65 protein-coding genes, 5 tRNA genes and 1 pseudogene (1 of these 71 cut by a window edge) are annotated in these 53,488 nt (G+C 60.7%); 34 read left to right on the forward strand and 37 right to left on the reverse strand.

The window, feature by feature from the left end; genetic code table 11:
- Positions 1 to 359 precede the first annotated feature (359 nt).
- The 7 genes from HMPREF3048_RS09590 (at position 360) to HMPREF3048_RS09620 (ending at position 5,100) form a co-directional block, all read left to right on the forward strand.
- Positions 360 to 1,742, forward strand: coding sequence for an MFS transporter (locus tag HMPREF3048_RS09590; RefSeq protein WP_083316859.1), 1,383 nt, complete (start codon positions 360 to 362; stop codon positions 1,740 to 1,742).
- Positions 1,743 to 1,781: 39 nt separating this feature from the next.
- Positions 1,782 to 2,207 (forward strand): hypothetical protein, encoded by a 426-nt coding sequence (locus tag HMPREF3048_RS09595; protein WP_141758901.1) that lies wholly within the window; start codon positions 1,782 to 1,784, stop codon positions 2,205 to 2,207.
- Entirely contained in the window at positions 2,204 to 2,524 is a 321-nt protein-coding gene (locus HMPREF3048_RS09600; RefSeq protein WP_070422575.1) for a transcriptional regulator, read from the forward strand. The genes HMPREF3048_RS09595 and HMPREF3048_RS09600 overlap by 4 nt, the downstream gene beginning before the upstream one ends.
- Before the next feature lie 10 nt (positions 2,525 to 2,534).
- Positions 2,535 to 3,341, forward strand: coding sequence for a mycolate reductase (cmrA, locus tag HMPREF3048_RS09605; RefSeq protein WP_070422576.1), 807 nt, complete (start codon positions 2,535 to 2,537; stop codon positions 3,339 to 3,341).
- Entirely contained in the window at positions 3,342 to 3,971 is a 630-nt protein-coding gene (orn, locus tag HMPREF3048_RS09610; protein ID WP_070483541.1) for an oligoribonuclease, read from the forward strand.
- Positions 3,972 to 4,017: 46 nt separating this feature from the next.
- A tRNA-His gene (locus tag HMPREF3048_RS09615) sits at positions 4,018 to 4,090 on the forward strand.
- Positions 4,091 to 4,239: 149 nt separating this feature from the next.
- Entirely contained in the window at positions 4,240 to 5,100 is an 861-nt protein-coding gene (locus HMPREF3048_RS09620; RefSeq protein WP_070483539.1) for a siderophore-interacting protein, read from the forward strand.
- A gap of 34 nt (positions 5,101 to 5,134) precedes the next feature.
- Here HMPREF3048_RS09620 and HMPREF3048_RS09625 read toward each other — a convergent pair whose 3' ends face one another.
- Positions 5,135 to 6,334 (reverse strand): L,D-transpeptidase, encoded by a 1,200-nt coding sequence (locus HMPREF3048_RS09625; RefSeq protein WP_070771989.1) that lies wholly within the window; start codon positions 6,332 to 6,334, stop codon positions 5,135 to 5,137.
- Positions 6,335 to 6,539: 205 nt separating this feature from the next.
- Between HMPREF3048_RS09625 and HMPREF3048_RS09630 the strand changes: the two genes are divergently transcribed.
- Positions 6,540 to 6,612 (forward strand) — tRNA-Lys (locus tag HMPREF3048_RS09630).
- Positions 6,613 to 6,703: 91 nt separating this feature from the next.
- Here HMPREF3048_RS09630 and xerC read toward each other — a convergent pair.
- On the reverse strand, positions 6,704 to 7,873 hold the full coding sequence (gene xerC, locus HMPREF3048_RS11855; protein ID WP_168167352.1) for a site-specific integrase: 1,170 nt from the start codon (positions 7,871 to 7,873) through the stop codon (positions 6,704 to 6,706).
- A gap of 22 nt (positions 7,874 to 7,895) precedes the next feature.
- Positions 7,896 to 8,507: a helix-turn-helix transcriptional regulator gene (locus HMPREF3048_RS09640; RefSeq protein WP_070771991.1), complete on the reverse strand. Its 612-nt coding sequence runs from the start codon at positions 8,505 to 8,507 to the stop codon at positions 7,896 to 7,898.
- Between the two features lie 138 nt (positions 8,508 to 8,645).
- Here HMPREF3048_RS09640 and HMPREF3048_RS12165 point away from each other — a divergent pair, with 138 nt between their 5' ends.
- From HMPREF3048_RS12165 to HMPREF3048_RS09665, 5 genes are all read left to right on the forward strand, one after another.
- Complete coding sequence (locus tag HMPREF3048_RS12165; protein ID WP_070771992.1) at positions 8,646 to 8,888, forward strand: helix-turn-helix transcriptional regulator; 243 nt, start codon at positions 8,646 to 8,648, stop codon at positions 8,886 to 8,888.
- A 24-nt stretch (positions 8,889 to 8,912) separates the two neighbouring features.
- A complete protein-coding gene (locus tag HMPREF3048_RS09650) occupies positions 8,913 to 9,203 on the forward strand; it encodes a hypothetical protein (RefSeq protein ID WP_070771993.1) in 291 nt (96 codons plus the stop codon).
- A gap of 9 nt (positions 9,204 to 9,212) precedes the next feature.
- On the forward strand, positions 9,213 to 9,455 hold the full coding sequence (locus HMPREF3048_RS09655; RefSeq protein ID WP_070771994.1) for a hypothetical protein: 243 nt from the start codon (positions 9,213 to 9,215) through the stop codon (positions 9,453 to 9,455).
- Positions 9,456 to 9,556: 101 nt separating this feature from the next.
- Positions 9,557 to 9,757 carry a hypothetical protein gene (locus HMPREF3048_RS09660; protein WP_070771995.1) on the forward strand — a complete coding sequence of 67 codons (201 nt, stop codon included), beginning with the start codon at positions 9,557 to 9,559 and terminating at the stop codon, positions 9,755 to 9,757.
- Between the two features lie 127 nt (positions 9,758 to 9,884).
- Positions 9,885 to 11,012, forward strand: coding sequence for a helix-turn-helix domain-containing protein (locus HMPREF3048_RS09665; protein WP_210398435.1), 1,128 nt, complete (start codon positions 9,885 to 9,887; stop codon positions 11,010 to 11,012).
- A gap of 266 nt (positions 11,013 to 11,278) precedes the next feature.
- Here HMPREF3048_RS09665 and HMPREF3048_RS09670 read toward each other — a convergent pair whose 3' ends face one another.
- On the reverse strand, positions 11,279 to 12,358 hold the full coding sequence (locus tag HMPREF3048_RS09670) for a WhiB family transcriptional regulator (protein ID WP_070771997.1): 1,080 nt from the start codon (positions 12,356 to 12,358) through the stop codon (positions 11,279 to 11,281).
- A gap of 89 nt (positions 12,359 to 12,447) precedes the next feature.
- Between HMPREF3048_RS09670 and HMPREF3048_RS12335 the strand changes: the two genes are divergently transcribed.
- The 4 genes from HMPREF3048_RS12335 (at position 12,448) to HMPREF3048_RS09690 (ending at position 14,821) form a co-directional block, all read left to right on the forward strand.
- The gene (locus HMPREF3048_RS12335) at positions 12,448 to 12,633 is read left to right on the forward strand and encodes a MerR family transcriptional regulator (protein WP_070771998.1); all 186 of its coding nucleotides are present in this window, start codon (positions 12,448 to 12,450) and stop codon (positions 12,631 to 12,633) included.
- A complete protein-coding gene (locus HMPREF3048_RS09680; protein WP_070771999.1) occupies positions 12,630 to 13,079 on the forward strand; it encodes a helix-turn-helix domain-containing protein in 450 nt (149 codons plus the stop codon). The genes HMPREF3048_RS12335 and HMPREF3048_RS09680 overlap by 4 nt, the downstream gene beginning before the upstream one ends.
- Before the next feature lie 50 nt (positions 13,080 to 13,129).
- Positions 13,130 to 13,849, forward strand: coding sequence for a hypothetical protein (locus tag HMPREF3048_RS09685; RefSeq protein ID WP_070772000.1), 720 nt, complete (start codon positions 13,130 to 13,132; stop codon positions 13,847 to 13,849).
- 396 nt (positions 13,850 to 14,245) lie between these two features.
- On the forward strand, positions 14,246 to 14,821 hold the full coding sequence (locus HMPREF3048_RS09690; RefSeq protein WP_070422580.1) for a nicotinamidase: 576 nt from the start codon (positions 14,246 to 14,248) through the stop codon (positions 14,819 to 14,821).
- On the opposite strand, the gene HMPREF3048_RS09695 is transcribed toward HMPREF3048_RS09690, so the two are convergent.
- Positions 14,822 to 15,469 carry a DUF305 domain-containing protein gene (locus HMPREF3048_RS09695; protein WP_224213570.1) on the reverse strand — a complete coding sequence of 216 codons (648 nt, stop codon included), beginning with the start codon at positions 15,467 to 15,469 and terminating at the stop codon, positions 14,822 to 14,824. It lies immediately after the preceding gene.
- A gap of 119 nt (positions 15,470 to 15,588) precedes the next feature.
- Positions 15,589 to 15,864 carry a DUF3618 domain-containing protein gene (locus HMPREF3048_RS09700; RefSeq protein ID WP_070422581.1) on the reverse strand — a complete coding sequence of 92 codons (276 nt, stop codon included), beginning with the start codon at positions 15,862 to 15,864 and terminating at the stop codon, positions 15,589 to 15,591.
- Positions 15,865 to 15,944: 80 nt separating this feature from the next.
- Here HMPREF3048_RS09700 and bcp point away from each other — a divergent pair, with 80 nt between their 5' ends.
- Entirely contained in the window at positions 15,945 to 16,430 is a 486-nt protein-coding gene (gene bcp, locus HMPREF3048_RS09705; protein ID WP_070772001.1) for a thioredoxin-dependent thiol peroxidase, read from the forward strand.
- A gap of 23 nt (positions 16,431 to 16,453) precedes the next feature.
- Here the strand turns inward: bcp and HMPREF3048_RS09710 are convergent.
- Positions 16,454 to 16,538: transfer RNA gene (locus tag HMPREF3048_RS09710), tRNA-Leu, on the reverse strand.
- A 98-nt stretch (positions 16,539 to 16,636) separates the two neighbouring features.
- Here HMPREF3048_RS09710 and HMPREF3048_RS09715 point away from each other — a divergent pair.
- On the forward strand, positions 16,637 to 17,095 hold the full coding sequence (locus HMPREF3048_RS09715) for a hypothetical protein (protein WP_224213568.1): 459 nt from the start codon (positions 16,637 to 16,639) through the stop codon (positions 17,093 to 17,095).
- The gene (locus HMPREF3048_RS09720) at positions 17,092 to 17,463 is read left to right on the forward strand and encodes a DUF3817 domain-containing protein (protein ID WP_070422583.1); all 372 of its coding nucleotides are present in this window, start codon (positions 17,092 to 17,094) and stop codon (positions 17,461 to 17,463) included. Before HMPREF3048_RS09715 ends, HMPREF3048_RS09720 begins: the two co-directional genes overlap by 4 nt.
- A gap of 44 nt (positions 17,464 to 17,507) precedes the next feature.
- On the opposite strand, the gene HMPREF3048_RS09725 is transcribed toward HMPREF3048_RS09720, so the two are convergent.
- The 10 genes from HMPREF3048_RS09725 to clpS form a co-directional block, all read right to left on the reverse strand.
- Positions 17,508 to 17,882 (reverse strand): hypothetical protein, encoded by a 375-nt coding sequence (locus tag HMPREF3048_RS09725; protein WP_070772002.1) that lies wholly within the window; start codon positions 17,880 to 17,882, stop codon positions 17,508 to 17,510.
- 22 nt (positions 17,883 to 17,904) lie between these two features.
- The gene (gene rdgB, locus HMPREF3048_RS09730; RefSeq protein WP_070772003.1) at positions 17,905 to 18,504 is read right to left on the reverse strand and encodes an RdgB/HAM1 family non-canonical purine NTP pyrophosphatase; all 600 of its coding nucleotides are present in this window, start codon (positions 18,502 to 18,504) and stop codon (positions 17,905 to 17,907) included.
- Entirely contained in the window at positions 18,498 to 19,226 is a 729-nt protein-coding gene (gene rph / locus HMPREF3048_RS09735; protein WP_070422586.1) for a ribonuclease PH, read from the reverse strand. Before rph ends, rdgB begins: the two co-directional genes overlap by 7 nt.
- 45 nt (positions 19,227 to 19,271) lie before the next feature.
- The gene (locus HMPREF3048_RS09740; RefSeq protein WP_070772004.1) at positions 19,272 to 20,270 is read right to left on the reverse strand and encodes an Abi family protein; all 999 of its coding nucleotides are present in this window, start codon (positions 20,268 to 20,270) and stop codon (positions 19,272 to 19,274) included.
- A gap of 155 nt (positions 20,271 to 20,425) precedes the next feature.
- Entirely contained in the window at positions 20,426 to 21,193 is a 768-nt protein-coding gene (locus HMPREF3048_RS09745; RefSeq protein ID WP_070772005.1) for an MBL fold metallo-hydrolase, read from the reverse strand.
- 63 nt (positions 21,194 to 21,256) lie between these two features.
- Entirely contained in the window at positions 21,257 to 22,075 is an 819-nt protein-coding gene (gene murI, locus HMPREF3048_RS09750; protein ID WP_070422589.1) for a glutamate racemase, read from the reverse strand.
- Entirely contained in the window at positions 22,072 to 22,734 is a 663-nt protein-coding gene (locus HMPREF3048_RS09755) for a rhomboid family intramembrane serine protease (protein WP_070451271.1), read from the reverse strand. The genes murI and HMPREF3048_RS09755 overlap by 4 nt, the downstream gene beginning before the upstream one ends.
- A 216-nt stretch (positions 22,735 to 22,950) precedes the next feature.
- Positions 22,951 to 23,910: a P1 family peptidase gene (locus HMPREF3048_RS09760; RefSeq protein WP_070772006.1), complete on the reverse strand. Its 960-nt coding sequence runs from the start codon at positions 23,908 to 23,910 to the stop codon at positions 22,951 to 22,953.
- A gap of 9 nt (positions 23,911 to 23,919) precedes the next feature.
- On the reverse strand, positions 23,920 to 24,459 hold the full coding sequence (locus tag HMPREF3048_RS09765; RefSeq protein ID WP_070772007.1) for a DUF2017 domain-containing protein: 540 nt from the start codon (positions 24,457 to 24,459) through the stop codon (positions 23,920 to 23,922).
- Between the two features lie 9 nt (positions 24,460 to 24,468).
- Positions 24,469 to 24,768 carry an ATP-dependent Clp protease adapter ClpS gene (gene clpS, locus HMPREF3048_RS09770; protein WP_070422616.1) on the reverse strand — a complete coding sequence of 100 codons (300 nt, stop codon included), beginning with the start codon at positions 24,766 to 24,768 and terminating at the stop codon, positions 24,469 to 24,471.
- Between the two features lie 94 nt (positions 24,769 to 24,862).
- Here clpS and HMPREF3048_RS09775 point away from each other — a divergent pair, with 94 nt between their 5' ends.
- Complete coding sequence (locus HMPREF3048_RS09775) at positions 24,863 to 26,188, forward strand: nicotinate phosphoribosyltransferase (RefSeq protein WP_070422592.1); 1,326 nt, start codon at positions 24,863 to 24,865, stop codon at positions 26,186 to 26,188.
- Between the two features lie 3 nt (positions 26,189 to 26,191).
- Positions 26,192 to 28,150: an ATP-dependent DNA helicase gene (locus HMPREF3048_RS09780; RefSeq protein ID WP_070772008.1), complete on the forward strand. Its 1,959-nt coding sequence runs from the start codon at positions 26,192 to 26,194 to the stop codon at positions 28,148 to 28,150.
- Here HMPREF3048_RS09780 and HMPREF3048_RS09785 read toward each other — a convergent pair.
- From HMPREF3048_RS09785 to nrdF, 3 genes are all read right to left on the reverse strand, one after another.
- Positions 28,140 to 28,865, reverse strand: a complete 726-nt coding sequence (locus HMPREF3048_RS09785; protein WP_070772009.1) for an aminoacyl-tRNA hydrolase — start codon at positions 28,863 to 28,865, stop codon at positions 28,140 to 28,142. The genes HMPREF3048_RS09780 and HMPREF3048_RS09785 overlap by 11 nt on opposite strands.
- 91 nt (positions 28,866 to 28,956) lie before the next feature.
- On the reverse strand, positions 28,957 to 30,657 hold the full coding sequence (gene ctaD / locus HMPREF3048_RS09790) for an aa3-type cytochrome oxidase subunit I (protein ID WP_070422595.1): 1,701 nt from the start codon (positions 30,655 to 30,657) through the stop codon (positions 28,957 to 28,959).
- 228 nt (positions 30,658 to 30,885) lie between these two features.
- Positions 30,886 to 31,875: a class 1b ribonucleoside-diphosphate reductase subunit beta gene (nrdF, locus tag HMPREF3048_RS09795; protein ID WP_186806827.1), complete on the reverse strand. Its 990-nt coding sequence runs from the start codon at positions 31,873 to 31,875 to the stop codon at positions 30,886 to 30,888.
- Positions 31,876 to 31,997: 122 nt separating this feature from the next.
- Between nrdF and HMPREF3048_RS09800 the strand changes: the two genes are divergently transcribed.
- Positions 31,998 to 32,714, forward strand: coding sequence for a FadR/GntR family transcriptional regulator (locus HMPREF3048_RS09800; RefSeq protein WP_070422597.1), 717 nt, complete (start codon positions 31,998 to 32,000; stop codon positions 32,712 to 32,714).
- Positions 32,715 to 32,775: 61 nt separating this feature from the next.
- Here the strand turns inward: HMPREF3048_RS09800 and nrdE are convergent, their stop codons facing one another.
- The 4 genes from nrdE to ykgO all read right to left on the reverse strand — a co-directional run bounded on the left by nrdE (position 32,776) and on the right by ykgO (position 36,242).
- On the reverse strand, positions 32,776 to 34,941 hold the full coding sequence (gene nrdE, locus HMPREF3048_RS09805; protein ID WP_083316861.1) for a class 1b ribonucleoside-diphosphate reductase subunit alpha: 2,166 nt from the start codon (positions 34,939 to 34,941) through the stop codon (positions 32,776 to 32,778).
- Between the two features lie 11 nt (positions 34,942 to 34,952).
- Entirely contained in the window at positions 34,953 to 35,489 is a 537-nt protein-coding gene (gene nrdI / locus HMPREF3048_RS09810; protein WP_083291977.1) for a class Ib ribonucleoside-diphosphate reductase assembly flavoprotein NrdI, read from the reverse strand.
- Positions 35,490 to 35,567: 78 nt separating this feature from the next.
- Entirely contained in the window at positions 35,568 to 35,798 is a 231-nt protein-coding gene (nrdH, locus tag HMPREF3048_RS09815; protein WP_070422598.1) for a glutaredoxin-like protein NrdH, read from the reverse strand.
- A gap of 321 nt (positions 35,799 to 36,119) precedes the next feature.
- Positions 36,120 to 36,242, reverse strand: a complete 123-nt coding sequence (gene ykgO, locus HMPREF3048_RS09820) for a type B 50S ribosomal protein L36 (protein WP_038612879.1) — start codon at positions 36,240 to 36,242, stop codon at positions 36,120 to 36,122.
- A 132-nt stretch (positions 36,243 to 36,374) separates the two neighbouring features.
- On the opposite strand from ykgO, the gene nadE reads away from it, so the two are divergent.
- Positions 36,375 to 37,202 (forward strand): ammonia-dependent NAD(+) synthetase, encoded by an 828-nt coding sequence (gene nadE / locus HMPREF3048_RS09825; RefSeq protein WP_070422599.1) that lies wholly within the window; start codon positions 36,375 to 36,377, stop codon positions 37,200 to 37,202.
- On the opposite strand, the gene HMPREF3048_RS09830 is transcribed toward nadE, so the two are convergent.
- The 4 genes from HMPREF3048_RS09830 to HMPREF3048_RS09845 all read right to left on the reverse strand — a co-directional run bounded on the left by HMPREF3048_RS09830 (position 37,199) and on the right by HMPREF3048_RS09845 (position 39,261).
- Positions 37,199 to 37,615, reverse strand: a complete 417-nt coding sequence (locus tag HMPREF3048_RS09830) for a type II toxin-antitoxin system VapC family toxin (RefSeq protein ID WP_070772010.1) — start codon at positions 37,613 to 37,615, stop codon at positions 37,199 to 37,201. The two genes, nadE and HMPREF3048_RS09830, sit on opposite strands and share 4 nt — an antisense overlap.
- The gene (locus HMPREF3048_RS09835) at positions 37,608 to 37,994 is read right to left on the reverse strand and encodes a type II toxin-antitoxin system Phd/YefM family antitoxin (protein ID WP_070772011.1); all 387 of its coding nucleotides are present in this window, start codon (positions 37,992 to 37,994) and stop codon (positions 37,608 to 37,610) included. Before HMPREF3048_RS09835 ends, HMPREF3048_RS09830 begins: the two co-directional genes overlap by 8 nt.
- Positions 37,995 to 38,063: 69 nt before the next feature.
- A complete protein-coding gene (locus HMPREF3048_RS09840) occupies positions 38,064 to 38,825 on the reverse strand; it encodes a fructosamine kinase family protein (protein WP_070772012.1) in 762 nt (253 codons plus the stop codon).
- A complete protein-coding gene (locus HMPREF3048_RS09845) occupies positions 38,818 to 39,261 on the reverse strand; it encodes a methylated-DNA--[protein]-cysteine S-methyltransferase (RefSeq protein ID WP_070772013.1) in 444 nt (147 codons plus the stop codon). The genes HMPREF3048_RS09840 and HMPREF3048_RS09845 overlap by 8 nt, the downstream gene beginning before the upstream one ends.
- 194 nt (positions 39,262 to 39,455) lie before the next feature.
- Here HMPREF3048_RS09845 and HMPREF3048_RS09850 point away from each other — a divergent pair, with 194 nt between their 5' ends.
- Positions 39,456 to 39,902: a hypothetical protein gene (locus tag HMPREF3048_RS09850; RefSeq protein WP_070772014.1), complete on the forward strand. Its 447-nt coding sequence runs from the start codon at positions 39,456 to 39,458 to the stop codon at positions 39,900 to 39,902.
- 356 nt (positions 39,903 to 40,258) lie between these two features.
- Complete coding sequence (locus HMPREF3048_RS12340; protein ID WP_167615814.1) at positions 40,259 to 40,432, forward strand: hypothetical protein; 174 nt, start codon at positions 40,259 to 40,261, stop codon at positions 40,430 to 40,432.
- A gap of 59 nt (positions 40,433 to 40,491) precedes the next feature.
- On the opposite strand, the gene HMPREF3048_RS12170 is transcribed toward HMPREF3048_RS12340, so the two are convergent.
- Positions 40,492 to 43,023, reverse strand: coding sequence for a S8 family peptidase (locus HMPREF3048_RS12170; protein WP_245167893.1), 2,532 nt, complete (start codon positions 43,021 to 43,023; stop codon positions 40,492 to 40,494).
- Positions 43,024 to 43,106: 83 nt separating this feature from the next.
- Positions 43,107 to 44,063 carry an AAA family ATPase gene (locus tag HMPREF3048_RS09860; RefSeq protein WP_070772016.1) on the reverse strand — a complete coding sequence of 319 codons (957 nt, stop codon included), beginning with the start codon at positions 44,061 to 44,063 and terminating at the stop codon, positions 43,107 to 43,109.
- A gap of 393 nt (positions 44,064 to 44,456) precedes the next feature.
- On the opposite strand from HMPREF3048_RS09860, the gene HMPREF3048_RS12740 reads away from it, so the two are divergent.
- Entirely contained in the window at positions 44,457 to 44,843 is a 387-nt protein-coding gene (locus tag HMPREF3048_RS12740) for a helix-turn-helix domain-containing protein (RefSeq protein ID WP_083316863.1), read from the forward strand.
- On the opposite strand, the gene HMPREF3048_RS09865 is transcribed toward HMPREF3048_RS12740, so the two are convergent.
- On the reverse strand, positions 44,765 to 45,361 hold the full coding sequence (locus tag HMPREF3048_RS09865) for a TetR/AcrR family transcriptional regulator (RefSeq protein WP_246818896.1): 597 nt from the start codon (positions 45,359 to 45,361) through the stop codon (positions 44,765 to 44,767). The genes HMPREF3048_RS12740 and HMPREF3048_RS09865 overlap by 79 nt on opposite strands.
- Before the next feature lie 59 nt (positions 45,362 to 45,420).
- Here HMPREF3048_RS09865 and HMPREF3048_RS12575 point away from each other — a divergent pair, with 59 nt between their 5' ends.
- Together HMPREF3048_RS12575 and HMPREF3048_RS12580 are read left to right on the forward strand one after the other, a co-directional pair.
- A complete protein-coding gene (locus HMPREF3048_RS12575) occupies positions 45,421 to 45,963 on the forward strand; it encodes a GNAT family N-acetyltransferase (RefSeq protein WP_070772017.1) in 543 nt (180 codons plus the stop codon).
- Between the two features lie 6 nt (positions 45,964 to 45,969).
- Positions 45,970 to 46,500, forward strand: a pseudogene (locus tag HMPREF3048_RS12580) (GNAT family N-acetyltransferase).
- Positions 46,501 to 46,781: 281 nt separating this feature from the next.
- Here the strand turns inward: HMPREF3048_RS12580 and HMPREF3048_RS09880 are convergent.
- From HMPREF3048_RS09880 to pgm, 5 genes are all read right to left on the reverse strand, one after another.
- A tRNA-Ala gene (locus tag HMPREF3048_RS09880) sits at positions 46,782 to 46,854 on the reverse strand.
- 27 nt (positions 46,855 to 46,881) lie between these two features.
- A tRNA-Ala gene (locus HMPREF3048_RS09885) sits at positions 46,882 to 46,954 on the reverse strand.
- A 152-nt stretch (positions 46,955 to 47,106) separates the two neighbouring features.
- Positions 47,107 to 47,898: a DsbA family protein gene (locus HMPREF3048_RS09890; RefSeq protein WP_070422604.1), complete on the reverse strand. Its 792-nt coding sequence runs from the start codon at positions 47,896 to 47,898 to the stop codon at positions 47,107 to 47,109.
- Positions 47,899 to 47,965: 67 nt separating this feature from the next.
- Complete coding sequence (locus HMPREF3048_RS09895; protein WP_256365999.1) at positions 47,966 to 48,448, reverse strand: MauE/DoxX family redox-associated membrane protein; 483 nt, start codon at positions 48,446 to 48,448, stop codon at positions 47,966 to 47,968.
- Between the two features lie 18 nt (positions 48,449 to 48,466).
- Complete coding sequence (gene pgm / locus HMPREF3048_RS09900; RefSeq protein WP_070772019.1) at positions 48,467 to 50,092, reverse strand: phosphoglucomutase (alpha-D-glucose-1,6-bisphosphate-dependent); 1,626 nt, start codon at positions 50,090 to 50,092, stop codon at positions 48,467 to 48,469.
- Between the two features lie 115 nt (positions 50,093 to 50,207).
- On the opposite strand from pgm, the gene HMPREF3048_RS09905 reads away from it, so the two are divergent.
- Genes HMPREF3048_RS09905 through HMPREF3048_RS09925 form a run of 5 tightly spaced genes read left to right on the forward strand, consistent with a single transcriptional unit; the run spans position 50,208 to position 53,078 of the window.
- Entirely contained in the window at positions 50,208 to 51,626 is a 1,419-nt protein-coding gene (locus tag HMPREF3048_RS09905) for an alanine/glycine:cation symporter family protein (RefSeq protein WP_070772020.1), read from the forward strand.
- Between the two features lie 10 nt (positions 51,627 to 51,636).
- A complete protein-coding gene (locus HMPREF3048_RS09910; RefSeq protein WP_070772022.1) occupies positions 51,637 to 51,984 on the forward strand; it encodes a CrcB family protein in 348 nt (115 codons plus the stop codon).
- Positions 51,977 to 52,351 carry a fluoride efflux transporter FluC gene (locus tag HMPREF3048_RS09915; RefSeq protein ID WP_070451246.1) on the forward strand — a complete coding sequence of 125 codons (375 nt, stop codon included), beginning with the start codon at positions 51,977 to 51,979 and terminating at the stop codon, positions 52,349 to 52,351. Before HMPREF3048_RS09910 ends, HMPREF3048_RS09915 begins: the two co-directional genes overlap by 8 nt.
- 18 nt (positions 52,352 to 52,369) lie before the next feature.
- Entirely contained in the window at positions 52,370 to 52,720 is a 351-nt protein-coding gene (locus HMPREF3048_RS09920) for a CrcB family protein (RefSeq protein WP_083284794.1), read from the forward strand.
- Positions 52,713 to 53,078, forward strand: coding sequence for a FluC/FEX family fluoride channel (locus HMPREF3048_RS09925; RefSeq protein ID WP_070422609.1), 366 nt, complete (start codon positions 52,713 to 52,715; stop codon positions 53,076 to 53,078). The genes HMPREF3048_RS09920 and HMPREF3048_RS09925 overlap by 8 nt, the downstream gene beginning before the upstream one ends.
- A gap of 3 nt (positions 53,079 to 53,081) precedes the next feature.
- Here the strand turns inward: HMPREF3048_RS09925 and HMPREF3048_RS09930 are convergent, their stop codons facing one another.
- On the reverse strand, positions 53,082 to 53,488 hold the 3' portion of the coding sequence (locus HMPREF3048_RS09930) for an ABC transporter permease (RefSeq protein ID WP_070772035.1). The gene runs 2,137 nt beyond the window's last position; only the last 407 of its 2,544 coding nucleotides appear in the window; its start codon lies off the right edge, out of view; the stop codon is at positions 53,082 to 53,084.

Raw genomic sequence — 53,488 nt, forward strand, 5'->3', positions numbered from 1 at the left:
ACCCCGTCAAATATGTCGTGACTTCGGACACTGCTGGGGGCGCTTTGTGTTTCTGGGGGTTGGGATGAGGGGCGCGCCGCGTACATGGTGAGAACGCATTGGTGAAGATGCCGATTTTTGGCCGTCTTCACCAATGCGTTCTCACCATGTGCGGGGAAAGAGGCGTGCCGCAAAGCTAAACGACACATGGAACACGGCATACTCCGCTGATTTTCAGCGATATATGCCGTGTTGGATGTGTCGTTTGGCCTCAGCAGACCACACCCCACCCATTTTTGGGATACGCGTCCCATAGCGTGGTACAGTTTCTTCCATTCTGCGACACAGCAGTTTCACACAATGGAATGAGAGGACGGGCAATGACCACCAGCGTCGAGCATCAACCCCCTGCCCCACAAGCGGCCCCTGCTGCCATCCGGGAGACAACGCCACAGGAGCGAAACCGGGTCCGCCTTGCGTCGACAATTGGCACGACGATTGAGTTTTACGACTTCTACGCCTACGCCACCGCAGCCGTCGCGGTATTTCCGTTCCTCTTCTTCCCCAAGTCGGAGTCGAGCACGGTGGCGCTGCTGTCGTCGTTCGCCACGTTTGGCCTGGCGTTTATCGCTCGCCCGCTAGGTTCAGTGTTGTTCGGCCACTTCGGCGATAAGGTCGGCCGCAAGGCCACCTTGGTCGGCGCGCTGCTGACCATGGGTATCGCCACCTTTGTTATCGGCCTGCTGCCCACCTACGCACAGGCCGGCATCTGGGCACCGGCGTTGCTGGCACTGATGCGCTTCTGCCAGGGCCTTGGCCTGGGCGGCGAGTGGTCCGGCGCGGCCCTGCTGTCCACAGAAACAGCAGCTAAGGGCCGCCGCGCCTGGGCGGGCATGTGGCCCCAACTCGGCGCACCGTTCGGCTTCCTGCTGGCAAACGGCCTGTTCCTCATCCTGGTCACCGTGCTGGGCCACACCACTGGCGACTTCGAGGGCGCGTTCATGCGCTGGGGCTGGCGCATTCCGTTCCTGCTGTCCATCGTGATGGTCATCATCGGCCTGTGGGTTCGCCTGCAGGTTGAGGAGACTCCGGTGTTCCAGCAGGTGGAGCAGAACAACCAGAAGGCCGCTTCCCCACTGGCGGAGGTATTCAAGACTGCCTGGAAGCCGCTGATCCAGGGCACGTTTGTCATGGTCGGTTGCTACACGCTGTTCTACATCGTGACCACTTGGTTCCTCTCCTACGGAATTGGTTCGGCGGAAGAGGGCGTTGGCCTGGGTATTGCGTACCCGACGTTCCTGAAGCTGCAGCTGGTGTGCATCTTCGGGTTCATCGCTGGCATCCCGATTGCGGCGCATTGGTCGGATGTCTACGGCCGTCGCCCGGTGCTGGGTCTGACCTCGGTTGCGATCATCGTCTATGGCCTGAGCTTCAAGTGGCTGCTGAATCCGGAGACGTTCACCATGGTTTCCCTGGGCATCTTCTTGTTCATCGGCATGGTGTTGATGGGCTTCATCTTCGGCCCGATGTCTGCGATCTTGCCGGAGTTGTTCCCGTCGAATGTGCGCTACACCGGCTCGGGTATTGCGTACAACGTGTCCTCCATCCTGGGTGCGGCTATCGCCCCCTTCATTGCGACGGCACTGAACGCGAAGTATGGCCCGCAGGCTGTGGGTATCTACCTGGTTATTGTCACCGCGATATCCCTGGTGGCGACCCTGTCCGCCCCGGAGACTAAGCACCAGGAGATGCACGAGATTTAACGCTTGCTTTCCATTCAGGCAAGTGACATACTTGCCAACGTGGAAAGCAACAAGATCTCTCAAGAAGAAGCTCGCGCCACCCTCGAGCAGATCGACATGCTCGAGCGCGACGCGCAACATAAGCCCACACCCCCGTGGGCTTATGTCATTCTCGGCACCCTGTTCGGAGTCACTGCTGCTGGCCTGATCCTGCGGTGGACATACTGGTGGGCATTGTTTGCGGTCATTATCATCGCCTGCATCGCCATCACCGTGCGAGATCACAACCGCAACGTGCGTCCAAGCATGAAGCAGCCGATCCAGGAAGACCCCGAGACGAATTGGGGATCCGCACTGATGCCGCTGGTCTTCATGCCAATCGTCTGGCTTGTCCCCGAAGGTAGCGTCGTTGGCGCGACTATCGCGGGCGTCCTCTCCGCGGCTGTCATCATCGTCACCGGTTACTACTGGGAGAAAAACCGATGAGTGAGCCAGCCATCGACCCCGTTATTCACCCGTTGGCCAGGTTGAAGATTTGTGCGGCACTGTTTCATGGGGGTGCCGTCGAAAAGCAATCGTCCCGCTTTGAGATGCGCTTTAGCACGCTGAAAGACAAAGTAAACCTGTCAGACTCCGCACTCTCCAAGCAGTTGGACCGGCTCGAGGAGCACGGCTATATCACGCGCTTCCGCGAGTACGGCTCATCCCGGGCGAAGGACACAGTGTGGGTCACACTGACAGCGACGGGCGCGCAGGCCTTCGAGCGACACACGGCAGCGTTGCGAGAGATCGCGGGCGGGTAGATTCGGACGCATGAGTTTTCCAGGACCATCCATCAACTCGTTCGCGTTGATTACCGGCGCGAGCCAAGGCATCGGCGAAGCGATTGCACGCGACCTGGCCAAAGGTGGCCACAACCTCATCCTTGTTGCCCGGCGCGAGGAGGTATTGCAAAAGCTTGGCGACGAACTCGCGGCCGCCCACGGCGTCACCGTCGAAGTCTTCGCCGCGGATCTGTCTAAGGAACGCGACGTCACCGCACTGCTTAACCACATTGCGAACCGCAAGATTCACATTTGCGTCAATTCTGCCGGCATCGCGTCGTTCGGCCCGTTTATGAAGCAGGACTGGGAGTACGAGACGAACCAGTTCAACCTGAACGCGACGGCAGTGTTCCGCATCACCAAGGCGGTGCTGGATCAGATGGTGCCACGCGGCGAGGGCGCGCTGTGCAACGTCGGATCCGCAGCCGGCAACCTGCCGATCCCGAACAACGCCACCTACGTGTTCACCAAGGCGGGCGTCAACATGTTCACCGAGGCCCTGCACTACGAGCTGAAGGATTCCGGTGTGCACGTGACCCTGCTCGCCCCCGGCCCGGTGCGTGAGGCGCACATTCCGGAGGAGGAGCAGTCGATCGTGGATAAGGTCGTGCCCGATTTCCTGTGGACGACCTACGAGTCTTGTTCTGCCGACACCCTGAAGGCGATGCGCCGCAACCGCCGACGCGTCGTTCCGGGGCCGCTATCGAAGGCGATGGATGTCGTGTCTACCTACGCCCCGCGCGGGATTCTGCCGCCGATTATGGGCAAGTTTTACGCCAAGATGGGAGAGGAATAAATGGAGATCGCAGACAAGGACAATCGCATCGTGTGGGTCGACCTGGAGATGACCGGTCTTGACCCGTCACGCCACGTCATCGTGGAGGTGGCAGCGCTTGTCACGGATGCGGAGCTCAACATTATCGACGACGGCGTCGACCTCGTCGTCCACGCCACCGACGCCGAACTGGCGGAGATGGATGACTTTGTCACCGAGATGCACTCCTCTAACGGGCTGCTCGATGACATTAAGGCCTCCACGACCAGTATCCGGGATGCGGAGGATGCGGTGCTGGAGCTCGTCGCAAAGCATTGCGATCCTGCTCATCCTGCTCCGCTTGCGGGCAACTCGATTGCTACCGACCGTGCGTTTATCCGTGCGCAGATGCCGCGTCTCGACGACGCCCTGCACTACCGCATGATCGACGTGTCCACCGTGAAGGAACTGTCGCGCCGCTGGTTCCCTAAGGCGTACTACAACCAGCCCGAAAAGGGCATGGCTCACCGCGCCTTGGCGGACATCGTGGAATCCATCCGCGAGTTGGACTACTACCGTCGCGCCGTATTTGTGGACTCCCCCGGCCCGGACACCGACACCGCAACGAAGGCTTCTGCCGCTGCAACCGAGTTCTACCAGCGGTTTTTGTAAACTTCAGATGAACGGCTAAGGTGTAATCCGCTGCAAAACAGCAATGGTGGCTGTAGTTCAGCTGGTAGAGCACCAGGTTGTGATCCTGGGTGTCGCGGGTTCGAGCCCCGTCAGCCACCCCGAAGCGTGCCCCGTAACCTCCACAACAGGTTACGGGGCACATTGCTATTCCACCCCCTCCTTAAATATGTTAGCCTTACCTAACTATTTGGTGTGCGAACTTCCGCCGCCAGAAGCAGCCACGAGTTGTTGAAGGACAGGGACAACGATGACCGAACAAGCCAACAAAGCGGCCGCGAGGCGTAAACCCCGGAAGGCCAATGAGGCAACCGTGACCGGTCGCCGCCAGCTCTCCCCCGATCTGGTTCGCTTAAGCCTGAACACCCCCGCTTTTGTCGGTAAAGATCTGGAGTTTACGGACCACTACCTCAAGCTGTTGTTCGTGCCGGAGGGCGCCGACTACTCCTGGCCATTTAACGTCGAACAGGTCCGTGAACAACAGCCGCGCGACAAGCAACCGGTGACCCGGACCTACACGTTGATCAACCTCGACTCATCGACCGGGGATTTCGATGTTGACTTTGTCACCCACGGCGATGCAGGCCTGGCCGGTCCGTGGGCTCGCGTAGCCGAGGTTGGAGAGAAGATCGGCTTCTTCGGCCCAGGTGGCGCGTGGGGCCCTTCGGTCGACTACGAGCACTTCATCTTCGCCGGCGATGAGTCCGCAGCACCGGCCATCGGCGCGGGCCTAAAGCGCCTCCCCGAGGGCGCAACTGCGACCGCGTACATCGAGATCGAAGCCGAAGACCGCAAGTTTGAGCTCCCAGCCCGCGATGGCGTGGACATCCATTGGGTGATCCGCAACGGCGCGACCCATGGCACGGAGCTATCCCGCGTCGTGCGACAGGCCGGCGTGCCGGACGGAAAGAACACCAGCTGGTTCATCCACGGCGTTGCCGAGATGATCAAGGAAATGCGGCGCTTCCTCTTCGTCGAATCCGAGGTCCCCAAGCAAGACGTGTCCATCTCTGGATACTGGCGCATCGGCATGACAGAGGATCAGTGGCAGGCCTCCAAGCGCGATTTCAACGCCGAGATTGAAGCCGAGGAGGAACGCGCGAAAGCCTAACTGCGCCTGGGGGCACTAACTGCACCTAGGGGCACTAGGAGTAGAGCTGCTCGCCGCTGCCGCCGGAGCGCTGCTCCCAATCAAGGTTCCAGTAGCCCAAGCCGTCGTACGGGGTCAGGGTCGATCCGCCAGTGTTTTTCACCACTACCGGGTCACCCCGTTTGACGTACTCCTGGAACCACTTGGCGTTCTCATAGGAAGCGTTGATGCAGCCGTGCGACTGGTTCTGGGACCCCAACGCCCACAGCGCCCACGGCGCGGAGTGGACGTAGATGCCCGAGTACGACAGCTGGGTGGCGTAATCCACCGGCGTGACGTACCCGCCCGCATCCAACGCCAAGCCGTAGGTACGCGAGTCCATGACAAGGCTGGGGTGCTCATCCCCCACCACGTAGGTGCCATTCGGGGTGTCGTAGCTACCGTCGGTTCCCAGTGAGATCGGGAACTCCTTCACCAACTCGTCGTTAGCGTAGACGCGCAGCATCTTGTCGTAGTTATCCACGACAGTCTCCACCTTGTCACCGATGGTGAAGCTGATTTCGGTGTCGTCGGAACCGTAGACGCCTTCGGCAAGTTTGCGCCCATACAGATCCACTTTCACAGTGACCTCAGTACCGGGCTCCCAGTACTCCTTCGGGCGCCAGCGCACTTCGTAAGGATCCAGCCAGAAGAATCCACCCTCGGTGTCGTTCGAGGTTTCCACCGAGATGAGTTTCTCCATCTTCTTGGTGTCTTGGATCGGGCTATCAAAGCGGATGGTTACCGCCTGGGCGATACCAACCGTCGAGCCGTCAAGCGGACCAACGTACGCATTAACCGTCACAGCCGGCGACACCGTAGTAAACGACGACATCACCTTCTGGCCCTCAACATCACGCGCCTCAATGGTGTACTCGCGTCCGTAACCAAGCGGTTCCGCCGTAGACCATTCGGTTTTGTCGTCGTTGAACTCCGCCTCGACTTCCTTGCCGGCCTCGTTGGTCATCTTCACCGAGGCCAATCCGACCTCCGAAAGCACCTTCACCGGCTGGCCAGGCTCGACGTCAGTGGCGTTATTGCTCACCGAGACTTTCGGCGGCTTCGCCGCAGGCGTCGTCTCTGCAGCCTGGTCCGTCTCCGCAACCTGCTCGAGACGGCTCGACCCATCCCCCGGTGAGCAGGCCGAAATCATCGCTCCTGCAGCCAGCGCCGTCAGGACCGCGGTGCAGCGGCGAACCGCGCGAAGGTGGAGCACAATGGACCCCTCACAACTCAAATCCAAAACTCAAACGCCAATACTTTAACCGTTAACGGCTAAAAAGCCACCATCCACAAACAAAGCGTTATACAACGTTTAACATCGCCGAAAAATATGCTCTTACCTGCCGATTTCACACATTCAACACACGCTGCTAATGTATTACCTCGTTGCAGAGAGCAACACCAACAAAACAAAATACGCGCCATTAGCTCAATTGGCAGAGCAACTGACTCTTAATCAGTGGGTTCGGGGTTCGATTCCCTGATGGCGCACAAGGAAAGCCCCTTCACCAGCGGAAACAGTTCCACCGGGAAGGGGTTTCTTCACGTCTTGGGGTCAATCCCCACTAATTCCCCCATAATTTCAAGAAGTTTCACCCGCGCCGATAGATTCCAACGCCCACGAAGCGTCGGGCGCTTTCGGGCCAAACTTTAGGTACTTCTCTTCGGTGATCTTCGTACTGGCGTGCCCCGCGAGACGTGACGCGGTAAGAACGTCTGTCTGTTCCGCCACAATCGTTAGAACTGTTCGCCTTAGCGTGTGTGGCGTTAGCCCCTCGAAGGTTGATCCACACACGCGGCGAAGCCGGGTTCGAACGTTTGCGGGCGACCGTGGCGTTCCCTTCGATGTGGCAAACACGAAAACCGCGTCGGGCGCCTTCTCGATAAACAGGCGGTGCAAGGCGTCGGCGGTGAACGTCGGCACTGATACCGTTCGAAGCCCCTTCTTCGTTTTTGGGCGCGGTTCCCATACCAGTGAAGGACTATCCGGGGTAGCCTTCCGCTGTTTCACCGCCCCGGAGACGGTGACCTCGACGGGGTTCGCCTGGAAGTTCACGTCTTCCCAGCGAAGGCCCAACACTTCACCGATACGGAAGCCTGTTCCGAGCATGACGTCTACAACGTCACCTAGGTACGGCTGAAGTGGGCGCCCGCCTGTTCCCGGCTTCGACTTCCCGACGTGTTCGTCTTCCCAAGCGCGGATAACGCTACGGAGACGCACCGCTTCTTGTGCGGTAAGCGCGTTGGTTTCCTTCGTCGCTGTTTCCATGGTTGGGATAGCCCGCCCGGGGTTGAACGTCACAATGCCTTGCGATTCCCCAAAATCGAAGGCTTGGGAGAGCACACGGCGAAGCGAACGATGAACTGAAGGCTTCCCTTCCGCCGCTTCTTCGACCCAAGCGCCGAGACGCGGGGCCGTACATTCTCGAATGAGTAAATGCCCGCGTTCGGCTTTCACGCGCTCATAGGGCGTTTTATAGGCCGCTAAAGTGCCTTCCGATATCTTCCCGGCTTCCGCCCGTTGTTCCACCGTTGCCCACCATGTTTCAAGAAGTGCAGACAGTGGCGAATTAGCGTTTAGGTCGGCGTTTCCAAGGTTAGCCCGTTCTTCAGCAATAGCGCGGGCGTCTTTTAGCGCCGCTGTCTTTGTCCGCCGTTCGATATCGACTTGATGTTTCCGCCCGTCTTGTCCGCGATACCAGCACCGGGCACGCCACCCCGCTTTGCTTTTTTGGGCGTTTACCGATCCCACTTCCCCTACTTCTAGACGGCGCCTACCCATTGTTGCGGCCTTCCGCGTGTTCGTCGTAGACAACACCGCCGAGCGCTTCGATACGGTTCTCAACTTCAGTTACACGGCGTTGCGCTTGGGTAATCGACTGTAGAAACTTCGCCTTCCCGTCGGCGTCTAAGTGTTGATCCTGGGAAGTGAACTCGAAGGATAAGTGATACAGGGTTTCCCGTTCGTCTTGCAGTTCCGCGCTAGCCCGTGCGAGAGCGTGCCCCGTGGTGTGTTCGTCTTCATCATTGGGCTGGATATCGCCGAAGAGCGGTTCGATTCCGAGAAGGTTTAACGCCGCGTCCCAAGACGGCATGACACGCCCGGGCACCTGTTCGACGGCGCCGTCTGGCATACCCGGATATAGCAGTGTTGCGAGAGACGTGTTCAACGCTTCCGCGATAACTAGCGCGTCGGGAAGCAGTAGGCGATTACGGCGCCCGGTTTCAAGAGCAGCCACAACAGAGCGGTTTACCGGGTGGCCTAGTTCCGCCGTTCGGTCGGCTAGTTTTTGGGCGCTTAGCCCCAGTTCGTCGCGGCGTTTCTTCATTGATTCCGCGAAGGTGGCCACAAGTTCATTCGCCCATTCCGACATGCGAATAAGCATAAAAGAAAAGTTCAGTTCGGTATTAACCCGTTTACATCTATGTAGGTTCATGTCACTCAATATAACTCAATATTGTGCAGTGTGTACTAATCGTGGTAGTTTCTAGTACAGGTTCACCGCTTAGAGAGAGGAGACACGATGAACCGAGCACCTGACGAACTACTTACTTCCGCCGAACTTGGCGAATACTTGGGCGTCTCAACGCAGCAGTTAGCGCTAATGCGCGTGAACGGCAATGGCCCGCGATTCTTCCGCGCCACTGCAAACAACATTCGCTACCGCTGGGCTGACGTCACGGCCTGGATTGAAGCGAACTCGCACGAGAGTACGGACGAGTACACGAACCAGCCGGGAACATACAACCGGAAAGCGACCGCCTAACACAGGCGAGAAACGGGGCACATTGTGCGTATAGAGAAGTACAAAGACCAGCGCGACATTCTGGGAACCCGCTCCCGCGCCTTCCAGATCATCGACGAAGACGGCGCGTTCTACCTTGCGGGCCGAACCGATTATCTGCACGACCTTCCGCCCGTCGAATGGGTATGGAAGCAGGCAACGGATCGCGACCTTCGCCCCGGTTCGGCACGATTCCGCCGCATTATGGCCGCGTGCCTGGACAGCGAAGGGGAAGGTGGCACGCTTCGACGCCCCACCGACGTCACCGCCCGAATTGAACAACTCGCAGACGTGTAAGGAAACGCCATGACGAAGTTCATTCCACAAAACACACGCGACTTAACTGAGAGTGCCAACAGTGAAGGTGAGACACCACAGGAAGCCGTGACACACGCACTTATCCGCGTCTTGCCGGGGTTCCTCAACACTGAAGTGTTTGACACCTACGCGCTTTCAGAGGATCTAGCACAGTGGCTAATCGCCGACCTGGAATACCTGGAACTCGACAATTACCGCCACGGAAGCGACTACCTGAAGCGGAAGGAATAGAGAGAGTGAGAACCACAGAGAAAGAAAACGCCCCCGGGTGGCTGCAACCACTTACGAGGGCACGAACCCAACCCACTGCAAAGAAAGGAACAGGATTCTCCATGCAGAATACCACGAACGCCGACACTTGGGCCATCAGTAATAACGTCACGGTGACAGTAAACGAGGGCGGCCCTGCCGTAGTTGTCACCGCTGATACGGCCTTCAACCCCGCGCAGACAGGCCGGTTAGTGCGTGACCTACTCGACGCACAGCGGTTCATTATGGACACCTTCGAGCCGATCCCGTTCATTCCGGCGTAACAGTTCCGGGCCGGGGGAATGATCCGCTGCAACGGATCCCCCACCACACGGAGAAAGGAAAACGGCCCCCGGAAAGCCCGGGGGCCGCATGTTTTTACCCGCCGACCACGGGAAGAAAAGAGAAAAGGTGACAAGCAACGAACCAAATCTTTCGACACAGGTCGCCACGGGGTACGGCGAGAACGAGGAGAAAACACAGAGACTACGGCGCTTCCGTGACGATTGGGGGCACGCAGTACTCGCTAGCGACGTGAGTGGCGCCGCCCTTCGCGTGGCATGGCTTCTAGCCCTGGAATACGTCAACATGAAGCCGGATAATCCACGATTCGGTTGTGCATGGCCGAGTAAGCCGACAGTCGCTAAAGAAGCGCGCATTTCCCTGACTTCGGTAAAAAGGGCCGTTCGTGAGTTGGAGGAAGCGGGCTTCCTGAAGGCGGTAGATCAACTGCCAAATAGGGGCTTTCAGAATTCCGGGTCAATCGTCTACGCCTTACGCCTACCGGGGGCCGTAGATGAACCGGGGGTCAACCATGACCCCGGGCCAAATCTGGACTACCCGGGGGCCGTAGATGAACCCCACCCCGGGCCAGATCTGGCCCCCTACTCCTTTACTAACTCCCTTAACTACTCCAAGAATTTTCCAGAGTGCGAGCATCTTGCGATGCCCCGCGCCGAAGGAATGGAGACCTTCGAAGAATTCTATGACCGAATCGAACTTGAAGCCCCGGCGCTAGTTGCCTATTGGGTTGAACTCGCTACGGCCTATGAAACAGAGCTGACATTTGAAACAGCACTCGAAGCGGCTATCGACACGATCCAAGACGGTGAAGACGTGAGACAGTTGTTTGACGATGATGCACCACCCGCCGAACGTAGTTCTTGGAAGTCCACCATCATGGCGATGATGAAGGCGATAGCGACCGGCGACGCTAGCGGGGAAGGCGACAACGAAGGCACCATCTGGGATCTAGACGAAGCCATAGAACGCGCCGAGGAAGCCCGCGCTTCCAAGGTTGACCACGAACGCCGAAGCGGTAAAACATGGCGCTGGTTTAAGGGGCACTTCCCCTACTCCCAACAGTCCACGGCGAAAGAATGGCGGTTCGTCTGGGAGACGATGATCTATCGCGGGTACACCATCGACCAGATGGAGGTAGCAATTAGAGGGCACGGCCAAAGATTCGTAGGCAAGTACCCGCGTGAAGTGCTAAGTATCCTTCTCAATGAACCGCAACACGAGGGGATCGCAAGTTAGCAAATTCGGGCCGTTTTTGGCCTAAGTATGGGGGAAAATATGGGGGAAGCGGGCCTATACGGCCCGCTTCACTTCGTTGACCAGCATGTAAACCGTATCGAAGCGACAACGGCCGGTTTACAGTTCGACCTAAACCACCGTTTTTACCGCAACAACGTGATGCGCTACACACGTTTAATCCCCGGCCTTACGGGAAAAGACCGGGGAAGTGTAGCGCCGAGACAGGGGGCTTCCTTCTCGGCGCTACCACCATCATCACCGATACGTTAGGCGGTCAATCGTTGTCGGCCCCGAGTGCGCTTCGGAAGATCATGCTTCTCGACTAATTCAGTAATCACCTGCCAGCCGACGCCGGTGAACTCCCTCACTTCAGACCAAGTTAAATCGGGCCGGTTTCGCAAAAGCGATAGAGTAAGACCCTTCCTTCTCTTCGCCGCCCTACGTCCTAATTCGTACTTAGCGGAACGAATGCGACGGGAACGTTCGGCGTCGCTATCGTCACGCTTATCGGGATCGGCGAAACCGGGCACTTCCGCTACAACCAGCATCGACCGAGCACTCGCAGCGAGAGAGGTAGACACTTCGCACAATTCGGCAATTTCGACGTTCAACCGCCACGGTTCACGCTGCCACGCGATTAGAACCTGATCGGTCTTCTCGCCCCGGGTCGGCAACTTCACGAACTTGCTTCCCTTCGCTACCGCCTTCCGTGTGGCTTCTCGATCCCGTTCGACCGACCACCGGTAACGCAGCTCGTCGGCAAGTTCTTCGTCCCCATTCTTCACAGCCGTCTCAATCTTCCCGACCAGTGCAGCGACGCTAGTTCGCTTCCGATCCGTCTTCTTCTTCGAGAACTCTTCCCGCGCCGCGTCTTCGGGGTGAGCAGCACGCCACGCCGCTAACTCTTCTTGATACGCGCCACGGCACTCAACGCACAGGCCACGCCCGCGATGCATGGAATAGCCTTCCGGTAGCGGGGGCTGATGCCGTGACCACGGCACCATCGGCTTCTCACAGTTGCGGCACGGCGTACCGAACGCGACTAGCGCCCGCTTTCGCCCCTCATAGATGCCCTGGATCCCGGCGACATCTTCTAACGCCCTGAGCGCGCCTTCAGAGCCGTCACACAGCACCCCGGCCATAACAACCCCGTTCGCCGGGGCCGGTACCTCGAAACGGTGATCTGTACCCGCGTAGAGCGCATCACGGGCGCACTTTGGCAAAATCGGGCATTTCTGACAAATCTTCTTCGCCCGTTCGATGTTGCCGTCTGCCGCTTCTTCCGGGAACAGAAACGCATCACGAACAGACAACGGGGTCACAGTGGCGCACGCGGGGGAAGACATGCCCCGAACATCACCCGGGGCGTGCAGCGGTCGGGCCGACCACAACCGCCCCGAACTGACCGCCACCGACTAACGCAGACAATCACGCCATGACCAACGAACGGGAATGGCTGACCTACCACGAAGCCGCCGAACACTTCGGCGTAAGCGAACGAACCCTCAACCGAATGGTGAAGGCCGGGGAAGTCACCATCACCCGCCGCCGCTGGACACGCCCAAGCGTCTACCTCAACGCCGTCGACATCACCGCCGCGCTGAAAGGCGTCGAAGCATGAACGACTACTCGAAAATGCTCACCTACAGGCAAGCGGCGCAATGGTACGGCGTGACCGAACGCCACCTGAAACAACTACGCGCAGACGGCAAGATAACCGCCTATGAACGCCCGGGAAGGAAAACGCGCTACTTCCACCCCGCTGAACTCGACACGGTTCTCGGGAAGCCAACCCCCGACGAACTTATCGACAACCTTCTCGCACACCTTCCACGCCGCTACCGAAATGCACTCCGTGACCTCATTAAGAAAATTGATCTAGGCGCGCCCGTCGACTTCGACCCGGTTGACTACGAAGAACCGCCGACTGTTGACGAACTTCTCGCAGCGAACAACGCCGAACATCAACGCACCTTGGATCTTCTCAACGACCTACCGACATCTGACGCTATCGACCTTCTCGCAGACCTTCCCGCCCCCGATATCGACTTGGACGGCTACGACTAGCACGCCCGGAACACCGCCCACAAGCCCACACAACGAAGGAGAATGCACCCGTGAAAATTGACCTGTACAAATTGGAGGCCCGCGCCGCCGCGCTGGCAAGCCGCCTTGTGTCCGAAGCCGAACGCATTGCCGCAAACGAGAACCTGACGCCCGCAGGGCACGCAAGCCAATGGAAAACAATGACCCCGAAATTCGCAGATGAGGTTGCCGAAGTAGTTGGCCTACTGAAAGCCGCTCGCAGTGGGGCATCTCGCATGTTCGACTACGCCCGCGCCGCCGCCGTCGGCACACCACCTGACCCCACGGCACCCGACGCCGCACTTGAACTTGCGCTAGCCCGCTTGCTGTCCCGTCATGAGAAGTGGGGCGTGCAACAGTTCATCGACACACTGGCACCCATTAAGGGCACCACCCTTGGCGCCGCGCTGGTGGAGGAACTCATTGCACGCAGGGCTATCGACGCTGAACTGGTCGATAGTGTGGTGGAGCAGCTAACGCCGACGATTGCCGAAGCACGCCATATCCAACCGCGCCTACTCGGCATGATTGATACCGCGATTGTTCCGCTGGTTGCCAAAGTGGAGAACTTTGCAGAGGTTGGCCCGCTTGCCGAGCGCGCACCACTCACGGGCGAGATTCGCCGCACCGAGCGCACCACACTGTTCGACATGGTGCGAGACGGCAAGATGATTATCCACGAAACAGGGCAGTTCGAATACGACTTGCCGTATCTGACACAGGTCACGTTCGGTGTCGAAACAGACGAGTAAGACAGGGCACACCGCCACCGAACTACCCCCGACAGGAACAGACGGGAACGCGGTTTAACCCTGGATACTAGAGGGGGTGAAGAAATGCGGGACTTCACCGAAACTTCACCCCCTTCACAGGTTCTTAATCGCCCCACTAATTCCCCCACTAATTGGAACGAATTACCGAACATTCGGAAACACTCGCAGATATTCGAACACCGTTCTAATGTGCAGCTAGTTGAACGTTTTGGCCAATTCACCTAGGCGAACACTTATTCGAATTCCCTTCAGTGGGTTCGGGGTTCGATTCCCTGATGGCGCACAGCACAGCGAGGCTGGCAGGTATTTTACCCGCCAGCCTCGCTTTTTGTGTACCCGTCACTTTTTCTCGCAGCTGAGACTAGGCTGATCTTCATGAAAACAGCCTTGGTAATTGTTGACGTGCAAAATGACTTCTGCCCCGGCGGTAGCCTTGCCACCGCCCGCGGCGATGAGGTGGCGTCAAAAATCGCGGAGTTGATCTCCACCCCTGATAACAGGTGTTTGGAGTACGACCACATTGTGGCAACACAGGATTGGCACATCGAGCCAGGTGACCACTTTGCCAAGGAAGGCGAGACACCGGACTTTGTCAACACCTGGCCGCCGCACTGTGTCGCTGATTCCTATGGTGCGCAGATGCGCGGACCGGTGGATACCTCGCTGATTGAGGAGTTTTTCCGCAAGGGCAAGTACACCGCCGCTTATTCCGGATTCGAGGGCGCAACTGAGGCTGGCACATCGCTTGAGGATTGGTTGCGCGAGCGCGAGGTTTCCCAGCTAGACGTCTGTGGCATTGCAACGGACTTCTGTGTGCGAGCCACCGTCCTGGACGCCCTGAAGGCTGGTTTCAAGGTGCGCGTCCTGCGCGCGATGTGCTCCCCCGTCGATGACAAGGGCGGTGCCGCAGCGCTTCAGGAGATGTTTGAGGCTGGCGCCGAGATTGTCTAGTTACTTCGTCGGGTTGTAGCCCAGAAGTTCTTCCATCTCGCCCATTTCGGCGGTTTGCACCTCAATCATGTCTTGGGCCAACTCGCGAAGCGGCTCGTAGGCGCCGCCGTCCACCTCGTCCTGCGTCATCTTGATCACGTGGGCGTGGTGGAAGTGCATCATTTCGAGGAAAGCGGTGCGCAGGTCGTCGCCACGCAACTGCGCGAACTCGTCCAACTGCTCGGGCGGGAACATGCCATTGGCGATGTGCTTCGAGTGGAGCTCCATGTCCTGATCGATGCCCCACTCGTCGGCCCAGGCGTTCATCTGCTCGTTTTCGCGCTCCTGACCGTCCTTGATGCGCTGGGCGAGATCACGCACCTGCGCATCGTCGACGTCGGAGTCCAGCAGCACATCCGACATGTCGATCGCCTGCTGGTGGTGCGGCACCATCATGCCCAGGAAGTGGACGTCAGTGCCGTTGTACTCGGCGTCGGTGTCCGTCGACGTTGCGGCGGTCTCTTCATCCGGTGTGAACGCAGCGCGTATCGACGGCCCCGCCACCGTCAGCACAAGCACAATCACCGCAATGACCGCTAATGCGATCAACAGCGGCTTTTTACTGCCGCGCATCCGCTCGAGTTCGTGGTCGGCCTGATCATTAACCATTGATGCTCCCTTTCGGTCGTAAAGAGAGATTACCTTGAATTCAACAAGGACACGAGCGTATCGACGACAAAACGCCGGCACCTACAACATTGCAGGTACCGGCGTACAGACGCTCGCGCTTAGTTACGCGACAGCAGCTTCTGCAGCTCCTTGAGCTCGCTCTTGCGCTTACGGCCGTTGTAGACCTTGATACCGATCAGCGCTGCGATACCGATACCAACGCCAGCGATGATCTTCTGCACAGTCTCGTCCTCGAGCCAGGTCTTTGCCTGCCCCTTAGCCGTGTCGGCCAAGGTGGACGGGTTCGTGCGGTCTGCAAGCTCGTCGAGCGTGCTAGCCAGCTGGCTGCGGGTGCGTGCAAGGTCACGCTCAATGTCGTGAATATCTCGTGCCACGGTTTCAAACTCCTACGTTTACTTGGGACTTTTCTAGACTGACGTCTTTTCGTACCAACAGTAGTGTAAAACGGGGAGGCATGACTGAACCCACCAGACTGCAACAAGGCGACACCGCCCCCGCTTTTTCCCTGAATAACGACAAGGGCGAAACCGTTTCGCTTGCCGATTTCGCTGGCCAGCGAGTCATCGTGTACTTCTACCCGAAGGCAAACACACCCGGCTGCACCACCGAAGCTTGCGACTTTAGCGACAATATGGACCAGTTCAAGGAGGCCTCCGTCGCCGTACTCGGCATCAGCCCCGACCCGGTGGAGAAGTTGGCAAAGTTCCGCGACGACCACAACCTGACCGTGCAGCTGCTTTCCGACGAATCCAAGGAAACCCTCGAGGCTTACGGCGCATTCGGGGAAAAGAAGAACTACGGCAAGATCGTCCAAGGCGTTATCCGCTCAACGTTCCTTGTCTCCGTCGACGCTGACGGTAAGGGCACCGTGGAGCAAGCCCAGTACAACGTCAGGGCAACTGGCCACGTTGGCCGCATCCTGCGCGACTGGAACCTGTAAGTCCCCACTCCCCCATAAAGAATTGGTGCGCCCGGAGAGACTTGAACTCTCACGCCATAAGGCACTGGAACCTAAATCCAGCGCGTCTGCCAATTCCGCCACGGGCGCGTCGAGAACGGATATTACACGCCGCGCCCCCATCCACAGAAACCGCGGTATCAAACTTTAGTTTGGCACCATGGTTTTACCGGGTAAGATCACCACTCGTGAGCGAAAAGTTGGAACACACGGACGCGGACGGGACCACCCCGATTCCGCAGCGTGAGCGTCTCCGCGTGCGATGGTGGCACATCCTGCTCCTCATCGCAGCCGCAGTGACGTGCCTGCTGCTCGCCCGGTGGCAGTGGGAACGCTACCAATCCGGCACCGGCACTCTCCAGAACCTGGGCTACGCCCTGCAGTGGCCATGCTTCGCGCTGTTCTTCATCTACGCCTACCGCGTAGGTATGCGCATGGAGAACGACAAGATTGACGCCGAGAACGCAGGGCTGACCATGGATGACCTGTACGAGGCCGATCTCGCCCGCTACGGCAAGCACAAGCCCGTCACGGAAATCGACGAGGACTTCCTGCCCGCACGTCCGGAGATCGACGTCGACGAATACAACAAACTTGTGGCACCGCGCCGCGAAACCCACCCGGAAGGTAAAGGTGAACACGCATGACCGAGCAAACTCAGCCAGCAGCACAGCCAGAGCGCATCCACCCGGAGCGCCAGCGCCGCGTTAAGCAGGCTCTGCTGTGGTTCTCCATCGCGGCGTGGATCACCGGCGTCCTGCTGCTTCTGCTGATTGCCCGCATGATCATGCAGTACGGCTTCGACATGAACGTCGACTACTTGTCCTGGGTCGCGCGCGTACACGGCTTTGCATTCGTCGCGTTTTTGATGACGTCGCTGAATCTCGGCTCCAAGGCCCGCTGGTCCGGCGGCACCTGGGTGGCAACAGCTATCTCCGGCGTTGTGCCGTTTATGTCCTTCTTTGTGGAAGAGAAGCGCCGCAAGGAAGTTAAAGAAAAGTTCCAGCTCGCCTAACGTCGGCGAACTGGAACTTCGGGGGATGAAACCGGCGGCGAAACTTATTCGTCGTCGGTTTTTGTTAGTACCATGACGCCGACCTTCTCCGCTTGATCGTTTTGCGGCGACAGTGTCAACGTGTCGCCTGCACGCTCAGCGTCGTACTCCAGATCCTGGTGCGTCAGCGGATCTTCCAGCTTGAACTCTTTATCGTCGCGCAGGCAGTTCGCTTCGTTAGTCTCACCGTCGGTTTCGGTCAGCTCCCAGGAGCAATCCTTACCGTCAATGGTCACAGTGGCCTGACCACCGCCGGTCCCCTCCTGGGTTGCGGTGACGTCGCCCGACCAGGTGCCGTCGAAGTCACCGTCCTGCCCACAAGCGGTCAAAAGAGCGCTGGAGGCGAGAACAGTTGCTGCGAATGCGATTGTTTTCTTCATGCAGCCACTGTAACGAAATTCGTCACTTCAGCGCCGCGATGTGCTTTGCCAACTCCCGCAACGCCTTGCCCCTGTGGGACCGTGCGTTCTTCTCCTCCGAGGTCAGTTCCGCCGAGGAACGTCCCGGCGCGTCATCGGGTGCGAAGAGCGGGTCGTAGCCGAAACCGTTGTCGCCGCGGGGCTCGCGAAGCAGTTCGCCTTCCCAACGCCCTTCTGCGACGTGTACATCGCCTTCTGGGGTGGCAAGCGCGCAGCAGGACACGAAAGCGGCACGACGCTGGTTGATGTCTTCCATCTGCTTGAGCAGCAGGGCGTTGTTGCCAGCGTCGTCGCCGTGGTTACCGGACCAGCGAGCGGACAGGATGCCCGGCATGCCGTTGAGGGCTTCGACGCTTAGGCCGGAGTCGTCAGCGACGCACGGAAGACCAGTCGCGGCAGCACCTACCCGGGCCTTCAGTACGGCGTTTTCCTCAAAGGACAGGCCGTCCTCGACGGGGTCGGGGTACGCGGGGGCCTGATCAAGCGACACTAGCTCCACTCCCCCGATGGCCAGCTCGCGCAGCACCTGGTCGAGTTCGCGGACCTTGCCCGGGTTACGGGAAGCGACGAGGACTTTTACCATCCCAGCGCCGCCTTCTGGGCTGCGAAGAGCTCTTCGCAACCCTTGGCTGCCACATCGAGCATCTCACCGAGCTGTTCACGGCCGAACAGTCCGTGCTCGCCGGTGCCCTGAATCTCGACGAAGTTGCCGCCCTCCTGCATCACCACGTTAAGGTCCACCTCCGCTCGGGAGTCTTCCTCGTACGGCAGGTCGAGGCAGACGTGGCCGTCGATAATGCCGGCGGAAATCGCCGCTACCGGCTTCAGCAGCGGCTCACCCGGCACCACGCCACGCTCCTTCAGCACAGCGATCGCGTCCGCAAGTGCAACGTACGCGCCTGTGATCGACGCGGTACGGGTACCACCGTCGGCCTGGAGCACGTCGCAGTCGAGCTGAATGGTGTTCTCACCGAGTTCGGAAAGATCCACCGCAGCGCGCAGGGAACGACCCACCAGGCGCGAAATCTCGTGCGTGCGGCCCTTTACCTTGCCTCGCATCGATTCACGCGGCATACGCTCGTGCGTCGCGGAAGGAAGCATGGAGTACTCGGCGGTCAGCCAGCCTTCGCCGGAATCTTTCTTAAAACGGGGAACGCCCTCCTCCACCGAAGCGGTGCACATCACGCGGGTGTTGCCGAACTCCACCAGCACACTGCCAGCAGGGTTCGAAGTAAAACCGCGGGTGATACGGACGGGGCGAAGCTCGTCGACGGCGCGACCGTCAAAACGCGAAAAATCAGTCATGGCTCCAAGCGTAACGCAGGCGGGCGTCGCGTCCCTGCAAGCCAACTAGACCCAAGGCGATTTATTAATCACGTTCGGAGGGCACCCCATTGCGGTGAGGATGGGCAACGAGTGTGAGTGTGGCGAAAGATCGTGTCCCGAGAAATTGGCCATCAGGAATTCGTGAGCAACTTTGGTGAGCCCGAAATGTGGCTCTCCTTCGATCACACCGTGCAGGTACTGCAACATGGACAATTTGAAGAATGTCCGGTCTCGCAACGATTCCGGATACGCCCGAATCCAGCTGAGTGTGGAACTTGGTTTTCTTGGCACAAGCGGTGCATCGTCTACACGGTTATACAGCCTCGCGTAATGTGCACACGTATTTCGCAAATAAGCCAGCGATCGCTGCCATGACCCGAGCTCCTTGAACGTGAGCCCGGTATCAGCAGCGATCTGCTCGCGCATCCACTTTGGAAGCAGATCGTACAGATTGTGCAGCGTTCCCCATTCGAAGGTCTGCACTGCAGCCCAAATTGGAAGATCTTCGTTGCGATCCCGGTAGTGGTGTACGAAATCCTCTTTGGAGTAACCAATAGATGCGTCAAAGCGGTCCAACCACTTTGCATACCGCTCTACCTGGTTCGGTTCCTTAATGGGAGGCTGCATCTGCAGGTCAAGCATTGACGGGTCGTCAAGATGAAGATGAAGCAGCGGGTGCACGCTACCAATCGCGTGTGCAATGGCGTTACGGAGCCAAATCTCCACGGGCTCCAACGCACTCAAGGCTGCCTTACGCAATCGGGTATCGAACCTCATGAGTCGAATGATGTCGTCGAAATTCGTTCCCTCACGGAATTCATTCTTGCGTGTGAGTTCGTATCCGTGAAGTTTTTGTTGATTCGGGAATGGCTCTCTAAACGGGTACCAGTATCCGCTCAAACGGTAATATCCGATGTTTCGCAGCGACTCTTCCGCAGACGCAAGATCTGCAATTCGCATCCCCCGTTCGCCCAATAGCGTGAGCAAGTCTTCATAGTTCTGAAACGGTTTCGTGGATACCACGATCCCCTACCCCCAAGATTTTGAAAACCGGCCCTGGACTGACTACTCAAGATGTAGCCTAGCGGAACCGGTCGTTGTGGTGGCTAATTTAGCGCACCCGACCCCCTAGGTCACCTTCCACCCCTTAAAAGGGGTAACGCAGTAAGGCCCGACCCTTACACCTCGTAGACGGCGCCGGCCTGCCCCAGCAGAATCTCGCCATCAAACTCAGTACGGGCTGCCTCAAGCACACTGTGCGGGTCAGTCCACGGTTGAATGTGCACCAGCACCAGCGTCTTCACCCCGGCTTCGCGGGCGAGGCGTCCCGCCTCCTTGCCAGACATGTGCATGCCTTCGGCTTTGCCTTCCGACGACGCACCCCAGGCTGCTTCGCAGAGGAACAGGTCGGCGCCACGGGCGGCGTCGATAAGCGACGGCGTGTAGCTCGAGTCGCCCGAGAACGTCAGCACCTTGCCGTGCGCGTCCTCCACGCGCAGCGCATGCGACTCCTGGGCCGGGTGGACCACTTCAAACGGCGTGACCATCAGACCGCTCAACGTCTCCGGCTCGCGGGTACGCCAGGTGGTGAACTCGAATGTGTCGGTGCAATCGTCGACATCATCCGGACCATCGGCGCTCATGCGGCCAAAGTGCTCAACCGCATACGAAGGCCCGATGAGGCGGTGGCGCTGCTGCGCAGGTGCCTCCGGATGGTATCGGCGCCACACCAACAGCGACGGGAAATCCGAGCAATGATCAGCGTGCAGGTGGCTGAAGATCACGTGGGCCGCAGCAGGATCGAACCGTTCCTGCATCGCGGCGAGCGCCCCCGGACCAAAGTCCATCACCACATCGGTTTCACCCGGCACCGAAATGACATAGGAGGAGGCGGGGTTCCCCGGCGCGGCAAGGCTTCCGGAGCACCCGAGGATGGTCAACTTCATGGAAACACTGTGCCATGAATGCGCCCTAATTACACGCTGGATCGCCGAAGCGCACGGCGAGTTTTACAGTCTGTTGCCCACCGCATGCACCTGAGGGCCGAGGAATCGGCGGGCGAGCTCATCGAATGTGCCAGGATCTCCGGTGGATTCGAAGATGCGGATTGGGGCGGTGGTGTCGTCGCTAAGCAAATCGCTCTCCGTGAGCACGCGCAACACATCCTTCGAGGTTTCCTCCGCAGAGGACACGAGCGTGACATCATCGCCCACGGCCAGCTGGATCACGCCGGAGAGCAGCGGATAGTGCGTACAGCCGAGCACAAGCGTGTCCACGCCTGCTTCGCGCAGCGGCTCCACATAGCCGCGGGCGACCTCGAGCACATGCTTGCCGGAGGTCACGCCCTGCTCCACGAGGGGGACGAAATCAGGGCAGGCAACAGCGGTGACATCCACATTCGGGTTGACCGCGAAGAAGTCCTGGTACGCCCCTGAGGTGACGGTGCCTTCGGTGCCAATGACGCCGATCTTGTTGTTTCGGGTGGTCGCCATCGCACGGCGGACCGCAGGCTGGATCACTTCGAGGACAGGGATGCTGTAGCGCTCGCGGGCATCATGAAGAAACGCGGCGGTGGCGGTGTTACACGCAATGACAAGCATCTTGCAGCCACGTTCCACCAGATCGTCAGCAATGCGCTGCGAATGAGCGCGCACATCCGCGATCGGCTGCGGACCGTACGGGCTATTGGCGGTATCGCCGATATAAATCAAGGATTCGCCCGGCAACTGATCCATCACCGCACGCGCCACGGTCAGCCCGCCGACACCGGAGTCGAACAACCCAATCGGCGCGTTGTTACTTACCTGGTTGCTTACCTGGTTACTCACCTGCGCGCCTGCTTTTCCGCAGCCTTCGCCTGCTTCTTCGCATGCTTTTTCGCGGCGAGCTCCGGCGGATCGTCAGACGTGATGATCATGCCGGCGACAATGCCACCGATCGCGCCGAAGAGGTGCGCCTGCCAACTGACACCCTCAGTGCCCGGCAGCACACCCCAAATCAAACCGGAGTAGAAGAAGCCGAGGATTAAGCCGGTAAGAATCTGACCAATCGAGCGGTTGAAAAAGCCACGCACCAACAGGTACGCCAACCAGCCATACACCAGGCCGGATGCGCCAATGTGGTTCGTGCCAATACCGCCGAACACCCAGGTGCCGAGTCCGCCGATGAGCAGAACGAACGTTGTCACCTCCCAAAACACGCGCTTGCCGGAGTAACCGATGAGGTAGGCAAACAGCGCACCCGGCAGCGAGTTGGAAATGATGTGTTCCAGATTCGCGTGCAGCAGCGGCGAGGTGAAAATCATCGGCAGACCGTTGATGTCCAGCGGGTGTATGCCAAAGCCCTGCAGCCACGGGAAGAAGAGCTGGAGAATAAACACAGCCCAAATCAGGGCCAGGAAGCCACCTGCAAAGCGCAGCCCGGATTTGCGCTGCTGCCTGCGTTTGAGCGACCTGCTCGCCGGGTAACCCTGTCCCTGCAACCCCATGCCCGGCTGGCCGTACGGCTGACGCTGGTTGGCATAGGGGTTGTGTGGCACACCCGGCGCAGGCATGCCGCCGAACGCGGGCGGTTGGGTCTCTGGGTGGGAGAACGGACGCTGGAACGGCTTGCCGTAGCCGGGCTGTTCGGTGCGTCCGTAGCCCCAGCCTTCAGGGGTGTGGTGGTTGTTATTGTTCATCGTGGTGCAGCTTAGCTGCCTGCGCTAGGCGCGTGCGATGTCGCGCCAGGCGGTGATACCAAAGTCACCCGTTGCGTTTACTACAGCGTCCACGATTGCAGCCTGCACTGCTTGGGCGCCGGCTTCTCCGATGCGTCCGAAAGCTTCGACATCGCTGACCGGCTGCGCACCAGGTTGAGCGGTGGACACTGCGAACAACGTGTCGCCGTCGAGTGGCGAGTGCGCGGGGCGAATGGCTCGCGCGATGCCGTCGTGCCCGGTCATTGCCACGCGCTTGAGTTGTGGCTTTGTGAGCGGCGCATTCGTGGCAATCACACCGATCGTGGTGTTCAGTTTCGGTGTGGGGCGCTCAAGCGCGTTAAACCGCTCCAGGTCCACCGCGGGTTTCGCACCATCGCCGTAGAGGAGCCCGGTGTGCTTATCGACGACCATCCCAACCGGATTGGCAACCACATACGCCTCAACCGTGTAGCCGTCCGTGCTCATCGTGCTCACCGTGGCCTGGCCAAACCCACCCCGCAGCACGCCAGCGGTTGCGCCACAGCCAGCACCGACGCTGCCGGTCGCTCCTGTACCACCGTCGAAGGCGACGGTGATCGCGGCTGCACCATCGGCCGCAGTGGGGCGGTGCGCCGGGTCGCCGACGACAAGGTCGAAGATCACCGCCGCAGGCACGATCGGCACCCGGGGGCCCGGCATGTCTTCGCCGAACACCGGAAAGCCCCAACCGCGGCGTTCCAGCTCGGCCATCGCTCCATCGGCGGCCGCAAGTCCAAACGCGGAGCCGCCACAGAGCATGATCGCGTGGACCCGCTCAACGGTGTTGTGGGGTTCGAGCAGGTCAGTCTCACGTGTACCGGGGCCACCGCCACGCACATCCACTGCCGCGACCATGCCTGCCTCGTGCGGTGCAAGGATCGCGGTCACGCCAGTGTCCGCGAGTGAGATGTGGCCGATGCGGGCCAAGGGGTCGTCGATACGCATGCGCTCGAGCTAGTCCATCAATGCGTCGAGCAAAGAATCCTGACAGTACGCGAGCCACTCCACGAGCATCGCGCGCTCCTGCTGAGCGCCCTCGCCACCCGAAGTGTCAGCGGCAATGTAGAGGCGCATGTCGTTGACCGCAGCGATGAACTTGTGCGCGTCTTCTTCCTCGATGGTGACCTCAACGCCACCAGTGGGGCCGAGCGCCTCGTTGACCACCTGCAGGTTGATCAACTTCGCACGAATGATGTCGTTTTCATGCAAGCTGCGCAACAAACCGTTGTCGCCCTCGAACTCCTCGTCGCCCTCACGCTCAAAGTCGGGCAACAAACGAGCCAACTTCGGATCCTGTGGCGCCTCCGTGTGCCCGGTGGAAACCCCCATCATCTCCGCGAACTCATCCTTCGGAGCCGACTGCGCACGTGCAATCAACGCCTCCGACACCGTCGCCGTGAGATCCCCAATGACCTCACGCTCCATCGGATCAAACGTGGTCGTGTACTTCGGGGTTGAACGCATCAACCCCTTCTTCTTACGCCAAGGCTGCATTCGTCTCCCCTACCCTGCCTGCTGCATCGTCGCCCACAGACCGGCGGTATGCAGTTTCTTCACGTCGGTTTCTACCTTGTCCTTCTCGCCAGAAGAGACCACAGCCTTGCCCTCAGTGTGGACCTGCATCATCAGCTCCTGGGCGCGCTTGCGGTCGTAGCCCAGCACCGTCTGGAACACATAAGTGACATAACTCATCAGGTTCACCGGGTCGTCCCACACAATGCACAACCATGGCAGGTTCTCGCTCGTGGCCACCTCGACATCGACGGCCTCGTCGAGCTCCGGGGTCGCCATCGGCGAACTCATATGCGCCGGTTCGGCAGCGTTGCGAGCTGAAGCAAACATGTGAACCACCTTACCCCGTCGGACGGGAGGGGACGGGAGGGTACGCTTGCACACCATGAACCAACCGCTGCCCTCTACCGCGTTTTTAACCGACATGTACGAGCTCACCATGCTCGACGCCGCCATCCAAGATGGCACAGCCGAACGCGAGTGTGTTTTCGAAGTCTTTGGCCGCCGCATGCCCAACGAGCGCCGCTACGGCGTCGTCGCAGGTACCGCGCGTGCCCTCGACGCAATTACCCGCTTCCGCTTCACCGAAGAGCAGATCGCAACCGCCGATTTCCTTTCCGATGCAGCACGCGAATATCTCCGCAACTTCCGCTTCTCCGGCCAGGTGGACGGCTACCGGGAGGGCGATCTGTACTTCCCGTACTCCCCAATCATGACGGTGCGCGGCACGTTCGCCGAGTGCGTCATCTTGGAAACTGTCATCCTGTCCATCCTGAATGCCGACTCCGCGATTGCCTCCGCCGCGTCGCGTATGGTCTCCGCGGCAGACGGCCGGCCGATTATCGAGATGGGTTCGCGCCGTACCCACGAAGAGGCTGCCGTTTCGGCTGCACGTGCGACCTACATCGCGGGTTTTGACGCAACTTCCAACATGGAGGCGTCGCTACGCCACGGCATCCCGGCGTCCGGTACTGCCGCCCACTCGTGGACGCTGCTGCATGTCGACGAGAACGGCCAGCCCGATGAAAAGGCCGCCTTTGCCGGCCAGATTAAGTCCCTAGGTAAGGACACCACGCTGCTGGTGGATACCTTTGACATCACCAAGGGCGTGGACAACGCGCTCGAGGTTGCTGGCACCGAACTCGGCGCGGTGCGTATCGATTCTGGTGATCTCGGCATCGTCTCACGCCGCGTGCGCAAGCAACTCGACGAGGCAGGTGCGTTCAACACCAAGATCATCGTCTCCTCCGACTTGGATGAGTTCGCCATCGCAGGTCTGCGCGGCGACCCAGTCGATGGCTTCGGCGTCGGCACCTCTGTGGTGACAGGCTCCGGCGCGCCTACGGCTGGCCTGGTCTACAAGCTCGTCGAGGTCGAAGGCCACCCCGTGGCCAAGCGTTCTTCCGGCAAGGTCACCTACGGCGGCGGCAAGTCTGCGCTTCGCGCGTACCGCTCCTCCGGCGTTGCGGTGGGCGAGATTATCCACCCGATGGGCGCCGAAATCCCCCGCAAGCCGAACCTGGACTACCGCGAGCTGACCGTGCCGATGATCCGCGACGGTGAGGTCCTGGACAACCAGCCAAGCATCGAGGACAGCCGAAAGCTGCACGCCGAAGCACGCACCACCCTGCCGTGGGAGGGCCTTGCTCTGTCGCGCGGCGAGGTTGCCATCCCGACCCGTTTTATCGGGTTTCCGGAGCCCACTGAGTAGGCCGTGGCAGACGAACCGCTTTCGCACAGCACAGGTGAGTTGCTTTCGGCTGCCGTCGAGTCGCTCGGCGGCTCGCGCCGGCCTGGCCAGGTCAAGATGGCCGACGCGGTCACTCGTGCGTTGGATTCCGAACGTCACCTTGCCGTTCAGGCAGGCACTGGTACGGGTAAGTCCCTGGCGTATCTCGTTCCTGCGCTCCGTTATGCACAGATGCACGACACGACCGTTGTGGTCTCCACCGCGACGATCGCGCTGCAGCGCCAACTGGTCGACCGTGACCTGCCGCGCCTTGCCGACGCCCTTGAGCCGCTGCTGCCCCAGCGACCAACTTTTGCCATCCAAAAGGGCCGCAACAACTACGTCTGCCTGCACAAGGTGCTTGCCGACGACCCAAGCGACACCCTCATCGAAGAAGAGGACCTGACCTGGCTGGGCAAACACGTCAAACGCGTTGCCGATTGGGCGCAAGACACCCCGACCGGCGACCGCGACGATCTGGTTCCCGGTGTGCCAGATCAGGCGTGGCGCCAAGTTTCGGTGACCTCCCGTGAGTGCTTGGGGGCGACGCGTTGTCCGCACGGCCAGGACTGCTTCGCGGAGATCGCCCGGGAGCGCACCAAGGACGTGGACATCGTGGTCACCAACCACGCACTACTGGCTATCGATGCCCTCGCCGATGTGGACGTGCTCCCCCAGCACGATGCTGTGATTATCGACGAGGCCCACGAACTCGACGGACGCATCACCTCGGTCGCTACCGCGGAGATTTCCGCACGCGCACTCGCCATGGCAGCTCGCCGTGCCGACAAGCTTGGCGCGAAACGCGAAACACTCGAGGACGTTATCGACGACTTCACTGCCGCCATCGACCTCGAAGCCCCCGGCCGGTGGGAAACCATTTCCGACCCGGCACGTGGTGGTTTTGTCGCTCTGCGCGACGCGTTGTGGAAGACCCGCCAGTCCATCGGCGAACCGCCCGAGGGTGAGGCCCAGAACGATCCGGAGAAGTTTGCGGAGCGTGGCAACCTGACCAACCACTTGGAGGATCTCCACGACGCGATCGTGCGCATCCTCGGTGTGTTCGACGAGCCGGATCCGGCCAAGCACACCGACGTTGTGTGGCTCACCCGCTCCGACCGCCACGGCGATTCCGTCTCCGTCGCGCCCCTGTCGGTCGCGGGGCTGCTCCACGAACGGCTTTTCGGGGAGCGCACCGTGGTGCTTACCTCTGCCACGTTGACGGTCGGCGGCAACTTCAACGCCATGGCCAGCGCCTGGGGCTTGCCGAAGGGCACCTGGGACTCGCTCGACGCTGGCACCCCGTTCGACCCCGCCAAGTCGGGCATCCTCTACACCGCGAAGCACCTGCCCACCCCGGGCCGCGATGGGCTTGCGAAGGAAACGCTCGATGAGATCGCGGACCTTATCACCGCCGCCGGTGGCCGCACCCTGGCACTGTTTTCTTCTCGACGAGCCGCCGAACAGGCCGCCGAAGCCATGCGGGCCCGCCTCCCCTTCGACATCTTGTTGCAGGGCGAGGACTCCACCGGTGTACTGGTTGATAGTTTTGCCAAGTCAGAGAACTCATGTCTGTTCGGCACACTGACGTTGTGGCAGGGCGTCGACGTTCCAGGGAGCTCGTGCTCGCTGGTCATCATCGATCGCATCCCCTTCCCCCGCCCCGACGATCCCCTGTTGCAGGCCCGAGCGAACGCCGCCGATGCCGCCGGCCGGTCGGGCTTCATGGAGGTCTCCGCCACCCACGCGGCGCTGCTCATGGCGCAAGGTGCCGGCCGCTTGCTGCGCTCCGTCAATGACCGCGGGGTCGTGGCAGTGCTGGACAATCGCTTAGTGACGAAGCGCTACGGCTCGTTTATCCGCCGCAGCCTCCCCGCCTTCTGGGATACCACCGACCCCGAGGTCGTTCGCGGCGCGTTGAAGAGGTTGGTGGCTAAGGGATAGCCACCACGGTGGTGGAACCGGGCGCGACCTCCGTGTAGCCCGCGTCTCGCACCGGAACGGCACCCGGGTGAGCGCAGTACTCACGGAACTGATCAGCAGACACTTCACGCACGTTTAGCGGGAACCCCTGCTCGGCCCAGTCCAGCACCCACTCGAGGTCCTGCGCCGCAGCAAGCAACATTGAGGCGTGTCCTACCTGTGCGGCCGCCTTGCCCGCGGACATCGCAAGCGAACTGTCCACTGCGATCAACGGAGCACCCTCGACGAGCGGCAGGTCTTCGCCCTCCTCGAGTTCTGTGCCCTTGATCTGCAACTTGGCTATCGCATGTGGCACATCCCCTACAGCAGACGGAACAAACGCGCGTACCGATCCCACTGTCACCCCAGGTAACGCCTGCACGTCATCCCAAGCCTTGTTCCGTGCCCTCCGGGCAACCTTACGGATGCGGTGTGAATACCACTGCTCTACCCCGTCGCGCCAGAAACCATCGATGCCCGCACGAGAGTCGAGGCATACGGCGACGACGGCGCGGGCGGCGCAAACAAGCACCGCGTTGCGGCTGGGCGGATCCTGCTTGGGCAGATTGATGGCGAGTTGCATCGCCTGCACTGTCGATGGGTCGTTTGGATCCTCGCTGCGTTGGCGGTAGTCATCTGCGACGCGTTCCCGCAGCAGCTCGTATGCGCTTGTGATTTCGGTTGTCTCGGCATTCATCCTGGTTCAGGGTAGTGGGCACAACAAAGCCCCCGCCGAAGCGGGGGCTGAGTTCAGGAGGCCAGTAGTCCGTTGCTACTTGGCTGGGGTGTTATGCCTCGCGGTGGCCAGTGTGGGCCTCACGACGCAGGGTCTCCACCATGTGCGGGTAGTGCAGCTCGAACGCAGGACGCTCGGAGCGGATACGCGGCAGGGAGGTGAAGTTATGGCGCGGCGGCGGGCAGGAGGTTGCCCACTCGAGGGAGTTGCCGTAGCCCCACGGATCGTCGACGGTGACGATCTCGCCGTAGCGCCAGGACTTGAACACGTTCCAGATGAACGGCAGGAAGCCGATACCCAGGATGAAGGAGCCAACAGTGGACACCTGGTTCAGGAGGGTGAAGCCATCGGTGTCGAGGTAGTCAGCGTAACGACGCGGCATACCCATGTTGCCCAGCCAGTGCTGAACCATGAAGGTCAGGTTGAAGCCGATAACAACGAGCCAGAAGTGAATCTTGCCCAGCTTCTCGTCCAGCATGCGGCCGGTCATCTTCGGGAACCAGAAGTACACGCCAGCGGTGGAAGCGAACACCACGGTACCAAACAGGGTGTAGTGGAAGTGCGCAACCACGAAGTAGGAGTCGTGCAGCTGGAAGTCCAACGGCGGAGCAGCCAGCATAATGCCGGTCAGACCACCGAAGAGGAAGGTGAACAGGAAGCCCGTTGCCCACAGCATCGGGGTCTCGAACGTCAGGTGACCGTTCCACATGGTGCCGAGCCAGTTGAAGAACTTCACACCGGTCGGAACCGAAATCAGGAAGGTCATGAACGAGAAGAACGGAAGCAGGACAGCGCCGGTGGCGAACATGTGGTGTGCCCACACAGCCATGGACAGACCTGCAATAGCCAGGGTTGCGAAGACCAGGCCGATGTAGCCGAAGATCGGCTTACGGGAGAACACCGGGACGATCTCGGACACCAGGCCGAAGAACGGCAGTGCGAGGACGTACACCTCAGGGTGGCCGAAGAACCAGAACAGGTGCTGCCACAGGATCGTGCCGCCGTTAGCGGTGTCGTAGATGTGGCCGCCGATGAGACGGTCGAAGAGCACACCCATTGCAGCTGCGGTCAGCAGCGGGAAGATCATCAGCGCGATGATCGAGGTAACAAACACCGTCCAGGTGAACACCGGCATACGGAACATGGTCATACCCGGCGCACGCATGGTCAGCACAGTGGTGAGCATGTTCACGGCGGAAGCAATGGTGCCCACACCGGTAGCGCCTACACCGACAATCCAGAGGTTGGCGGAAACGGACGGCGTGTGCGTTGCGTCAGCCAGCGGCATGTACATCGTCCAGCCGAAGTCAGCAGCGCCACCCGGGGTAACGAAGCCGGCCAGCATGGCGATAACACCAACGGTGGTGACCCAGAAGCCGAATGCGTTCAGACGCGGGAAGGCCACATCAGGGGCGCCGATCTGCAGCGGCAGAACGTAGTTAGCAAAACCCCAAACGATTGGGGTACCGAATGCCAGAAGCATCACGGTGCCGTGCATGGTGAACAGCTGGTTGAACTGCTCGTTGGACAGGAACTGCAGGCCTGGGCTGAAGAGCTCCAGACGAATCAGCAGGGCCATCAGGCCAGCCACGAAGAACCACACGAACGACATGATGATGTACATGATGCCGAGGTCTTTGTGGTCGGTCGTGATGAGTTGCTTATAAAATTGCGAACCCTTGCGGGCATGGCCCGTCGGCTCGGGGCGTGTCGGCGGGACGTGATTGTCCAGCCTAGGTGCCACAGCGGTCATTGAATCCTCCTGATTTCGACAACTGCACTTGACCCGAATTGCCTCGAATCACGCACAGCTGCCACGAGTGATACCGGATCAGCATAACGTTCTGCACACTGTTTTTCCAGCCTCTCCGAATACTGTTCCCCCTTGCGGGGTGAACCCATGCAGGCAACCCTGCTGCGTTGTCTGCAAATGGGAGACGCCTCGCCGGGTGGCGAGGCGTCGTCGACAAGCAAACAGTGCTTAGAAGTCCCAGTCGTCGTCCTGGGTATCCTCCGCACGACCAATAACGTAGGAGGAACCCGAACCAGAGAAGAAGTCGTGGTTCTCATCGGCATTCGGCGACAGCGACGCCAGAATTGCCGGCGAAACCTTCGTCTCATCCGCCGGGAACAAACCCTCATAACCAAGGTTGTTCAGCGCCTTATTCGCGTTGTAGCGAAGGAAGCGCTTCACGTCCTCCGTCCAGCCGAGCGGGTCGTAAATATCCTCGGTGTACTGATTCTCATTCTCGTACAGGTCGTACAGCAGATCGAAGGCGTAATCCTTAAGCTCTTCCTTCCGCTCTTCGGACTCGTTGCGCACACCGAGCTGATACTTGTAGCCGATGTAGTAGCCGTGCACGGCCTCGTCGCGAATGATCAGACGGATAATGTCGGCCGTGTTGGTCAGCTTCGAGTGCACCGACCAGTTCAGCGGCAGGTAGAAGCCCGAGTAGAACAGGAACGATTCCAGCATCACGGAAGCAACCTTGCGCTTCAGCGGATCATCGCCCTCGTAGTAGGACAGGATGATCTTCGCCTTGCGCTGCAGGTACTCGTTTTCCTCAGACCAACGGAATGCCTCATTAATAGAAGGGGTATCCGCAAGCGTCATAAAAATGTTGGAGTAGGACTTCGCGTGCACCGACTCCATGAAGGCAATGTTGGTCAACACTGCCTCTTCGTGCATCGACGTAGCATCCGGAAGCAACGACACCGCACCAACCGTGCCCTGGATTGTGTCCAGGAGCGTCAGGCCGGTGAACACACGCATGGTCGCGGCCTTTTCATCCTCAGTCAGCGTGTTCCAGCTCGGAATGTCATTGGACACCGGAATCTTCTCCGGCAGCCAGAAATTACCCGTCAAGCGATCCCAAACCTCGAGATCCTTGTCGTCGGGCACATTGTTCCAGTTAATCGCCTTCACCGGTTTGGTGTGAGACTCAAGGTAACTCGCGTATTCGTCAGTCATGGCGACCATCCTACCCGAGACCCCCATAAGAGAAATCGGGCTTGAAATTGCATTGAATGAGCGTCTCAATGGCCTAAGATACTGACGAATTACACACAATTAGCTGCCTGAAGGAGGGCACTGTGACTTCGAGCGACAAGCGCTCACCCACGCAACCCCTACTCTCGTCCATCCTGGATGTGTTAGGGGAAGAGATCGTCTCGGGTGTCCAGCCGGAAGGCAACACGTTCACCCTTCATGATCTGTCCGAGCGTTTCGGTATCTCTCGCACGGTCGCGCGCGAGGCGATGCGTGCGCTTGAGCAGTTGGGGTTGGTGTCGTCGTCACGCCGCGTGGGCTTGAAGGTGCTCCCCCAGTCCGAGTGGAATGTGTTCGACCACCAAATCATTTCTTGGCGTTTGCGTAGCGACGAACAACGGCACGCCCAAATCACTTCCCTGCGCGAACTTCGCGACGCAATCGAGCCGTCCGCCGCGCGCCTCGCCGCGACGAATGCCACCCCTGCGGAAGCACGCGAGCTGTGCGCCCTCGCCGAGCGCATCGTGGAGCTCGCCGGTCAGGTCGCCGGTAACTCTGAGGAGTTCCAAGAGGCCGACGCCCGCTTCCACTCGTTGCTGCTTACCGCGTCACGCAACGAAATGTTTGTCCAGTTGACCCAGCCGATCATGGATGTGATGAAGGGGCGCTCCGAGTACGGCATCATGCCGGACGATCCGGAGATGAACACCATGAAGATTCACATCGAGCTCGCTGACGCGATCGCCAACAACGATCCGGATCGTGCAGAAGATGCTTCTCGACGACTCCTGCGCGGCGTCAACGAGTTCATGGAAATTTAACCCCCGGGGTTCCCGCCTCCTACAGGCGGGAACCCCAACCCCCGAGCCCCTCCCTATGTGCTTAGAGCATGCAGGAGACGCAACCGTCGACCTCGGTGCCTTCCAACGCCATCTGACGCAGGCGGATGTAGTACAGGGTCTTAATGCCCTTGCGCCATGCGTAGATCTGTGCGCGGTTGATGTCGCGAGTGGTCACCGTGTCCTTGAAGAACAGGGTGAGCGACAGGCCCTGATCCACATACTTCGTGGCAACCGCGTACGTGTCGATGATCTTTTCGTAGCCGATCTCGTACGCGTCCTTGAAGTACTCGATGTTCTCGTTGTCCATGTGCGGCGCTGGGTAGTAGACGCGGCCGATCTTGCCTTCCTTACGGATCTCGATCTTGGATGCGATCGGGTGGATCGACGAGGTCGAGTTGTTGATGTAAGAAATCGAACCGGTCGGCGGCACGGCCTGCAGGTAACGGTTGTAAATGCCGTCGCGGGCCACGTCTGCCTTGAGCTGCGCCCACTGCTCCGCCGTCGGCACAGCAATGTTGGACTTTTCAAACAGAGCCTTGACCTTGTCGGTCTTCGGCGCGAAATCAGCCGGATCGTAACGGTCGAAGAACTCACCCGTTGCGTACTCAGACTTGTCAAAGTCCTTGAATGCGCTGCCCTTCTCCACTGCAATCTTGTGGGATGCGCGGATGCACTCGTACATCACCGCGGCAAAGTAGGCGTTGGTGAAGTCCAGGCCTTCCTCGGAGCCGTACTCGATGTGCTCACGGCCAAGGTAGCCGTGCAGGTTCATCTGGCCGAGACCAATAGCGTGGGAAGCTTCGTTGCCGTCGCGCACCGGCGGCACCGACTCGATGGAGGTCTTGTCCGCCACGGCTGTCAGCGCACGGATTGCCGTTTCGACCGTGCGGCCGAAGTCCTCGGAATCCATCGCCATTGCGATGTTCAGGGAGCCCAGGTTGCAGGAAATATCGTGACCGATCTCCTGGTAGGTCAGGTCCTCGTTCAGGATCGACGGAGAGTTAACCTGCAGGATCTCCGAGCACAGGTTGGACATGTTGATGCGGCCGGTCTTCACCGGGTTCGCACGGTTCGCGGTGTCTTCGTACATGATGTACGGGTAGCCGGACTCGAACTGGATCTCTGCCAGGGTCTGGAAAAAGTTACGGGCGTTGATCTTGGACTTGCGGATGCGTGGGTCCTCGACCATCTCTTCGTACTTCTCCGTCACAGAAATGTCTGCGAACGGCACGCCGTAGACACGTTCGACGTCATACGGGGAGAACAGGTACATATCGTCGTTACGCTTAGCCAGCTCGAAGGTGATGTCCGGAATGACAACGCCCAACGACAGCGTCTTAATGCGGATCTTCTCGTCGGCGTTCTCACGCTTGGTGTCCAAGAACCGCATGATGTCCGGGTGGTGCGCGTTCAGATACACAGCACCTGCACCCTGGCGGGCACCGAGCTGGTTGGCGTAGGAGAATGCGTCCTCCAGAAGCTTCATCACAGGGATGACGCCGGAAGACTGGTTCTCAATGTGTTTAATCGGCGCACCGGACTCGCGAATGTTCGACAGCAGCAGCGCCACACCGCCGCCACGCTTGGACAGCTGCAGCGAGGAGTTGATGGCGCGGCCGATGGACTCCATGTTGTCCTCGATACGCAGCAGGAAGCAGGACACAAGTTCGCCGCGCTGTGCCTTACCTGCGTTGAGGAAGGTTGGGGTGGCGGGCTGGAAACGGCCGGTCATGATTTCGTCGACAAGCGCGAATGCAAGATCCTGGTTGCCATCGGCGAGGAACAGCGCCGTCATAGCCACGCGATCCTCGAAACGCTCCAGGTAACGACGACCATCGAACGTCTTCAGCGTGTACGACGTGTAGTACTTGTACGCACCGAGGAACGACTTGAAGCGGAACTTGTAAGAGTAGGCGCGCTTGAACGTGTCCTTAATAAACTCCCACGCGTACTTCTCAATCGTGTCCGGCTCGTAGTACTTGTTCGTAACCAGGTAATCGATCTTCTCTTCCAGATCGTGGAAGTAGACCGTGTTCTGGTTCACGTGCTGCAGGAAGAACTGGTTCGCAGCCTCACGGTCTTTATCAAACTGAATCTGACCGTTCTCGTCATAAAGATTCAGCAGCGCGTTCAACGCGTGGTAATCCAGCTGGTCCTTTTCATGAGCCGGCTCCGGGACATTCTTACCGAGGGGCAGAGTAGACACTTCGAGGCCTTTCAGTTTGTAGTTCTTTTGTATTTACCGGCGTATTTTTCGCGCAGTCTTGCCAATCGCTCCGACTCATCCGGAGCCTGCTGCACATGCGCTTGCGTATCGACGACCTCCGGTCCCCCACGCAAACCCAATCGTTCAGCGTTTTCAATCAGTTGGTTGCGCACATGCGCGACATCTTCGGCCGAGCCCATGAGCTCAAACCTGTATAAGTACGGAACCTTACACTTGTCAGCGATCACCGGCCCAGCAAGGCAGTAATCCGCACCAAAGTTAGAGTTTCCGGCGGCGATCACACCCCGCATCAAGGTGCGATTGCCCTCATTGTTCATGAAGCGGATCACTTGCGCCGGCACCGGCCTGGAATTACCACCACTCACGCTCACCCCACCTCCGTAAGTGGGACAGATGAGGATGTATGGCTCGTCGACGACGAGTTCCGGATCGGTTCTGCGCAGGGGGATCCGCTTCGCAGGAAGGCCGAGCTTCTCCACAAACCGCTTCGTGTTCTCAGTGGCGGAGGAGAAGTAGACGACCAGCATGGCCACTACCTTTCTTGTGCAGATTTCAGAAGGCTACTGCCAGTTGTGCGCCTCATGGCGCCGGTATGCGCGCGACGCTTAAGCCGCTGCGAGCAGACCCTTGATGCGCTCCGGGCGGAAGCCGGACCAGTGCTCACCGTTAGCCTCAACCACCGGAGCCTGAACATAGCCGAGGGCCATCACGTAATCGCGGGCCTCTTCGTCCACAGAAATGTCGACGGTGGTGTACTCAAGGCCGGCCTTCTTCAGCGCCTTCTCGGTTGCCTTGCACTGCATGCACGCCGGCTTGCTGTAAACGGTGATCGACATCGCTTGTGGTCCCTTCTCTGCGGGTTCTTTGGGGAGATTTTCTTCTGTCCCCGTCTCCGCGGGGCAACACCAAGAGACACTATACCTTGGGGCTGAGAAGGGCAACTGCTACTACATGTAGTAGTTACATGGGTGATATTCCCAGGATAGGTGCCCAGAATTACCTACATGTAGTCCGCACGCTCATCCGCAACACACAGTTTTGTTGTTTCACGGGTGTAATTTTCCTGAAATAGATTCATCCCGCCCTAGAACTTCGCCTGTTTTTGGGAACGCAAAAACCCCGCCACCACACGGTGACGGGGCGCCTGCTCGCGACAATTAACCCTGACGGGCCTTGAAGCGCGGATCCTTCTTGTTGATCACGTAAACCTTGCCGTTGCGGCGCACAACCTGGGCGCCCGGCTTGTTCTTCAGCGACCGAAGCGACTTGCGGACCTTCATCGGGCGCTCCTTTCTGCTCGGATTACCTGCAATTAGCGACGCACGGCGAACTGCCGAGTCGCAACACGGGGATAAATGTTACACATCACCCGCGCTGAATCAAAACCCTCACGTATCCCCCTCCCATATACGATGAGCGCTATGCAATCCGAGATCATCGCCGCACTCGGCGTGTCCCCCGTTATCGACCCTGCCGCAGAGATCGACCGCCGCGTGCAATTCTTGGCCGATTACCTCGACCGCACCGGCGCAAAAGGCTACGTGCTTGGCATTTCCGGCGGGCAGGACTCCACCCTCGCCGGCAAGTTGGCCCAGCTCGCGGTAGTGAAGCGACGCGAGGCTGGCTCGGCTGCCGAGTTTGTCGCTGTCCGTCTCCCCCACGGCGTGCAGGCCGACGAGGACGACGCGCAACTGGCGCTGCGGTTCATTGCTCCGGACGAGACGGTAACCGTGGACATTGAGCCGGCCACCACCGCGCTGTCCGGAGCCGTCGCAGGCGCGCTCGGTGTGGAGGGACTCGGCGACTTCAACAAAGGCAACGTCAAGGCACGTATGCGCATGATCGCCCAGTACGCCATCGCTGGTGAGCGTGGCCTGCTGGTCATCGGCTCCGATCACGCAGCGGAGAACGTCACCGGGTTTTTCACCAAGCACGGCGATGGCGCGGCCGACCTCATCCCACTGGCAGGCTTGAACAAGCGCCAGGGTGCGACAATGCTCAAGCACCTCGACGCCGATCCGCGCCTGTGGGAGAAGGTGCCCACCGCCGATCTGGAGGAGGACCGCCCAGCCCTTCCCGACGAGGAAGCGCTTGGCATCACCTACGCGCACATCGACGACTACCTCGAAGGCAAGACCATCCCCGCCGACGCCCAGAAGCGCCTCGAGCACCTGTGGCGCATCGGCCAGCACAAGCGCCACATGCCGCCGGGCCCTGCCGACACTTGGTGGCGCAGCTAGAGCAGATCTCCACCATAGGGGTGAACCACCGTCGCCCCTACCGATAGTGCAGCTGCTGCTTGTTTCCGGTCCGCCGTAATGAATGGGCAGTTCAGCCCTAGTGATTGCATCCTTGCCCAAGTCCCAACATGCAGGGCGTCGAGCGCTTTTACTTCACCACTGACCGCCGTTGCGGCTGCGATTGCCTGATCGTCCACTTTCGCGAACGAGACTGCCGACATCACCGCGCGGATGCGGTCGCTCAATTGCCCCACCCGGTGAACAAAACGTGCCAGTTCTACTTTAGCGATGGCTGAACTTACTACCTCTTGCCCCGCCAAGACCTCTCTCGCCCACTCGCCGTACGACTCATTGCCGATCGACGCAATGAGCACGGACGAGTCGACGTATACAACGGGCTTCCCCCTATTCATCACCTTCACCCTTGCCTGCGTGAGTACTGTCCAGGGCGCGGAGGTCCGCCATCACCCGCTCCAGGCGGTCCTCACCGCGCTCCTCCTCAAGCCATTCCCCCAGAGTGAAGTCGAGCTGGACGGGTTCCCAGTCCGCCTCGAATGGTTTCCCCCTCTGCTCCAGAAGCCCCAGTTCCTCAAGCCGGTCCAAGCCCACTTTCTGGCTCACCGGATGAATTTCCGCAATCGGCCTTCCCCTGTCCGTCACTGTCAATGCAATCCTCTCCTTGATCACACGGTCGATCACCGCACGCGTCTTTTGGTTCAGTTCCCGCATGGAGACGGTGGCGCTACCCGCCTGTTCAGCCAGCAGCTCTTGCAGCCGTTCCTCGACACCCATGCGCCACCTTCCCGTTGTATTACATGTATTACAACGCAGAGTAGCGGGCATTCACTCCCCGGTCAACCCCTAACCCACCACGCGCAGGGTCTCCTCCGCCGCCCGCACCAGCGCCGAGCCGTAGGACGGGCCGTGCGTCCACGCGTGCACCGCGAGCGGGTGCAGCTGGTGGACGACGATGCGCCGCTGCCAGGCCCGGCCCAGGCCTCCCCCAGCGTCGAGGTAGCCGTCGATGATCGCATCGAAGTGCGGCGCGCCGAACAGGTCCAGCATCGCGATGTCGGTCAGCGGGTGGCCGCCGTGCGCGGCTGGGTCGATAAACCGCGGGCCCTCCGGGGAGAACAGCAGGTTGCCGGTCCACAGGTCGCCGTGGATGCGGGCCAGCGGCGCGTCCTCGTCCTCGCGCACCAGTGCCTCGCACGCGCGCTGCACCGTCTCCAGCCCCTCCCGGTCGAGGTTGCCGGCGCGTACGGCGTGCTGCGCAAACGGTAGGACGCGCTGCTCGGTGTAGAACTCGGCCCAGCGTGTCGTCGGCACGCATGACTGCTCGCGGGTGCCGATGAAGTTCGGGCCGTCCCATCCGTCCGCCGGCGCGCCGAACGCGTCCGCGCCCATCGCATGGATGGCGGCCAACTCCCGGCCGGCCTGGCGCGCCGCGTCCTTGGTGGGCCGCGCGCTGCCAACGCGCTCAATGGTCACAGTGTTGGCGTCCTCGTCCAGGTCGAGCACCTCCACCACCGCGTTGGACCCCTCGCGCAGCCAGCGCAGGTACGCCGCCTCGGCCGCCGCCGCTCCCGGCGCGCTGCCGTGCTTGACAAAGGTCTCAGACATCGATGCCCTCCAATCGCAACAGGAAACGTTTCGCTTCGGTGCCGCCACGGTAGCCGCCAAGGGAGCCGTCGGCACGCAGCACGCGGTGGCACGGGATGAAAATCGGCAGCGGGTTCGTCGCGCACGCAGTGCCCACCGCACGTACCGCCTTCGGGTTGCCCACCGCGCGGGCGAGTTGCGCGTAGGAGGTGGTCTCCCCGTACGGGACTTTCGCCAGCTCCCGCAGCACCGCAGCGCGGAACTCAGTCACGTTCTGCAGGTCCAGCGGCACGGAGAACTCCCGGCGCGTGCCGGCGAAGTATTCGCTGAGCTGTTGGGCGGCTACGGGGTGGTCCGAAGGTGCGCCAATAAGCAAGGGCTCCCCTTCGAAGCACACGCGGGCCACGCCGCGCTCACTGGCGACGAAGCGCAACGGGCCGATCGGTGACACAAACATGCAGCTCAGCGTAGCTCCCGGTCGATGAGATCGCGCTAGATTCCTAACAATGCACCGGAAACTTACGCCCGTCCTCGTCTGCGCCGCGGCCCTTACTTTGGCCTCCTGCGGCAACCCATCCGACATCATCGCCGGCACCAGCCCCGCTATCGCCTCCGCAGTGTGCTGACGGCAACGACGGGTGCGAATCCGACATGCGCCAGCTCAGCTACAAGCTCGATGTGCTCGACGACGCCGACGGCGACGGCATCATCAACCGCGAGGAGCTCAACGCCGCCCTCACGCGTTTGGACAAGGAAGCCGAGGAGAAGGAGGCCGCCGCCTCGTCGTCTTCCTCGGCGGCCGCGTCCTCCTCTGCCGCAGCAGCGTCGAAATCCGCGGAAGCAGAGCGCAAAGCGGCCGAACGCGATGCCGCGAACCAACAACAAGCACCGGAGCCCGCACTGCAGCAGCAGGCACCGGCGCAACCCGCGCTGGCGCGATCGGGCCCGCCAGCCATGGAGTGGGCCACCATCGGCCCCTATGGGAGCCTGTTCACGTGCGAGCAAGCGCGCGACGTGTGGCCCGTGGATTCACACGCCTGCTACACCGGCGCTGATGGCAACGCATACTTCGAAGGCATGCGCCGGGCCGCTCAGTAGCGCCGTAGCCCCGCAACGCAAGAACTGCCCAGCCGAACAGCCGGGTAGTTGCATTTCGACGTCGGGCTAGCGGTAGACTTGTCGAAACTTGCCCCGGCCGTGATTCAGATGGTGCGAGCGCACCGGTCAATCCGCACTGAACGGCACAGGACGCACCGTGGAAACGCCATCCACAGCAGGCGCCGCGAGCATCCTAAGACCTCCTCCAGCGAGCGGAAACCGCCTACGCTGCCGGCGGGTCTCTGAAAGCTGTGGCCCGACAGGCTGGTATTGCGCACGAGCGGCTCGCTCGTCTCCTTCGGGAACGCGGTGTCATCCTCCGTAACCAATCACCGTCCAGCAGTGAGATTCGGCTGATGCGTGCCATGTATGAGCAAGGGGTTTCACTGGAGCGTGTAGGCGACAAGTTCGGCTACACGGCGGGGACGGTCCGCAAACATTTGATCATCTTCGGCGTGGTGATGCGCGATACGCACGGTCGTGTCCGAGCGGAGCCCCACGGCTTCGGCCAAGAGATCAAGACATCGTGACGGGCGCTGCTGTTCCCAGCGGGAGCTGGGTCAGAGTATGCAGTCCTTCGCCGTGTATATCAGCTCTGTACCCGGCCGCGCACTCGATCGCGGGCTTGCTGCCGCAGTCTTGCCCGTACTTCGTCGTGGATCGTGGTCGAGGTCTGCTCTGCTGTCTCGATGGAGACCACCAGTGCGTATCGCACCGTCTTACCAGCACCAAGGTGTTGGGCATCGTCCATGCATTCAACGTGGATCGGGAACGTATCATCGTCGCCGAACACCATGGCGCGGCTGCCTTGGATAATCTCGTGTTGGAGGCTCCCTCGCCTGACCGAGTTGTGCTCCGCATCAATGCGTTCTCCGCCTGCGAGTTGCTTGTCTGGAGTGGCGAAGTACACCTTCGCAGCTCGGTAGCGGTTGAGCCGACTGACAGTGGGAGCCATGTACGCCAGGGTGATGGTGAGGCGATGCCATTCTGCGCGTGCACGAAGCGAAGTCGGGAGTGGCAATTCGTAGGTGTGACGTTGGTCGCCGGCTATCAGCCCTCCGCTGACTAGGACTGCTCTGTTTGTGGCCGCAGCGCCAAGTCGATCTGTGTCGAGGCGCCCGTAGCCCAGAAGCGCGGTCAGGCGTCGACGAGCTTCCCGATTGCTCAGATTGAGTTCGCGGCGCAGTTGCGGTTCCCAATCACCCCAGCTTGTCGCATGGGCAAGGAGGGCTCTCACTAGTAGGGGATGATATTGAGGATCTGGCAGCGGCGCGTCTTCTGAATCGTCGGAGCCAGCTTCAAGGACATCGAAGAGTCGGCTGGCCTCGCGCGTTACCAGTGCCGTTGCGTTGCTCGTGCCGACACTGAAGACAGTGTTGTTGGTTGCGCCTGCTCGCCCAGGCGCAGCCACCTGGAGCCCCGGACCGGTAGTTGCGGTCTGGGCCAGTTTCACGGCGACGGTTTCTAGGCGATCGGATGGAATGACAGGACGGGTGTAGAGCGCTCTGCCACCGGTGTGGTGCAAGTCGGGCTTTACTGATCGATCGACGCCGGGTCCCGTCGCGCCGTAGTGGGCAGGTCCGTTCGGGTGCGTAATGTCCCAGGCGGTGTCTGGTACGTCGATATCGCCAAGTCCGTCGGCGTGGGTCGCTCCGATGGTGAGTGCGTTGAGAGCATCTCCTGGAGGGAGGATGCCACGCAACAGCGCGCTGTCGTGGAGGGTTCGGATTGCAGCGGATCGAGCGGATTCGGGGTCGCTGGCCACGGTAACGGGAATTGTGATTGGGTCGAGGTGATTGCCAGCGCTGACGATGAACAGCAGATTGTAGGAGTGAGCTAGCCAGTCGAGTAACCGACCAACAGGGCTCATCCTTCTCACGAGCGCTCGTGCTTGGGACCCGATAGAGAGGTTGATGACGCGCACGCTGGGTGCGACAGGGCCGTGGCCGGCATCACCTTCAACGATTCGCTTGACCGCGCGGTGTAGCAGGTCAGGGAACAGCCTGTCTGGCAGGATCTGTTCGTGTCCTGGCATGAACTCGTGGGGTTGCATGATTGGGCGCACATAAAGGGGCCGGTCGATCGGTTCACTGCGGGTGGCAAGGTCTCCATGAATGATCAAGGACGCCATCGCCGTGCCGTGGTAACGAGAGACCAGCGGGTAGTCCTCGCCAAGACCATCAGGATCATCGACTATCAGTCGACCTGCGAGGGCGTCATGGTTAGCAAACGGCAACCCATCCAGCAAGGCGACCCTAGGCAGCTCAGAAGGGGCACCTCTTCGGGGTTCCAGGTCGAACTGAATATTCGTTTCCGTAGTCGGCGGTGCGACGTGCATAGGGGTGAACGGGCTGACAAACATGACCTCGTCTGTGGCCAGCAGTTGGATCGACTCGGCCCCCTCGGTGGTCAGTGAATAAACCTGTTGAATCGGCAGTTCGGCAAGCAGGGCGTGGTAGCTGATCTCCCCGATCTGAGAGCGATCGAGCACACGCCCGCCACTGTCGGCGATGACTTGCTCGACGTGCGCTTGCGCGGTGGTGCGCTGTCTAGCATCGGAGCGGTACCACAGCTCGATTTCAACCATCACAGTGCTCACGGATTGGCCGACGAGGTCGAGCGTCTCTTGCCACTGTTCGCGAAGGCCGGTCTCTCGGATGCGATCCTCTGGCCCCCAGCGTCTGATTGAGGTGAGCTGTTCGAACGCTGTCTTGAACCTGCCGAGGCCACGAGCAAACTTTGTTGTTGGGTCTGTTTGCCAAGTCTTGAACAAGCTGAGGAGTTGATCAATCGCTTTTGCGTTCGACAACATTAGGTACAGGGAGTGCTGAACGGGCTTGTCCATACGGCCGCTCTTGGACTCCACCATGTGGAAATCGTCGTCAGGGTCAGATTGCTCCCCGATCAATTCAGACAAGAACTCCAGCCCGTCGACTTTGTCGATCGCGTTGCGGAAATCCGTGACGCTGCCGGCGAGGTCAAAGACCACTACCAAGGCCGGATCTACCTCATCCCGCGCGTCAGGCGAGAGACGTGCGCGCTCAGCATCGAACGCCGAGCGCAGTTCACCAAATTGCGGTGTCAGGCGTGCGCCCTGCCTGCCGCTGGTTGGTTTAGACAAGCGTGGCAGATCGCGGGGCTTTTGTTTTGGTCGGCCTGCAACCTTTGGTGCCCCGAATGCCAGGAGGGGCCGAGGCTCGGCCGTCATCCCGTTGCCCGATCTCGTCTGTTCTCCAGACGTTCTTCGACGATCTTCCGGAGGTTGCTGTCGGGGAGTTCAAGGACTGCTCTGCGACGCACGTCGAGAGCGAACTCTTCCAGTTCGGAGAAGCTAGCTCCCGCAAGTTTGTCCGCCAGAGTACGCGGGGCAAATCCGAGATCACCGCCCAGCCGAGCGGCGAGGCGTTCGAGAAAGCGCGTCGCTTGAGCACGGCTGGGTGGTCCGAGTTCGGCGCGGATCTGGAAGCGTCGCCATGCTGCCCGGTCGAGAAGCTCGCTGTGGTTTGTCGCCCCGACTAGAAGGACATGCGGAGGCAGCCGGTCGATCTGGAGCAGCAGTGTCGAGACCACGCGCTTGATCTCTCCTGTCTCGTGCTCGTCCGATCGCTCTTTAGCAATGGTGTCAAGTTCGTCGAAAAACAGGACGCAACGGCGCGTCCGTGCGAACTCGAAGGCATTGTCGAGCCGTGCAGCGGTTTCGCCCAAGAAGCTTGAGACCACTCCTTCATAACGGATGACGTAGAAGGGTAGCATCAGTTCTGAGGCGATCGCCTCGGCGACGCTGGTCTTGCCGTTACCCGGCGGACCAGACAACAGGAGTCGGTTGCGGGGCTCGATTCCGTAACTGCGGAGCAGCTCGGAACGCTTTTGCTCTTCAATCAACTCAGCGACGACCCGACGAGGGACCGGTGCGAGCTCTAGCTCTTCCAAGCGGCGTTGAGGAACGATCTCCTGGATCAGGTCGCGCATAGCTGCCGCATGGTCGTCACGCGGAGCGCTCTGCCCAGTAGTGGTAATCAGCTCGGACAAGCGGTCGGCGACAAGGTGGTGCTGGTTGGCTCGCTCCTCAGCGATTACAGCTTCGACGAGAACGCGAAATCGGTCTCGATCACCACGTCTCTCGGCTTCGACGAGGTCAAGTAGCAGGTCAGCACGCGCCATTTCTGCCTCCTTGAACCGCTAGCCGTTACCCTTGCCCCCATCTTAGCGGCGAGCACCGGGAATCGAGAGAGACTCGCCGCCCTGGACACCCCGGTCCTCGCAGTGCCGGGGCCGGTCACCAGCGCCACCAGTCATGGTCCACACTAGTTGCTCCGCACCGGCCACACACGCCTGGTCACTTCCGTTGCCGACGTCGAAAAACTTACCGCCGACCGCGCGACCAGTCATCTGGGGCCGTCGGCCGAGTTCACACGCTGCGAGGTGCCTGCGGCTGGTCCGCTGGAACGGTCTCTGACGCCCGGTCGGCAGCTTGCGGGTCTCGCACCAGAACTGCCAACGTGGCTGCTCGCAGAAGCACCTCTACGGGATTGGTGACTCCGTGACCTTGCTGCGCTGGTTAACCTCTCGGTGCCACAGCTGGGCAGAGCGTTCACACTACGATTCGGGATGCCGCCCATGCGGTACCTGGCTCACATTCGGACTCTTCGGCTGGCTCACCTTCTGGTCGAGACTGATCTTCCAATCGGCGTCGCCATGACAAAAGTCGGGTGGCGCAGCCGTAAACATGCCGCACGGCAGTTCACCGGCATCGTCGGGATCCGCCTGGCCGAACCATCGGCGCATTTTGAAGGGGCGCGCTCTCACCGAGACCATCCCGTGGCCATCAGCAACGCAGGGCAGCCCCGAATCAAAGGGCCCCCTCACGACAGGAGTGCAGTGATGCCGTCGGAGAGAATCTCGCGTGGGCTTATGTGGTGCGTCGCGCGGAGCCGCGCATAGGTAGGAGCTTGGTCAGGGTCAATGGCGACGCGCCTCTCGTCAGACGCCATGGGTGCGGTCAGCGAGGCGCCAATCACCAGGTTGGACAATCGGTACGCAGTTCCCAGCGGATCCGGGGTACCCGCTTGTTCGAGCAGGACGCACATCCGCTCGGAAAGGGCCAGGTATGCCGGGCCCCTGGGAGCGCGCATACCGATGACCTGACCGGCCCACCGATGGGTCGTGAGGTGCGCGAAGAAGGCGTGCATCAGGGCAGGCAGGTCGGCGTTGCGGATCGACTCGGACATCACGGGATCGTCTGCAAGCGCTGTGTCGAGGGCGAGGTCAAACAGATCGTCGACGGATTCGACGCGGGAGTACAGGCTGGCTGGAGCGACCCCCACCTGTTGCGCCACAGATCGCAGGGTGAGGGCCCTCAACCCGCCTTCGTCCAGCAGCCTCACCGATGCCCTCGCAACCTCCCCAATGTCCACTGCGCGGAGGCGTCGCACAGGTTTGCGGTGTTCCCAGTAGTTCACCCCACCAACCTAACCAAACACGCTTCAGTTAGCTATCCGTTCTATGTTAGGTTTAGCACATGCTGGATGCCACCACCCTCCCGATCACCTTTGAGAACACTCGCCTACGACCCCTCTCTGAGCTGGATGCAGACGCGTACGCAGCCGGCACCAAGGATGAAGCTGTGCGGCGCTTCGGCCACCTACCCGAGTCCGACTACACCCCAGAGTCCGTGCGACGGATGATCCGTGACGAGGTTGCTAAGGGTCTGTCGTCCGGCACGCTGGCAGTCCTCGCGCTTGTCGACGCCGAGACGGACCGGTTTGTGGGCTCCTTGGTGCTCTTCGACGTCAGCTCCGAGGCTGCCGAGGTCGGGTTCTGGATTCATCCGGATGCGCGGGGAGCAGGGCACGCTCGCCGGGGCCTGGAGTTGGCATCGCACTTCGCACGCAGCAGTGGACTGCAAACCTTGACAGCACGCACGCTACTGGAGAACAAGGCCTCCCAGCGGTGCTTGACGAACGCAGGGTTCCGCGCGGTCGAGCGAGCCGTCGGGACCACGCCCGCAGGACGGTGCGAGGAACTATTCCATTACCGGCGCGATCTCAAGCCCACCGCCTAGTGGCCGTTGGCGACGGAGCGGCTTCGACTCCGTCCACATAACGACGACGATGCCGAATGGCTTCACGAGCTGTACTCGCGACCCTACGTTGCCCGCTACCTGCTGGACGAGCCAAGGGCCGCGGAAGTCACCCACGACAAGCTCACCGAACGCCTAGCGAAGACTGACATCGATGGCGAGACTGGCGCGCTTGCGCTGGTCATCGAGCGTGACGGCGTCCCGATCGGAGACGTCGCGTAGTGGCTCACCGATCACGAGCACCGTCAAGGCGAGATCGGGTGGGTTCTCAACCCGGCGCACGGTGGGCAAGGTTTCGCCAGCGAAGCCGTCCGAGCAGTACTCGCCCTCGGGTTTGACCACTACCGGCTCCACCGCGTCACCGCGCAGATGGATGCCCGAAACAGCGCCTCGGCAGCACTGGCTCGTCGTGTCGGGCTCCGGCTCGAAGCACATCACGTCCAGGACTGGTTCAGCAAGGGCGAATGGACCGACACCCTCACCTTCGCGCGACTTGCCTCCGAGCACATGCGCCGATGATCGGGAGTCTGACTTTCATGCTCCCTGTATGCGGCCCCCAAATCTACCGCGCTCTGACAACGTATCGGCATACTGAAAGGCGGAGATGACTCAAGATCCCCCTGCGCCGGCCTCTCAGCGAACACAGCGGTTCGTGCTCACCGCCGTCTCTCTCGCTACACCCCGAGCAGACCACCGCCAGCGCTCTCGCACACACCAGCATCGGTGCCCGGCCCACGTCACCGCAGAAACAAAACTGCCCCGCCATCAGGCGGGGCAAGTTTCGATTTTCTCATGTTACGTGGAGCTAACGGGATTCGAACCCGTGACCCCCACACTGCCAGTGTGGTGCGCTACCAACTGCGCCATAGCCCCGTATGTAAACGGTATGTAGTTGTGGAGTGGAGCTAACGGGATTCGAACCCGTGACCCCCACACTGCCAGTGTGGTGCGCTACCAACTGCGCCATAGCCCCTTGGAACTTTGGCCAATATACCGGGCCAGCCCGCCCCCGGCCAAATCGCCAGCCCCCACAAAAGGCGATATCGGCTTTTAGCCACCGCTTCAGGATGCGACCTGGGCAAATGCAGGCCGCTTGGGGCTAAAAGCCGATATTGGTCTTTGTGTTTAGCGGCTGGCCAGGACCTCCGGCCAGAAGTCACGCGGAGAGTCCTCCTTCTCGTCGAGGTTCGGGTTGCCCGTGATCTCTCGGAGTTCCTCAATATCGACGAGCTTTTCCACATCCTCGCCATCGACAAGCACGCGCGGGGTCCATGCCTCACCGGTCTTGTCTTCCTGGTACTTGCGGTTGTCGTCGCCAAGACGCTTCGCGGTGTCGATGAACTTGCCGTCGCGAATATCCTTCACAGCCTCATCGCTTGCACCGTAGTCTGCGGCCAGATCTGCGAAGCCGTTCTCGTCGTACTTGTTGTACGCCGACTGCTGGTTCTCAAACAGGAAGTTGCGCAAGGTGAACGCGGAAGAGAAATCGCCGTGGGCCAGCAGCGCCAGCTCGGCAGCCAGTGCCTTGGTGGAGTGGCCCGTCATGCCGCCATCGAGTGCGGTCATCGGGCGCAGGTCCACGTTGATTTCACCCGCGCGGACCTTCTCCAGCATCTGCTCATCGGTAGCAACGTGCAGGTCTGCACAGTGGGAGCAGGAGAAGTCTTCGAAAAGTTCAGCCTTGTTGGCATCCTTGTTTTCGCCGGTGATGTGGATGATGTCCTCTTCTTGGTTCCACTCGACGTTGATACCGGTGACGTCGATCATCTCCGCCTGCTTTGCAGCGCTGCGGTTTGCCTTGCCGTTGTAGACAATGATGCCGATGACGAGCAGGGCAATCGCGATAACAGCGACGACGGCCCAGATGAAGGCCTTGCTACCGCTCTGGTTCGGGTTTTGCACTTTGCGTGTGGTCACACGTGTCTCCTGTTGTTGGCGCCGCGATCACGGCGCGGTGGACGGGTACTGCGTACAACGGTCAAGTTTAGGGGTAAATTGCAAACTTCTTAAACGGGCGCCACATCATGAAGCCTGTGATGGCGATGTAGATGACATCGCGGAACACCGTAGCGAGCAGATTCGTCTCCCCTTCGCCGGCTGCGGACGGGTCGAAACAACCACAGTCGATAACGAGTCCCCGCTGCCAAGCGGACAGCATGCCGATGATGAACAGCACGAGCACGTAGATGGACACCTTGCCCGACCAGCGCAGGTTGATGCCCAGCAGCAGCAACAAACCACCTGCGAGCTCGAGCGGCCCGATGATATGGGCCAGCAAGTCGGACCAGGCTGGGGTGAAGATTTCGTAGGCCTCGATGGTTTTGGCGGTATCCAGGTGGACACCAATTTTTGCCCACCCAGCAGAGATCCAAATGTAGGCCATGTAGAACCGCGCTAACGCGGACAACACGTCCAGGACCAGTGTTTTTGTGTCGCGCGTTGCAGGCGCGGCTGTCGTTGTGCTCACTCGGCTGATTCTACTCCCCTATTTGCCCAAGACCTGTGACACGAGCGCTTTGGCTTCTTCCTGCACCTGCGCCACGTGCTCCGCGCCGAGGAACGATTCGGCGTAGATCTTGTACTTGTCTTCGGTGCCGGAGGGGCGCGCGGCAAACCAGGCGTTTTCGGTGGTCACCTTCAGTCCGCCGATGGCCGCGCCGTTTCCTGGGGCCTCCGTTAGCTTTGCAGAGATAACCTCACCCGCCAGTTCACTCGCCTGCACTTGGTCGGGCGAAAGGGCCTTCAGGGTGGCTTTTTCTTCGCGGTTTGCGGGGGCGTCGATACGCGCATATGCAGGCGAGCCGTACTGCGCTTCGAGCTCGGCGTAGCGCTGCGACGGAGTTTTGCCTGTTACCGCAGTGATTTCGGCGGCGAGCAGGTCCATGATCAGGCCGTCCTTGTCGGTGGACCAGACCTTGCCGTTTTTGCGCAGGAAGGACGCACCGGCGGATTCTTCGCCACCGAAGCCGATGGTGCCGCTGACGAGTCCTGGCACGAACCACTTGAATCCAACCGGGACCTCGACGAGGTCACGCCCGAGCGATGCGACAACGCGGTCGATCATCGACGAGGACACCAAGGTCTTGCCCACCGCCGTGTCCTTCGCCCAGCCGTCGCGGTGACTAAACAGGTACTCGATGGCCACGGCGAGGTAGTGATTCGGGTTCATCAGCCCGGCGTCCGGGGTGACAATGCCGTGGCGGTCCGCGTCGGCGTCGTTGCCGGTGGCCAGGTCGTACTTGTCGCGGTTATGCACGAGCGATGCCATGGAGTCTGCACTGGAGCAGTCCATGCGGATCTTGCCGTCGGTGTCCAGGGTCATGAACCGCCAGGTGGCGTCCACGCGTGGGTTGACCACCACGAGGTTCAGCCCGTAGCGCTCCCCGATCGCTCCCCAGTAGTCCACGCTCGCCCCACCCATCGGGTCTGCGCCGACGTGCAGGCCAGATGCCTTGATGGCGTCCATATCCACCACGCTGTCCAGGTCGGAGACGTAGTGATCGAGGTAGCCGAACTTCTCCGCACGCTCGTCCAGCACGCCACTGACCGATACCCGCTTCACGCCCCTCAGGCCTGCGGCAATGTATTCGTTGGCCCGGCGCGCAATCCAGTCCGTAGCTTCCGCCGGTGCGGGTCCGCCGCTTGGCGGGTTGTATTTAAAGCCGCCGTCGCGCGGTGGGTTGTGCGATGGGGTAACCACGATGCCGTCGGCGCTTCCGCCGGGGTGGGTCAAAATCGCGTGAGAGACGGCTGGGGTTGGGGTGTAGCGCCCGGCGGCGTCGACACGCACTGGTACCTCGTTGGCAATGAGCACCTCGAGCGCGGAAACCATCGCCGGCTCCGACAGGGCGTGGGGGTCACGGCCGATGTAGACCGGACCGGTGATGCCTTCGCCGCGGCGGTAATCGACGATCGCCTGCGTCGTCGCCAAGATATGCGCTTCGTTGAATGCATTATCTAACGACGACCCGCGGTGACCCGAGGTGCCGAACACCACTTGCTGGTCCACATTGTCGGGGTCGATATCGCGGGTGTAGTAGGCGGTGACCAGCTCGGCAATGTCGATGAGGTCCTCGTCGCGGGCGGGTTGGCCGGCGCGCTCGTGTGCCATGGGGGCTCCTTTTGTTGCGGGCTGAGGGTGTGTATGGACAGCTCCATCATCGTCCGTGAATCTAAACTCTGCCAGTTTTATATTATTCTGCTATGCGTATGCTTTACTCTTCCGCATGGCTTCCACCCTCAACGACATTTTGAGCACTATCTCGTCCATAGTTTGGGGGCCTTTCGTCCTCATTCCGCTGCTGCTGGGCACTGGTTTGTTCCTCACTGTCCGGCTGCGCGGTATCCAGTTCCGCACGCTGGGTCGGGCGACGCGTCATGCGTTCGTCGATAAGGCTGAAGAGGGCGCGGGCGACATCTCCAACTACCAGGCACTGACCACCGCGCTGGCGGCGACGGTGGGCACCGGCAACATCGTCGGTGTGGCCACCGCAATCTCCATCGGTGGCCCTGGTGCACTGTTTTGGATCTGGCTCACCGGCATCGTCGGCATGGCGTCGAAGTACTCCGAGGCCTACCTGGGTGTGCGCTTCCGCACCACCGACAAGAAGGGCAAGCAGCAGGGCGGCCCGCACGAGTACCTGAAGACTGGTGTCGGCGGCGGCTTCGGCAAATTCCTCGCCGCCGCGTTTACCCTGTTCACCATCTTCGCGTCCTTCGGCATTGGCAACCTCGCGCAGGGCAACTCCATCGCCGCCGGCATGCACGACGCGTTTGGCATCAGCGCCAACGTCGCCGGCGTGATCATCTTCTTCGCCGTGGGTGCAGCAGTCCTGGGTGGCATCGAAGGCATCGGCAAGATCACCGCCGCGTTCGTCCCGCTGATGATTGTTATCTACGTCGGCGGTGGCATCACCGCACTGGTGCTCATGGCGGACCGCGTGCCGGCCGCAATTGCCACCATCTTCACCGACGCGTTCACCGGCACCGCAGCCACCGGTGGCTTCGTCGGCTCCGGCATCATGCTGGCCATCCAGTTCGGTGTTGCGCGCGGTATTTTCTCCAACGAGTCCGGCATGGGTTCCGCCGCCATCGCCGCCGCGGCAGCCAAGACGCAGCACCCGGCGCGCCAAGCACTCGTCTCCATGACGCAGACGTTTATCGACACCATCATCGTCGTCACCATCACCGGCCTGGTCATCGTCACCGCCGGCACCTGGGACATGGGCCGCGAACAAGCCGCCATCATGACCGCCTCCGCCTTCGGCCAGGCGCTTCCCGGCGAGTGGGGCAGCCTCATCGTGTCCGTCGCCCTGATCTTCTTCGCATTCTCCACCATCTTGGGCTGGTCCTACTACGGCGAGCGTGCCATCGTTGCCCTGTTCGGCGAGTGGGCGTCGATCCCCTACCGCATGTTCTTCACCGCCCTGTCCTTTGTCGGCGCGGTTGCCTCCCTGGAGTTGGCGTGGACCTTCTCCGACCTGTCCAACGGGCTCATGGCCATCCCGAACCTCATCGGCCTGCTCCTGCTGTCCGGCATTGTGGTGCGCGAGACCCGCGAGTACCTCGCGTGGGATCCGCACCTGAAGAAGTCGCCGGAGGAGGTCGCGGCGTTCGTTGAGCGCCAGAAGATGGATTGGCACTAGGCTCGCGCCCATGCGTATCGACGACACCCTCTCCACCACCTTCACCGTCGCCCTCGGCGCGGCGTTGGGGGCAGTGGTCAGACACCTCGTCATCCTCGGGGCCGCCCCAGGCTCCACCGCCGCGCTGGCGCTGACCTTCGCTGTGAACATCGCCGGCTGCTTCGCCATGGGCCTGTTCAAGCCCGGCCCCCTGTGGGGCACGGGCTTCCTCGGTGGCTTAACCACCTACTCCGCAATCTCGGTCGCGGCGATGCAATCACAGGCGATCGAAGCGCTCGGCATCATTGCGCTGAGCTACGCCACCGCCATCGGCGCGTGGTTCGCAGGCGACGCACTCAGGAGCCGCCGCAATGCTTAACATCGCCGCGCTCAGCCTCGCCCTGACCCTCGCCGCCGTCTTCGCCGGCGCCTTCTTCGGCGGTGCCGCCCGCTACGCACTGTCCCGCATCATCCACAACGCCCACGCCGCCACCTTCGCCGCCAACGTCGTCGGCTCTACCGTCGCAGGCTTCGCCGTCACCACCCCGGTGGCCTGGCAGTTAGCCCTCGGCGTCGGGTTCGCCGGCGCGCTGTCTACCTGGTCCACCTTTGCCAAAGAACTCGGCGAGCTCATCAAGGCGAAAAAGCACAGCGAGGCCCTGCGCTACGGCCTGTCTACCGCCGTGATCGGCATCCTGGCTGCCTGGTTCGGTCTGCGCTGGGGCCTTCGAGCCTTTGGCGCTTAACGGTTACACTGGACAGACGTGCAGATAACATCCCTGAAAACCGGCCTCATCGTTGCCCTCGGTGCTGGCTGCGGGGCGCTTGCACGCTTCATTTTGCTCATTTGGGTCAACCCCGCCACCCCGGAAGCGCTCGCCCTAGCCGTCACCTTCGCAGTGAACCTCACCGCCTGCTACGCCATGGGCTACTTCGCGCCGGGGCCGTTTTGGGGCGTGGGTTTCCTCGGCGGGTTCAGCACCCTTTCCGCAGTGGCATTGGCCTCATCCCACTCGTCGGTGCTGTGGGCGGCGTTCATCATCACGCTCGGGCTTGTCTCTGCCACATTGGCGTGGATGGCCGGAGATGCGTCACGGGTGAAGCACCATGTCTGATGCAACGTGGATGCTCGGCGCCGTCCTCGGTGTCTTTTTCGGCGGCATGCTCGGCGGGTTTGTGCGTTGGGCGATCATGGCCGTCGTGCACAACCTGTTGATGGCAACCTTCATTGCCAACATCGCCGCCTCCGGCATCATCGGCGTGGCAATCTTCCTGCCTTCCATGTGGCAAACCGCCGTTGGTGTTGGGTTTGCCGGCGCACTTTCAACACTGTCACTGTTGGCCCGCCAACTCGGGGCGTTGATTAAAGACGGCAAGTTCCGCCTCGCCGCCGAGTACGGGATAAGCACCGCGGCGTTCGCGGTGCTCGCGGCCGGAATCGGTGCGCAGGTGGCGTCGTTCGCCACCCGCTAAGCCCTACTCCGCAATCGCATCCAGTGGCGGTGTCTTCGCAGCGCGCTGGCCCGGCCACACTGCGGCGAGCAGCCCCACTACTACCGAGGCAGCCAGGACGGTGGCGATGAGCCCGGTGGGTACGGCAATCGTCGTCAAGCCTTGGCTCTCAAGCACCGTCAGGAACGCCCAGCCAAGCCCAAGCCCCAGCAGCACGCCCAGCACCGCGCCGTAGACCGTCATCTGCACCGACTCCAGCAGGATCATCGTGCGGATCTGCCTGCGTTGCGAGCCCACCGCGCGCAACATACCAATCTCCTGCCTGCGCTCAATCACGGACAGCGTCAGCGTATTCACAATGCCAAGCACCGCCACCACCACAGCCAGCGACAGCAGCGCGTACAGGATGAACAGCATCTGATCGATCAATG

Source organism: Corynebacterium sp. HMSC075D04 (genome assembly GCF_001815635.1).
Taxonomy (GTDB): Bacteria; Actinomycetota; Actinomycetes; order Mycobacteriales; family Mycobacteriaceae; genus Corynebacterium; species Corynebacterium coyleae.

What these genes read in the sequence shown, in the direction of transcription:
- HMPREF3048_RS09590 (WP_083316859.1), top strand. Translation starts at nt 360, where the DNA reads ATGACCACCAGCGTCGAGCATCAACCCCCTGCCCCACAAGCGGCCCCT.
- HMPREF3048_RS09600 (WP_070422575.1), top strand. Translation starts at nt 2,204, where the DNA reads ATGAGTGAGCCAGCCATCGACCCCGTTATTCACCCGTTGGCCAGGTTG.
- cmrA (WP_070422576.1), top strand. Translation starts at nt 2,535, where the DNA reads ATGAGTTTTCCAGGACCATCCATCAACTCGTTCGCGTTGATTACCGGC.
- orn (WP_070483541.1), top strand. Translation starts at nt 3,342, where the DNA reads ATGGAGATCGCAGACAAGGACAATCGCATCGTGTGGGTCGACCTGGAG.
- HMPREF3048_RS09620 (WP_070483539.1), top strand. Translation starts at nt 4,240, where the DNA reads ATGACCGAACAAGCCAACAAAGCGGCCGCGAGGCGTAAACCCCGGAAG.
- HMPREF3048_RS09640 (WP_070771991.1), bottom strand. Translation starts at nt 8,507, where the DNA reads ATGCTTATTCGCATGTCGGAATGGGCGAATGAACTTGTGGCCACCTTC.
- HMPREF3048_RS12165 (WP_070771992.1), top strand. Translation starts at nt 8,646, where the DNA reads ATGAACCGAGCACCTGACGAACTACTTACTTCCGCCGAACTTGGCGAA.
- HMPREF3048_RS09655 (WP_070771994.1), top strand. Translation starts at nt 9,213, where the DNA reads ATGACGAAGTTCATTCCACAAAACACACGCGACTTAACTGAGAGTGCC.
- HMPREF3048_RS09660 (WP_070771995.1), top strand. Translation starts at nt 9,557, where the DNA reads ATGCAGAATACCACGAACGCCGACACTTGGGCCATCAGTAATAACGTC.
- HMPREF3048_RS09670 (WP_070771997.1), bottom strand. Translation starts at nt 12,358, where the DNA reads ATGTCTTCCCCCGCGTGCGCCACTGTGACCCCGTTGTCTGTTCGTGAT.
- HMPREF3048_RS12335 (WP_070771998.1), top strand. Translation starts at nt 12,448, where the DNA reads ATGACCAACGAACGGGAATGGCTGACCTACCACGAAGCCGCCGAACAC.
- HMPREF3048_RS09680 (WP_070771999.1), top strand. Translation starts at nt 12,630, where the DNA reads ATGAACGACTACTCGAAAATGCTCACCTACAGGCAAGCGGCGCAATGG.
- HMPREF3048_RS09690 (WP_070422580.1), top strand. Translation starts at nt 14,246, where the DNA reads ATGAAAACAGCCTTGGTAATTGTTGACGTGCAAAATGACTTCTGCCCC.
- HMPREF3048_RS09695 (WP_224213570.1), bottom strand. Translation starts at nt 15,469, where the DNA reads ATGGTTAATGATCAGGCCGACCACGAACTCGAGCGGATGCGCGGCAGT.
- bcp (WP_070772001.1), top strand. Translation starts at nt 15,945, where the DNA reads ATGACTGAACCCACCAGACTGCAACAAGGCGACACCGCCCCCGCTTTT.
- HMPREF3048_RS09720 (WP_070422583.1), top strand. Translation starts at nt 17,092, where the DNA reads ATGACCGAGCAAACTCAGCCAGCAGCACAGCCAGAGCGCATCCACCCG.
- HMPREF3048_RS09725 (WP_070772002.1), bottom strand. Translation starts at nt 17,882, where the DNA reads ATGAAGAAAACAATCGCATTCGCAGCAACTGTTCTCGCCTCCAGCGCT.
- rdgB (WP_070772003.1), bottom strand. Translation starts at nt 18,504, where the DNA reads ATGGTAAAAGTCCTCGTCGCTTCCCGTAACCCGGGCAAGGTCCGCGAA.
- rph (WP_070422586.1), bottom strand. Translation starts at nt 19,226, where the DNA reads ATGACTGATTTTTCGCGTTTTGACGGTCGCGCCGTCGACGAGCTTCGC.
- HMPREF3048_RS09745 (WP_070772005.1), bottom strand. Translation starts at nt 21,193, where the DNA reads ATGAAGTTGACCATCCTCGGGTGCTCCGGAAGCCTTGCCGCGCCGGGG.
- HMPREF3048_RS09755 (WP_070451271.1), bottom strand. Translation starts at nt 22,734, where the DNA reads ATGGGGTTGCAGGGACAGGGTTACCCGGCGAGCAGGTCGCTCAAACGC.
- HMPREF3048_RS09760 (WP_070772006.1), bottom strand. Translation starts at nt 23,910, where the DNA reads ATGCGTATCGACGACCCCTTGGCCCGCATCGGCCACATCTCACTCGCG.
- HMPREF3048_RS09765 (WP_070772007.1), bottom strand. Translation starts at nt 24,459, where the DNA reads ATGCAGCCTTGGCGTAAGAAGAAGGGGTTGATGCGTTCAACCCCGAAG.
- clpS (WP_070422616.1), bottom strand. Translation starts at nt 24,768, where the DNA reads ATGAGTTCGCCGATGGCGACCCCGGAGCTCGACGAGGCCGTCGATGTC.
- HMPREF3048_RS09775 (WP_070422592.1), top strand. Translation starts at nt 24,863, where the DNA reads ATGAACCAACCGCTGCCCTCTACCGCGTTTTTAACCGACATGTACGAG.
- HMPREF3048_RS09785 (WP_070772009.1), bottom strand. Translation starts at nt 28,865, where the DNA reads ATGAATGCCGAGACAACCGAAATCACAAGCGCATACGAGCTGCTGCGG.
- ctaD (WP_070422595.1), bottom strand. Translation starts at nt 30,657, where the DNA reads ATGACCGCTGTGGCACCTAGGCTGGACAATCACGTCCCGCCGACACGC.
- nrdF (WP_186806827.1), bottom strand. Translation starts at nt 31,875, where the DNA reads ATGACTGACGAATACGCGAGTTACCTTGAGTCTCACACCAAACCGGTG.
- nrdI (WP_083291977.1), bottom strand. Translation starts at nt 35,489, where the DNA reads ATGCTGGTCGTCTACTTCTCCTCCGCCACTGAGAACACGAAGCGGTTT.
- nrdH (WP_070422598.1), bottom strand. Translation starts at nt 35,798, where the DNA reads ATGTCGATCACCGTTTACAGCAAGCCGGCGTGCATGCAGTGCAAGGCA.
- ykgO (WP_038612879.1), bottom strand. Translation starts at nt 36,242, where the DNA reads ATGAAGGTCCGCAAGTCGCTTCGGTCGCTGAAGAACAAGCCGGGCGCC.
- nadE (WP_070422599.1), top strand. Translation starts at nt 36,375, where the DNA reads ATGAGCGCTATGCAATCCGAGATCATCGCCGCACTCGGCGTGTCCCCC.
- HMPREF3048_RS09830 (WP_070772010.1), bottom strand. Translation starts at nt 37,615, where the DNA reads ATGAATAGGGGGAAGCCCGTTGTATACGTCGACTCGTCCGTGCTCATT.
- HMPREF3048_RS09835 (WP_070772011.1), bottom strand. Translation starts at nt 37,994, where the DNA reads ATGGGTGTCGAGGAACGGCTGCAAGAGCTGCTGGCTGAACAGGCGGGT.
- HMPREF3048_RS09840 (WP_070772012.1), bottom strand. Translation starts at nt 38,825, where the DNA reads ATGTCTGAGACCTTTGTCAAGCACGGCAGCGCGCCGGGAGCGGCGGCG.
- HMPREF3048_RS09845 (WP_070772013.1), bottom strand. Translation starts at nt 39,261, where the DNA reads ATGTTTGTGTCACCGATCGGCCCGTTGCGCTTCGTCGCCAGTGAGCGC.
- HMPREF3048_RS09850 (WP_070772014.1), top strand. Translation starts at nt 39,456, where the DNA reads ATGCGCCAGCTCAGCTACAAGCTCGATGTGCTCGACGACGCCGACGGC.
- HMPREF3048_RS12340 (WP_167615814.1), top strand. Translation starts at nt 40,259, where the DNA reads ATGCGTGCCATGTATGAGCAAGGGGTTTCACTGGAGCGTGTAGGCGAC.
- HMPREF3048_RS09860 (WP_070772016.1), bottom strand. Translation starts at nt 44,063, where the DNA reads ATGGCGCGTGCTGACCTGCTACTTGACCTCGTCGAAGCCGAGAGACGT.
- HMPREF3048_RS12575 (WP_070772017.1), top strand. Translation starts at nt 45,421, where the DNA reads ATGCTGGATGCCACCACCCTCCCGATCACCTTTGAGAACACTCGCCTA.
- pgm (WP_070772019.1), bottom strand. Translation starts at nt 50,092, where the DNA reads ATGGCACACGAGCGCGCCGGCCAACCCGCCCGCGACGAGGACCTCATC.
- HMPREF3048_RS09905 (WP_070772020.1), top strand. Translation starts at nt 50,208, where the DNA reads ATGGCTTCCACCCTCAACGACATTTTGAGCACTATCTCGTCCATAGTT.
- HMPREF3048_RS09910 (WP_070772022.1), top strand. Translation starts at nt 51,637, where the DNA reads ATGCGTATCGACGACACCCTCTCCACCACCTTCACCGTCGCCCTCGGC.
- HMPREF3048_RS09915 (WP_070451246.1), top strand. Translation starts at nt 51,977, where the DNA reads ATGCTTAACATCGCCGCGCTCAGCCTCGCCCTGACCCTCGCCGCCGTC.
- HMPREF3048_RS09925 (WP_070422609.1), top strand. Translation starts at nt 52,713, where the DNA reads ATGTCTGATGCAACGTGGATGCTCGGCGCCGTCCTCGGTGTCTTTTTC.